Source organism: Candidatus Solirubrobacter pratensis, from assembly GCF_000425945.1.
GTDB lineage: Bacteria > Actinomycetota > Thermoleophilia > Solirubrobacterales > Solirubrobacteraceae > Solirubrobacter > Solirubrobacter pratensis.
Map to the genome: position 1 here is coordinate 398,967 of NZ_AUEK01000006.1, position 56,579 is coordinate 455,545.

The 56,579-nt window shown below is 71.5% G+C and carries 53 protein-coding genes, 1 tRNA gene and 1 pseudogene (2 of these 55 cut by a window edge); 21 read left to right on the forward strand and 34 right to left on the reverse strand.

Translation table 11 applies throughout. The features are described from left to right. Positions 1-980: the 3' end of an AAA family ATPase gene (locus tag H958_RS0105640; protein WP_028057949.1), read on the forward strand. Its footprint begins 2,749 nt before the window's first position; only the last 980 of its 3,729 coding nucleotides appear in the window; the start codon falls outside the window, past its left edge; it ends in the stop codon at positions 978-980. 54 nt (positions 981-1,034) lie between these two features. On the opposite strand, the gene H958_RS45930 is transcribed toward H958_RS0105640, so the two are convergent. Next, positions 1,035-1,295 carry a hypothetical protein gene (locus H958_RS45930; protein ID WP_028057950.1) on the reverse strand — a complete coding sequence of 87 codons (261 nt, stop codon included), beginning with the start codon at positions 1,293-1,295 and terminating at the stop codon, positions 1,035-1,037. A gap of 36 nt (positions 1,296-1,331) precedes the next feature. On the opposite strand from H958_RS45930, the gene H958_RS0105650 reads away from it, so the two are divergent. Then, positions 1,332-3,800: an HD domain-containing protein gene (locus H958_RS0105650; RefSeq protein WP_156027719.1), complete on the forward strand. Its 2,469-nt coding sequence runs from the start codon at positions 1,332-1,334 to the stop codon at positions 3,798-3,800. Here H958_RS0105650 and H958_RS0105655 read toward each other — a convergent pair. The 5 genes from H958_RS0105655 to H958_RS0105675 form a co-directional block, all read right to left on the reverse strand. Next, positions 3,797-6,841: a helicase-related protein gene (locus tag H958_RS0105655; protein WP_156027720.1), complete on the reverse strand. Its 3,045-nt coding sequence runs from the start codon at positions 6,839-6,841 to the stop codon at positions 3,797-3,799. The genes H958_RS0105650 and H958_RS0105655 overlap by 4 nt on opposite strands. Before the next feature lie 818 nt (positions 6,842-7,659). Further along, complete coding sequence (locus tag H958_RS0105660; protein WP_196807228.1) at positions 7,660-9,165, reverse strand: IS1182 family transposase; 1,506 nt, start codon at positions 9,163-9,165, stop codon at positions 7,660-7,662. A gap of 102 nt (positions 9,166-9,267) precedes the next feature. Next, entirely contained in the window at positions 9,268-9,615 is a 348-nt protein-coding gene (locus tag H958_RS0105665; RefSeq protein WP_028057954.1) for a hypothetical protein, read from the reverse strand. Between the two features lie 40 nt (positions 9,616-9,655). Beyond that, positions 9,656-10,501 carry an RNA polymerase sigma factor gene (locus H958_RS0105670; RefSeq protein WP_028057955.1) on the reverse strand — a complete coding sequence of 282 codons (846 nt, stop codon included), beginning with the start codon at positions 10,499-10,501 and terminating at the stop codon, positions 9,656-9,658. Positions 10,502-10,563: 62 nt separating this feature from the next. Further along, positions 10,564-11,109, reverse strand: coding sequence for a hypothetical protein (locus H958_RS0105675; protein WP_028057956.1), 546 nt, complete (start codon positions 11,107-11,109; stop codon positions 10,564-10,566). Between the two features lie 113 nt (positions 11,110-11,222). Between H958_RS0105675 and H958_RS35245 the strand changes: the two genes are divergently transcribed. Beyond that, complete coding sequence (locus tag H958_RS35245) at positions 11,223-11,423, forward strand: helix-turn-helix domain-containing protein (protein ID WP_051323859.1); 201 nt, start codon at positions 11,223-11,225, stop codon at positions 11,421-11,423. Between the two features lie 147 nt (positions 11,424-11,570). On the opposite strand, the gene H958_RS0105685 is transcribed toward H958_RS35245, so the two are convergent. Further along, positions 11,571-11,643, reverse strand: a tRNA-Thr gene (locus H958_RS0105685). A gap of 250 nt (positions 11,644-11,893) precedes the next feature. On the opposite strand from H958_RS0105685, the gene H958_RS0105690 reads away from it, so the two are divergent. The 3 genes from H958_RS0105690 (at position 11,894) to H958_RS35250 (ending at position 15,169) form a co-directional block, all read left to right on the forward strand. After that, positions 11,894-12,394 carry a hypothetical protein gene (locus tag H958_RS0105690; protein WP_156027721.1) on the forward strand — a complete coding sequence of 167 codons (501 nt, stop codon included), beginning with the start codon at positions 11,894-11,896 and terminating at the stop codon, positions 12,392-12,394. Positions 12,395-12,581: 187 nt separating this feature from the next. After that, positions 12,582-13,055: a response regulator gene (locus H958_RS0105695; protein WP_051323860.1), complete on the forward strand. Its 474-nt coding sequence runs from the start codon at positions 12,582-12,584 to the stop codon at positions 13,053-13,055. After that, complete coding sequence (locus tag H958_RS35250) at positions 13,052-15,169, forward strand: putative bifunctional diguanylate cyclase/phosphodiesterase (RefSeq protein ID WP_051323861.1); 2,118 nt, start codon at positions 13,052-13,054, stop codon at positions 15,167-15,169. The genes H958_RS0105695 and H958_RS35250 overlap by 4 nt, the downstream gene beginning before the upstream one ends. Positions 15,170-15,176: 7 nt before the next feature. Here H958_RS35250 and H958_RS0105705 read toward each other — a convergent pair whose 3' ends face one another. Further along, complete coding sequence (locus tag H958_RS0105705; protein ID WP_156027722.1) at positions 15,177-15,713, reverse strand: hypothetical protein; 537 nt, start codon at positions 15,711-15,713, stop codon at positions 15,177-15,179. Positions 15,714-15,757: 44 nt separating this feature from the next. On the opposite strand from H958_RS0105705, the gene H958_RS0105715 reads away from it, so the two are divergent. Together H958_RS0105715 and H958_RS44830 are read left to right on the forward strand one after the other, a co-directional pair. Continuing rightward, on the forward strand, positions 15,758-16,606 hold the full coding sequence (locus H958_RS0105715) for a PHP domain-containing protein (protein ID WP_028057961.1): 849 nt from the start codon (positions 15,758-15,760) through the stop codon (positions 16,604-16,606). Between the two features lie 56 nt (positions 16,607-16,662). Beyond that, a complete protein-coding gene (locus H958_RS44830; RefSeq protein WP_028057962.1) occupies positions 16,663-17,544 on the forward strand; it encodes a formate/nitrite transporter family protein in 882 nt (293 codons plus the stop codon). Here the strand turns inward: H958_RS44830 and nrfD are convergent. Genes nrfD through H958_RS42840 form a run of 5 tightly spaced genes read right to left on the reverse strand, consistent with a single transcriptional unit; the run spans position 17,448 to position 24,399 of the window. Then, positions 17,448-18,509: an NrfD/PsrC family molybdoenzyme membrane anchor subunit gene (gene nrfD / locus H958_RS42835; protein ID WP_051323864.1), complete on the reverse strand. Its 1,062-nt coding sequence runs from the start codon at positions 18,507-18,509 to the stop codon at positions 17,448-17,450. The genes H958_RS44830 and nrfD overlap by 97 nt on opposite strands. Further along, complete coding sequence (locus H958_RS0105730; RefSeq protein ID WP_028057963.1) at positions 18,506-19,336, reverse strand: 4Fe-4S dicluster domain-containing protein; 831 nt, start codon at positions 19,334-19,336, stop codon at positions 18,506-18,508. Before H958_RS0105730 ends, nrfD begins: the two co-directional genes overlap by 4 nt. After that, positions 19,329-22,529: a formate dehydrogenase gene (fdh, locus tag H958_RS35260; RefSeq protein ID WP_407641129.1), complete on the reverse strand. Its 3,201-nt coding sequence runs from the start codon at positions 22,527-22,529 to the stop codon at positions 19,329-19,331. Before fdh ends, H958_RS0105730 begins: the two co-directional genes overlap by 8 nt. Before the next feature lie 20 nt (positions 22,530-22,549). Then, positions 22,550-23,305: a formate dehydrogenase accessory sulfurtransferase FdhD gene (fdhD, locus tag H958_RS0105745; protein WP_081685639.1), complete on the reverse strand. Its 756-nt coding sequence runs from the start codon at positions 23,303-23,305 to the stop codon at positions 22,550-22,552. Continuing rightward, complete coding sequence (locus tag H958_RS42840) at positions 23,302-24,399, reverse strand: DNA polymerase III subunit (RefSeq protein ID WP_028057966.1); 1,098 nt, start codon at positions 24,397-24,399, stop codon at positions 23,302-23,304. The genes fdhD and H958_RS42840 overlap by 4 nt, the downstream gene beginning before the upstream one ends. Before the next feature lie 18 nt (positions 24,400-24,417). On the opposite strand from H958_RS42840, the gene tmk reads away from it, so the two are divergent. Continuing rightward, entirely contained in the window at positions 24,418-24,993 is a 576-nt protein-coding gene (tmk, locus tag H958_RS0105755; RefSeq protein WP_028057967.1) for a dTMP kinase, read from the forward strand. On the opposite strand, the gene galE is transcribed toward tmk, so the two are convergent. Further along, positions 24,981-25,955, reverse strand: a complete 975-nt coding sequence (gene galE / locus H958_RS0105760; RefSeq protein ID WP_028057968.1) for a UDP-glucose 4-epimerase GalE — start codon at positions 25,953-25,955, stop codon at positions 24,981-24,983. The two genes, tmk and galE, sit on opposite strands and share 13 nt — an antisense overlap. A gap of 42 nt (positions 25,956-25,997) precedes the next feature. Here galE and H958_RS45935 point away from each other — a divergent pair, with 42 nt between their 5' ends. The 4 genes from H958_RS45935 to H958_RS0105780 all read left to right on the forward strand — a co-directional run bounded on the left by H958_RS45935 (position 25,998) and on the right by H958_RS0105780 (position 31,672). Then, positions 25,998-26,855: a hypothetical protein gene (locus H958_RS45935; RefSeq protein ID WP_028057969.1), complete on the forward strand. Its 858-nt coding sequence runs from the start codon at positions 25,998-26,000 to the stop codon at positions 26,853-26,855. Positions 26,856-26,996: 141 nt separating this feature from the next. After that, on the forward strand, positions 26,997-29,903 hold the full coding sequence (locus H958_RS0105770) for a vitamin B12-dependent ribonucleotide reductase (RefSeq protein WP_028057970.1): 2,907 nt from the start codon (positions 26,997-26,999) through the stop codon (positions 29,901-29,903). A 494-nt stretch (positions 29,904-30,397) separates the two neighbouring features. Next, positions 30,398-30,646, forward strand: a complete 249-nt coding sequence (locus H958_RS0105775; protein WP_028057971.1) for a hypothetical protein — start codon at positions 30,398-30,400, stop codon at positions 30,644-30,646. A 9-nt stretch (positions 30,647-30,655) separates the two neighbouring features. Next, the gene (locus H958_RS0105780) at positions 30,656-31,672 is read left to right on the forward strand and encodes a S1 family peptidase (protein WP_028057972.1); all 1,017 of its coding nucleotides are present in this window, start codon (positions 30,656-30,658) and stop codon (positions 31,670-31,672) included. A gap of 84 nt (positions 31,673-31,756) precedes the next feature. On the opposite strand, the gene H958_RS42845 is transcribed toward H958_RS0105780, so the two are convergent. Then, positions 31,757-33,352 carry a S8 family serine peptidase gene (locus tag H958_RS42845; protein WP_051323865.1) on the reverse strand — a complete coding sequence of 532 codons (1,596 nt, stop codon included), beginning with the start codon at positions 33,350-33,352 and terminating at the stop codon, positions 31,757-31,759. A gap of 331 nt (positions 33,353-33,683) precedes the next feature. Here H958_RS42845 and H958_RS0105790 point away from each other — a divergent pair, with 331 nt between their 5' ends. The 7 genes from H958_RS0105790 to H958_RS35285 all read left to right on the forward strand — a co-directional run bounded on the left by H958_RS0105790 (position 33,684) and on the right by H958_RS35285 (position 41,416). Further along, entirely contained in the window at positions 33,684-35,582 is a 1,899-nt protein-coding gene (locus H958_RS0105790; protein ID WP_028057973.1) for an acyl-CoA dehydrogenase family protein, read from the forward strand. After that, on the forward strand, positions 35,579-36,151 hold the full coding sequence (locus H958_RS35275; RefSeq protein ID WP_051323866.1) for a TetR/AcrR family transcriptional regulator: 573 nt from the start codon (positions 35,579-35,581) through the stop codon (positions 36,149-36,151). Before H958_RS0105790 ends, H958_RS35275 begins: the two co-directional genes overlap by 4 nt. Beyond that, complete coding sequence (locus H958_RS0105800; RefSeq protein WP_028057974.1) at positions 36,148-37,416, forward strand: acetyl-CoA C-acetyltransferase; 1,269 nt, start codon at positions 36,148-36,150, stop codon at positions 37,414-37,416. Before H958_RS35275 ends, H958_RS0105800 begins: the two co-directional genes overlap by 4 nt. 1 nt (position 37,417) lies before the next feature. Further along, the gene (locus H958_RS0105805; RefSeq protein ID WP_028057975.1) at positions 37,418-38,725 is read left to right on the forward strand and encodes a 3-oxoacyl-ACP reductase; all 1,308 of its coding nucleotides are present in this window, start codon (positions 37,418-37,420) and stop codon (positions 38,723-38,725) included. Positions 38,726-38,812: 87 nt separating this feature from the next. Continuing rightward, on the forward strand, positions 38,813-39,568 hold the full coding sequence (locus tag H958_RS35280; protein ID WP_231379175.1) for a MaoC/PaaZ C-terminal domain-containing protein: 756 nt from the start codon (positions 38,813-38,815) through the stop codon (positions 39,566-39,568). Continuing rightward, entirely contained in the window at positions 39,547-40,182 is a 636-nt protein-coding gene (locus H958_RS0105815) for an FAD:protein FMN transferase (protein WP_028057976.1), read from the forward strand. Before H958_RS35280 ends, H958_RS0105815 begins: the two co-directional genes overlap by 22 nt. Before the next feature lie 67 nt (positions 40,183-40,249). Continuing rightward, positions 40,250-41,416: a S1C family serine protease gene (locus H958_RS35285; protein ID WP_051323868.1), complete on the forward strand. Its 1,167-nt coding sequence runs from the start codon at positions 40,250-40,252 to the stop codon at positions 41,414-41,416. A 64-nt stretch (positions 41,417-41,480) separates the two neighbouring features. On the opposite strand, the gene H958_RS45940 is transcribed toward H958_RS35285, so the two are convergent. The 11 genes and pseudogenes from H958_RS45940 to H958_RS49000 all read right to left on the reverse strand — a co-directional run. Continuing rightward, complete coding sequence (locus H958_RS45940) at positions 41,481-41,657, reverse strand: hypothetical protein (protein ID WP_156027723.1); 177 nt, start codon at positions 41,655-41,657, stop codon at positions 41,481-41,483. Positions 41,658-41,667: 10 nt separating this feature from the next. Next, positions 41,668-43,215: an MFS transporter gene (locus H958_RS35290; RefSeq protein ID WP_051323869.1), complete on the reverse strand. Its 1,548-nt coding sequence runs from the start codon at positions 43,213-43,215 to the stop codon at positions 41,668-41,670. Further along, on the reverse strand, positions 43,215-43,994 hold the full coding sequence (locus tag H958_RS35295) for a spermidine synthase (RefSeq protein ID WP_051323870.1): 780 nt from the start codon (positions 43,992-43,994) through the stop codon (positions 43,215-43,217). The genes H958_RS35290 and H958_RS35295 overlap by 1 nt, the downstream gene beginning before the upstream one ends. Before the next feature lie 124 nt (positions 43,995-44,118). Then, complete coding sequence (locus H958_RS0105840) at positions 44,119-44,997, reverse strand: NAD(+)/NADH kinase (RefSeq protein ID WP_028057977.1); 879 nt, start codon at positions 44,995-44,997, stop codon at positions 44,119-44,121. After that, a complete protein-coding gene (locus H958_RS0105845; protein WP_028057978.1) occupies positions 44,997-45,353 on the reverse strand; it encodes a cupin domain-containing protein in 357 nt (118 codons plus the stop codon). Before H958_RS0105845 ends, H958_RS0105840 begins: the two co-directional genes overlap by 1 nt. Then, on the reverse strand, positions 45,353-45,658 hold the full coding sequence (locus H958_RS0105850; protein WP_028057979.1) for a DUF5808 domain-containing protein: 306 nt from the start codon (positions 45,656-45,658) through the stop codon (positions 45,353-45,355). The genes H958_RS0105845 and H958_RS0105850 overlap by 1 nt, the downstream gene beginning before the upstream one ends. Positions 45,659-45,682: 24 nt before the next feature. Then, a complete protein-coding gene (locus H958_RS0105855; protein WP_028057980.1) occupies positions 45,683-46,447 on the reverse strand; it encodes a glycosyltransferase family 2 protein in 765 nt (254 codons plus the stop codon). A 66-nt stretch (positions 46,448-46,513) separates the two neighbouring features. Then, a complete protein-coding gene (locus tag H958_RS35300) occupies positions 46,514-47,449 on the reverse strand; it encodes an NAD-dependent epimerase/dehydratase family protein (RefSeq protein WP_051323871.1) in 936 nt (311 codons plus the stop codon). An 11-nt stretch (positions 47,450-47,460) separates the two neighbouring features. After that, on the reverse strand, positions 47,461-48,420 hold the full coding sequence (locus tag H958_RS35305; RefSeq protein ID WP_051323872.1) for a COX15/CtaA family protein: 960 nt from the start codon (positions 48,418-48,420) through the stop codon (positions 47,461-47,463). Positions 48,421-48,458: 38 nt separating this feature from the next. Further along, positions 48,459-48,803 (reverse strand): NAD-dependent epimerase/dehydratase family protein, encoded by a 345-nt coding sequence (locus H958_RS48115; protein ID WP_028057981.1) that lies wholly within the window; start codon positions 48,801-48,803, stop codon positions 48,459-48,461. 59 nt (positions 48,804-48,862) lie between these two features. Continuing rightward, positions 48,863-49,264 (reverse strand): annotated as a pseudogene (locus H958_RS49000) (GDP-mannose 4,6-dehydratase); the annotation flags it as partial. A gap of 415 nt (positions 49,265-49,679) precedes the next feature. On the opposite strand from H958_RS49000, the gene H958_RS0105885 reads away from it, so the two are divergent. Continuing rightward, positions 49,680-50,381, forward strand: coding sequence for a class I SAM-dependent methyltransferase (locus H958_RS0105885; RefSeq protein WP_051323873.1), 702 nt, complete (start codon positions 49,680-49,682; stop codon positions 50,379-50,381). Positions 50,382-50,385: 4 nt separating this feature from the next. On the opposite strand, the gene H958_RS35315 is transcribed toward H958_RS0105885, so the two are convergent. The 8 genes in view from H958_RS35315 to H958_RS0105925 are tightly spaced (at most 3 nt apart) and all read right to left on the reverse strand, a layout consistent with a single transcriptional unit that may run on beyond the window. Then, on the reverse strand, positions 50,386-51,147 hold the full coding sequence (locus H958_RS35315; protein WP_196807232.1) for a class I SAM-dependent methyltransferase: 762 nt from the start codon (positions 51,145-51,147) through the stop codon (positions 50,386-50,388). Beyond that, positions 51,144-51,905, reverse strand: a complete 762-nt coding sequence (locus tag H958_RS0105895) for a transaldolase (protein WP_231379176.1) — start codon at positions 51,903-51,905, stop codon at positions 51,144-51,146. The genes H958_RS35315 and H958_RS0105895 overlap by 4 nt, the downstream gene beginning before the upstream one ends. Further along, a complete protein-coding gene (locus H958_RS0105900; RefSeq protein ID WP_028057985.1) occupies positions 51,872-52,414 on the reverse strand; it encodes a D-glycero-alpha-D-manno-heptose-1,7-bisphosphate 7-phosphatase in 543 nt (180 codons plus the stop codon). Before H958_RS0105900 ends, H958_RS0105895 begins: the two co-directional genes overlap by 34 nt. Next, the gene (locus tag H958_RS0105905; protein ID WP_028057986.1) at positions 52,411-53,373 is read right to left on the reverse strand and encodes an NAD-dependent epimerase/dehydratase family protein; all 963 of its coding nucleotides are present in this window, start codon (positions 53,371-53,373) and stop codon (positions 52,411-52,413) included. The genes H958_RS0105900 and H958_RS0105905 overlap by 4 nt, the downstream gene beginning before the upstream one ends. Beyond that, positions 53,370-53,972 carry an SIS domain-containing protein gene (locus H958_RS0105910; protein WP_028057987.1) on the reverse strand — a complete coding sequence of 201 codons (603 nt, stop codon included), beginning with the start codon at positions 53,970-53,972 and terminating at the stop codon, positions 53,370-53,372. The genes H958_RS0105905 and H958_RS0105910 overlap by 4 nt, the downstream gene beginning before the upstream one ends. After that, positions 53,969-54,733, reverse strand: coding sequence for a TylF/MycF/NovP-related O-methyltransferase (locus H958_RS0105915; RefSeq protein WP_037409544.1), 765 nt, complete (start codon positions 54,731-54,733; stop codon positions 53,969-53,971). Before H958_RS0105915 ends, H958_RS0105910 begins: the two co-directional genes overlap by 4 nt. 3 nt (positions 54,734-54,736) lie before the next feature. Then, on the reverse strand, positions 54,737-55,987 hold the full coding sequence (locus tag H958_RS0105920; protein WP_028057989.1) for a glycosyltransferase family 2 protein: 1,251 nt from the start codon (positions 55,985-55,987) through the stop codon (positions 54,737-54,739). Beyond that, positions 55,984-56,579, reverse strand: the 3' portion of a protein-coding gene (locus H958_RS0105925; protein ID WP_196807234.1) for a sugar phosphate nucleotidyltransferase. 109 nt of this gene lie beyond the right edge of the window; only the last 596 of its 705 coding nucleotides appear in the window; the start codon falls outside the window, past its right edge; the stop codon is at positions 55,984-55,986. The genes H958_RS0105920 and H958_RS0105925 overlap by 4 nt, the downstream gene beginning before the upstream one ends.

Genomic DNA, 56,579 nt, shown 5'->3' on the forward strand with positions numbered 1-56,579 from the left:
TTCGCCACAAGGCAATCGAGGACGCGCAGGACCGCTGGCGGCGCGTGCCGGCGCCGCTCGGCGCCGAGCAGATCGTCTACGGAGACAAGGTGATCAGCGTCCGCAACGAGAGCTGGCGCAAGGTCTTCCCGGACAAGGCCGACCGCTATGTCGCCAACGGCGACATCGGGATCGTCGTCGGCCAGTTCAAGGGCAAGACGAGCAAGATCAAGGGCGCGCCGTGGAAGAGCGAGATCGAGCTCAACTCGCAACCCGGCTTCGTCTACGAGTACCGGCCCTCGCACTTCATCGAAGAGGGCGCCGCTCCGCTCGAACTCGCCTACGCGCTAACGATCCACAAGGCGCAGGGGAGCGAGTTCGGCCGCACCGTCGTCGTCATCCCGGAGCCCTGTCGGCTGCTCTCACGGGAGTTGCTTTACACGGCGCTGACGCGCCAGAGCAAGCGGGTGACGATCCTCTACCAGGGCGAGCCGGGAGGGCTGCTGCGGTACGCCGCACCCGAACTGTCCGAGACTGCGGGACGGCTCACGAACCTGTTCTCGGCGCCCGACATCGTGGAGCGGCCCAACGGCAAGTACCTGGAGCGCGGGCTCATCCACACCACCTCCGGCGGAGACGTCGTGCGGTCCAAGTCGGAGGCGATTATCTGCGAAGCGCTCTTCGAGCGCGACATCGAGTACGTCTACGAGAAGGAACTGCGCTTCGACGACGGAAGCCGCCGCCTCCCGGACTTCACGATCGAGGACGACGACCGCGGTCTGACGATCTATTGGGAACACCTCGGCATGCTGGGCGACACCGAGTACGCGCGGCGCTGGGAGGCAAAGCGCCGCTGGTACGCGGACCACGGCGTGCTGGAACGATCGGCCGAGCACCCGGACGGCGGGCCGGAGGGAATGCTCGTGTGGACTTCCGACGACGAGCACGGTGGCATCGACATCCCGGCGATCAAGGCGTTTGTCGCCGACCTGTTCAGCTGAAACCCTGATCCTTCGGCGAGGACGGTCAGGAATCGGCGACTAAGTTCGACTTACTTAACGATGCCCCGAGTCACCACGCACCCCGACCACGCCGCCGAGCAGGCGTACATCGAGCTTGTCCACCATGCCGAGCAGGCTGCCCGCGCTCGCGCCGAGCATGGCCCCGAAGCCGGCGCCGATCGCTTTGCGGCGCGCGAGGCGCGCCGCCAGATGCTCGAGCGATTCAAGGACCCGATCGACGTCGACGCCCTCTGCTTCGGACGTATTGACCTCGACCGAGGACGGACGTACTACGTCGGCCGTGGCGCGGTCCACGGGCCTCAGGGTGAGCTACTGGTCGTCAACTGGCGCATGAGGGCTGTGGCGCCGTTCTACACGGGCAGCCGCCAGGACCCGCAAGGACTCGAGCGCCGGCGGCGCTTCCAGCTCGATCGCCTGCGACTGCTCGGGATCGTGGAGGACGTGTTCGGCGGTACACCCGCCACCGTCAGGCAACTGCCGGACGTCACACCGGAGCAGCTGCCGGACGCCACGCCGGAGCAGCTGCCGGACGTCACGCCGGAGCAGTCCGAGGAGCGGCCGCTCGAGCCGCACGTCGTCGACGCGATTCTCACCGACATGGACCGCGCCCGCGGCGCGGAGATGCGTGACATCGTCGCGACGATCGAGGCCCGCCAGTACGAGCTCATGAGCGATGCGCTCGAGGGCTTGCTGGTCATTCAAGGCGGACCCGGCTCGGGTAAGACCGCGATCGCCCTGCACCGCGCGGCCTGGCTGCTCTACAACTACCAAGAGGAGCTCGGGCGCACGGGTGTGCTCGTCGTCGGCCCGAACCGTGCGTTCATGGAGTACGTCGCCGCGGTGCTGCCCTCGCTAGGCGAGAGCGCGGTGGTTCAGTCTTCGATCGACCGCCTCCCCGATCTCGGCGACGTCCGCGTGCGCGCGACCGAGCGGACCGAGGCGGCCCGCGTCAAGGGCGACGTCCGGATGGCGGCGATCGTGCAGCGCGCCGTGGCGGCTCGCGTGCGCGTCCCGGAGGAGGACGTCACGCTGACCGTCGGGCGTATCCGTCCGGTGCTGCCCGCCGACCACATAAAGCGGATTGTCGGCGAAGCTTGGAGCGCGGGTCGCACTTACCTCGGCGCGCGCGAAGTGTTCCGCCGCGAGCTCGTCGTACTCGCGCACGAGCACGTCGGCGAGCGGCGCGGGCTGTTCCGCTCCGGTCCGGATCCTGCGGAGGTCGAGATGGCCGTCACGGGCACGGGCGGCGCGCTGGAGCGAATCTGGCCGACGGTTACGGCGCCGCAAGTCGTGCGCGATCTGCTGGCCTCCAAGCAGCGCCTCGCGGCCGCCGCGGCAGGATCACTAACCGACGAGGAGAGCGAGCTGCTGCGCCGCTCGCAAGCCGGGTCGATCCGTCAGGAACCCTGGACTGCCGCGGATATACCGCTGCTGGACGAGGCCGACGCGCTCGTGCGTGGGGTGAGCTCGTCCTACGGCTACGTTCTCGCCGACGAGGCGCAGGACCTCTCGCCGATGCAGCTGCGCATGATCTTGCGGCGCTCGACCGCCGGTCGCGCGACGCTGGTGGGCGACATCGCTCAGGCCACCGGCGCGTACCGTTGCACCGACTGGCTGGAGCTGCTCGACGCGACCGGGTTCGACACCGATCCGCGAATCGCCGAGTTGGCGGTCGGCTACCGCGTGCCGCGCCAGATCATGGAGCTCGCCGCCGAGCTGATCCCGCGCATCGCCCCGGACACGTTCGTCCCGCGCGCGGTCCGGCTCGGGCCGGAAGACCCGCGCGTGATCGCCGTCGAGGACGGTGGCCTCGCGACTGCGCTGGTCGCCGAGGTGACGACGCGCGTCGACGGCGAGCGAACGGTCGGCGTGATCGCTCCCGCCGGCCTCCTCGAGGACCTGCGCGGTGCACTGGCGGCGGCCGGCATGCAGGCCGGCGACATCCTGACCGACGGCTTGGCGCGCACGGTGACCGTGCTCTCGGCCGACCAGGCGAAGGGCCTCGAGTTCGACCACGTCGTCGTGGTGGAGCCCGCGGCGATCGCCGGTGCCGCCGAAGAATGGGCCTACGTATACATCGCGCTGACGCGTGCAACGCGCACGCTGTCGGTCCTGCACACGACGCCCGCACCGTTCGAGCGTCCGCCCGTCGAGCCTGACCCGGAACCGGAGCCGGCCACGCCCGCGCCCGAGTTGATTGCCATCCCGGTTCCGGAGCCCGCGGGCATCGAGCTCACCGCCCGCTACACCGAGGCGCTGCTACAGGCGAAGTTCCTCCACGCCGGTCAGCGCCGGCGCGGCACGCCCGTGCCCTACCTCGCCCACCTGCAGGCGGTCGCCGCACTCGTGCTCGAGGATGGGGGCAGCGAGGACGAGGCGATCGCCGCGCTGCTGCACGACGCGGCCGAGGATCACGGCGCGGCGACGCTGGACCGGATTGCCGAGCATTTTGGCGTCGGAGTCGCGCGCATCGTGCTCGGATGCACGGACCCGGAAGGCGAGCCCGATGCGTCGTGGCGCGAGCGCAAGCGCGATCACCTGCGCGAGCTCGAGAGCGCGGGGCCCGAGGTGCGGCGGGTCGCGCTCGCCGAGAAGCTGGACAACGCTCGCGCGCTGCTGCGCGACTACCGTCGCATCGGCGACCGGTTGTGGACGCGGATGGCGGTCGATCCGGAGGACATCCTCTGGTACCAGGAGGAACTCGCCGACCTGTTCGTCGCCGAGCGCCCGGGCGATATGGCGTCCGAGCTGCAGGATGCGGTCGACCGGCTGCTCGAGCTCGCGTCCGAGCCCGGTTAGACCGCCACGACCAGCCCGGCGGCGACGAGCCGGTTACCGACGCTGATGCCCCGCTTGCCCTCGAGCGCGGCAAGCTTGGTCTCGTGGTCGACTTCCAGGCGACCGAGCTGCGAGCGGCGCATCCGCACGATCGGCGCCGAGCGTCCCTCCTCGATCTGTTGCTGCAACCAGAGCCGGCGGCGGTCCGTTGTCAGGCGCAGGCTCTCCACCTGCGCCGTGACGATCTCGTCATTGCGCGCCTGCAATTCCTGCTCGCGCGCGGCGACCTCGGCGGTCACCCAGTCGAGCGCTGCGTGGTGCATGCGGTCGACCTCCACGCCGGTGAGGGACCGGAGAACAGCGACGTCGCGCGCGTCCTCGAGTCGGGCGATCAGGTCGGCGCCGCCGTCGATCACCTCACCGTCGGGTCTGACGATGACGGCAGCCTGCTCGAGCTCGTCCTTGAGGCCGTGCGCCTGCAGCTCGAACACGAAGAACCCGTGCGGCACGCTGGGTGCCAGGTCGAGGTCAAGCGCGATCGCCGCACAGCACGACAGCGCGCCCCGCACGTCATCGCTCAGCGCCAGGGCGCGCACGATCGGATGGTGGAGCGAGATGAACTCGAGCCGCCGCTGCGCCGTGGCGATCGCGGGCTCGAACGTGACGTCAATCCCCTCGTCGCGCAGGCGGCCGATGAACGCGCGCGCGGCCTTGGCGCCGCCGCCGCTGTGCGAGAGCGTGCGTGCGAGCAGCCCCCGGAACGGCGCAATCGCGCCGCTCAGCCTGAAGACGCCGCTCTGCGCCCCCACAGGCTCGAGCCCGACGTTGCAGCCGCAGACCGCGAGGTAGCGCTCAACGAGCAGCCTCAGCTCTTCGGGCGTGACGTAGCGGCGGCTGCGCTCGATGTCGTTAAAGAGTTCGAGGAAGACCTCGTCGTTGGACAGGAATTGCTTGCTCTCCTGCTCGAATGTCTCGTTGTCCTGCTGGCGTCGGAGGATGACGTCGGCGATGAGATTGCGGCGGCGCTCGAGCTCGGCGTCGGTCAGCCGGCCGGACAGCGCATCGCGTTGAAGCGCCGCGAGGTCGACCTCAACGTCGCCGAGGATCGCCTCGAGGTCGCCGATCGAGGACTCGAAGATTTGGATTCGCTGGTAGAGGCGATGGAAAATCCGCTCCTCGATCGTCTCGGCGACGATCATGTTGAGGATGTGGATCACCTCGCTGGACTGCCCATAGCGGTCGAGGCGTCCAATCCGCTGCTCGACGCGCATCGGGTTCCACGGCAGGTCGTAGTTGAACATCCGCGCGCAGAACTGGAAGTCCAGGCCCTCGGAGCCGACCTCGCTGGAGAGCAGAACGACCGGTCCGCGGTCGTCGCGGAAGCGTGTCACCGCGCGTTCGCGCTGCTCGGAGTTCATCGGGCCGTAGAGCTTCAGGACGAGCAGCGGGCGTCCGTCGACGAACAGGTTCGCGAGGCGATGGGCCAGATAGTCGATCGTCCCGGTGAAGTACGAGAAGACGAGGATCCGGTCGGCGCCGGCGGCGAACGAGTCGGTCAGCGCGCGCTCGAAGCCGCCGAACTTGCTGTCTACTCGGCCTCCGTAGGCATCCCACGTGGCCAGCAAGTGGTTTACCGCCTCGGACGGCTGGAGCTCCAGGCGGACCTGCTCACCGGCGAGCGCGTCGTCGAGCGCGTCGCCGAGGCCGGGGTCGTCGGCCAGTTCGGTCGCCTCGTCAGCGCCGATCGTCAGTAGGCCCGAGCGCACGGCGTCGGTCAGCCGCGCACCAAGCGCGGGCAAGCAGCTCGCTGCGAGCCGCTGGAACGTCGCCGCCACGAGGTGCGCCGCCCGCTCGGCGTAGGTGGCGAGTGCCCAGTCCGTCACGGCGTCGTAGAACGCGGACTCCTCGTCGGTGAACGCGACGCTGACGGTGCGCGAGCGGCGGGTCGGGAACAGATCCTGCACCTCGCGCTTGCGCGTCCGAGTAAACACGTGCGAGAGGGTGTTGAGTTCGATCAAGTCACGCTGGCAACGCACCACCTGCTCGCGGCCTACGGCTTGGCCTGCCGCGCCGCGCATAAGCGTTTCGCGCGTGCCGACGTAGCGCGCCGAGCGTGTGAATCGCGCGGCCAGCGCCGTGCGCTCCACGCGCCGCAGGGCGGCCAGTGCATCGTCGAAGCGCGGCGGCCATGTCCCGCGTAGATGGCGGAGCGCGAGGTTGATGTGCTCGTTCGGCTCGATCAGCGCGCTGAACGTTTCGGCCTGCGGGAACTCCTCGGGGACGAGCAGGTTCATGAGGTTGAAGAAGTCCTGGCGGCCGAGGTTGAGCGGCGTCGCCGTGAGAAAGACCACAGTCTCGGCGAGCCCTGCGAGCACTTCGCCGAGGTCGTTGGTGGCGGTCCCGACGTTGCGCATGTGGTGCGCCTCGTCCACGATCACGACGTCAAGGCTCGGCGCCGCCGTGCCGAGCGCCTCCAGGTTCTCGGCACGGCGCATGAGTTCGAGCGAGGCGATGACTCGGCGCGGCTCCGGGCTCGGCGCGTCCAGGTCGGTCGTGACGAACTCGCGGAAACCCTGGCCATCCAGGACCTCGAAGTCGAACAGGAAGCGATCGCGCATCTCGCTCCGCCATTTCTGCGTTAGCGGCGAGGGGCAGGCGACGAGGACATGGTCGAGGGCACCACGCGCGTTGAGCTCGGTGAGGATGATTCCGGCCTCGATCGTCTTGCCGAGACCGACTTCGTCGGCGATCAGGAGCCGACCGTAAGGGTTCGCGAGTAGTTTCAGCACGGCCTTGAACTGGTGCGGGAGCCGCTCAGTCCTCGATGCCGCGAACGAGTACAGGTTGTCCGCCAGCGGCTTGTCGAGCTTCGCGAGCGTCATGAAGGCGCGGAACGTCTCGGCGTCGGCGAGCGCTCCGTCGCGCAGGAGGGCGACGGGATCGACCTCGAGGCCCGCGTCGAGCGCGGCCAGCTCGAGGTGTCTCGAGCTGTAGACCTGCGCGCCGCTAGAGAAGCGAACCCGGTATTGCGGCTCGGACCCGGCCGTGAGCACATCGGTCACGACGCCAATTCCGGACTCTGGACGCGCCCGGAGAAGCACCTCGTCGCCCTTTGCGTATGCGAACACGCTGGAAAGTTAGTGCGCATAGCCGATCTGTCCAGTGGTCGGAGACATCGCGTCGCTGCTCGTATCCCGAGGCATTCCAGGACGGCCGCGTCCTCGAGACGCTTGCCGCCAGACTCCTGCCGGCCGCGCACGACGACGCTAGACGGACCACGCTCACGCAGGATCGATCGCGGCGCGGGCGTCATGGCTTCTGCCGGCCCGGTGCCGCCCGGCCCGTTCCGGTCCGCTTCCGCCGATGGTGTCCGCGCGCGAATCGGGTGCGTTCCAGTCAGCTCGAACGCGTGCTGCGCCCACTGCTCGCGAGCAAGGACCGGGCAGTCGGGCATGCAGCACCTCCCCGCCGCAGAGGCACTCGTACGCGACGTGCCGCAGCTCCGAGTCGCCGACGAGACGATCGGCGAGCCATAGGGAGACGATGTGGATACGGCGTTTGGCAACGAGGGCCACGACAGGGGCCTCAAACTCGACCGGGACGAGCTCAGGAAGCTCCATGACCAGATAGGGGCTCCGACGCCGAAAACCCCGTGCGCGTGGCGCTTGCGGGACGCGCCGACCCCGAAACGAGAAGAGCCCGCCATGCAGGCTCCTCGAGGGATGAGCGGCGGGCTTCGAGCCCGCGGCTGCCGGGATCACGACCCAGCGACCAAACTTCACGACCCGGCCGGCTAGACGGCCCCTGAAGAAGTGGTTTCTCGGCTGCGGCGTGTGTGTCTCTGGGCGTCGGGTCGGAGTGCGCCGCGCGCCGGGGCTTGTCAGGCGGTCTGGGCGGCGAGGTGGCGGGCGATCGGGTTGAGGTTGACCAGCGCGGCGGTCCAGGCGGCCTGTAGTCGGGCCTTCGCGCGGCCGATGTAGCGACTCTTGCGGGCGCCGTAGCGGGCGGCGAGCAGGCCGAGTAGCCGCTCGATCCGCGGCCGGGTGCGGCGCAGGTGTTCGGCGCTGGCTGGGTCGGCGAGCGCTTGGCGGGCGGCGATCAGCAGGTCCTCGTGTTCTGAGAGATTGAGCTGGCGACGTGGCCGACCCGGACAGCACGCCGCGTTGAGCGGGCAACCGCGGCACATCGCGCGCGTGAAGTTCGCCCCGCGAAAGCCCGTCTTTGACGTGCTGATAGCGACGGTGTGGCCGGCCGGGCAGGTGACCGTGCCGGCGTCGAGATCGATCTGAAAGTGGCGCTTGCCCAGGCGGCCATCGACGATCTTGCCCTCGGGCAGCGGGGCGAGCACGTCGACCTCGCGTTCAGCGAGTTCCGCGCGCACCGGCCCGTTGCCATAGGCGGTGTCGCCCAGCACCCGTCGTGGGCGCCGACGCTCCGGCTGGCTGTCGATCAGATGCTTGGCCTGCGAGCCGTCGTGCTCGCACGCGGGCGCGACATCGACGGCGGTAATCAACGGCTCGGTCGTGTTGGTCGCGGCCGCGGAGAGCTTGTAGCCGTCAAAGCGCTGCTGAGCGCTCTTGCGGCCGTGACGCATCTCGGTGTCGATGGTCGAGATGATCCGCCCCGACCGAGTCCCGTGATGCAAGCGAGGAACGCCGTCCTCGTCGACGTCGAAGTCCTGGCCGATCAGCTCGCGCAACAGCTTGAGCGCCTCGGCAACCGCCGCATCGGCGAGCAGCCGATCACTGTCCTCGACCGCCCGCAGCGCCCGCTCGGCGTCCTGCGCCACGCGCGTGAGCATCCGCTCGCGCTCGGCCTTCTCGCGCCAGCGGCAATCCGGCTTCTCGCCCGGCCGCTGGTAGTCGAACTCCAGGCCGCGATCGAGCTGACCAGCGGCCCGCTGGTCGACGGCCGCGACGGCATCGAGCAGCTTCTTGACGCCGTGGCGCACCAGCCGAACCGTGTCCTGCGTCGCCGCCGCGCCGAGCATCGGCGTGGAGTCGATGATCTGCTCGACCGGCCCGTCGAGCATCCCGAGCTCTTCGGCGATCCGCAGCGTGCGCTCCAGCGCGACCCGCTCGAGCTCGTGCAACAACAGCCGCGCGCGGAACTTCGTCAACGACGTCGGATGCCAGCCCTGATGATCGACCGACAGCCCGAGCGCGATCTTCCAGCGCAGATCCCACGCCACACACTCCATCGCCTGCTCATCCGACGCGCCCGTGCGGTACTGCAACAACAACACCTTGGCCAGCTGTGACGGCGGGATCGACGGCCGACCCATCCGCTGCGAATAGCACGCCGCGAAGTCCTCATCACGCACGATCCGATCCCCGCTCAGCCAACAACAACGCGAAAAACGATCCCGGCGGAAGCGGCCGAGCAAGCCCGGCCGCATCAAAGAACCCGACCTGGCCAGACGTCGTCGCGAGCATCACCAAATGCTCTTAAACCCGCCGGACAGAGCCGCGACTATTTCAGCGGCCTTCTAGGCAGGGAATTCGGTGTCGGTCCTGGCCGCTCGAAGCTGGTCTTGCGGGACATTCAATTGCCGCGCCGCCTCATGCTCGGGGATCCACTGAAGCGCCGCGAGCTCGTCGGACGGAATCAGGGCTGTGCGTGCCCAGAGCTCGCCAAGCTCATTTGTGAACGGTCCCGGGATCCGGCCGTTGAGCACCTCTCCGCAGCAGGCGCACATGAAGGCGACGAATCGAAGATCGGGGTCGGCGGGTGGCCGATCGAGGAGCGACGGGGCGATGATGTGGACACGATCGCAAGAAACGAGCGCGACGAGCTCGCCGCGATATTCGATAGGGACGAGGACCGGGAGCTCCATGCACGGCAATAGGGCCGCGGCTCGAAACTCGCCCCCGCGCTTAGTCGCCGAGCCCGCGACCCATCGAGCGGCCGCGTGCATGCGCGAGCGCGTCGACGGCCCGGCGCGCCGCGTCGTGGTATCGGCCGAGCTGCTCGTCGGCGGGACGCGAGTCGGCGGCCTCGTCGAAGCGAGCCGGGCCGAGGGCGGTGCGGTAGTCGTCGATCGCGAGCGCCGCGCGGCGCCAGGCCCGGCGCTTCTCGGTCTGGGCGATGTTGCGCCGGCTCGACTTTGGCGAGCGGCCGATCCGATCCGTGAGCCACGACGGCTGGTCGCGCTCGAGCTCCCAGAGACGCTGCGCGCGCGGGGACGCGTGCTCGATCTCATGCGAGCGCTCGGCGAGCACCTCGTAGATCTCGAAGTTCGCGCGAGCGATCAACTGGGCGACGCGGACCTCGCTGTCGCCGGTGAGCTCGCTGATCTCGCGATGTCGTAGGCCAAGCGCGCGGAGCATCGCGATCCGCTGGAGGCGCGGTGACAGGCGCTCGAGGATCGAGAACGCGTCCTCGACGTCGTCGTGAATGGCGTACTGATCGCGGTGGTCGACGGGCAGCCACGTGTCGGCCTCGAAGTCGCCGGTCCTGGCCGGGAGGTTCTGGCTCGCTTCGCGGTCGAGCCGCCAGGACTCACGCTGGGCGACGCGGAAGAGCCAGCCTTTCCAGTTGCGGTCGCGATCGGGCTGGCGCTCCAGGAACTTCGCCCAGGCGAACGCGCATGCGTCCTCGATCACGTGGGGCGAGGACGCGCGCACGGAGTGCGCCACGGATCGGACCAGCTCGTCGTTGAAGGCCCGGAACAGCTCGGCCTCGTCGCCGCGAGCCGGCGGGTGGGAGTCTCGGTCGGCCATCTCGACCTCTCAGGCCGAGTGGCGACGCGTGCGGGCAACTGAATTTCATGGGCCAGCGAGCTCTACAGGTCGACGTTCTGCAGGCCACCGCCGTCGACCGCTTCGAACGCGATCCAGGTCGCGAGGCACGCGCGGGCGGTGTCCAGAACCTCGGCCAGCGCCTGCAGGGCGTCCGGCTGGATCGAGACACGCTGCAGCGGCTCCAACGCGTCGATGAGCGCGCCTTGGAGGATCTCGTGGGCATAGGTCGTCGGCCACAGCAGCTCGACTGGGCCGGCGAGCTCGTCCTCGATTCCGGCGAGCATGTCTTCGAGCGTCGCTCGCAGCACCACCCACCGGTCGGAGTCGCTGCCTGGCGGAAGCGGGCCTTCGGGACGTTCCGAGTCGTGTTGGGCGAGCTTCGCGCGCACGCGCGCCCGAAGAAGCGGTAGCTCACGCGGGTCGAGGCGCAGGAACATCGAGATCGGCGCTCCCAGCCCGAGGACCTTGGTCCCGTCTCGAAGCGCCTCGGGCGGAGCAAGCTCGCGCGCGATGGGCTCGCGGCCGGCGGCCGCCGCGCCGACGCTGTCGCGAAAGGCGGCGTAGGACAGCTGATGCGATTCGGTCATACAAGCCATAGGCGTATACGCCGTTATCTATACCCCCTTGCGCGTACGCCGAGGAGACGACACTCTCTCGGCCCATGGGGCGACCGTCAGGATCTGATGCCGCCCTCGTACAGGTGATCCGCGATCTGCGCGGTCAACGAGGCCTCTCGCAGGAGGCTGTCGCGCGCGCGGCGGACCTCACGCTCTCGTCGTACGCGCGGGTCGAGCGCGGCTTGGCGAACCCGACCTGGCGAACCGTCTCCCAGATCGCCGACGCGCTCGGCGTCACGCTCGCCGAGCTCGGCGCCGCAGTCGATGAAGCACGCTCGGCGTGAGGGCTGAGACCTCGGCCGGCGTTGCCGTACTTTTGCCGTATTCCGCGTCCACAGGCGTCCACAAACGGCAATCGGTGTCCACCCGCACGGCGCGCCGAAGCGGCGGGAAATGTCGAACTACCAGGGCATTTCCCTCCGCGCCGCCGAAGCCGACGCCCGGACTCGAACCGGGGACCCCTTCATTACGAGTGAAGTGCTCTACCAGCTGAGCTACGTCGGCGCGAGATGCGGAGTCTAGCCGGAGGTTGGGGGGACGTCGTGGGCCGCTGACCCAGCGACCGGGTTCCGGTCTGAGCGAAGGGGGAGTTGACAGGCTTGGCGTGGGCGCGAAGGATCGGTGGGATGCGTCGTCGCGACGGATCTGGCCGATCGGCCAGGCGAGGGGTTGGGCCTGAAGCGCCAGACTTCTGTGCATGGGTGTCGCCCGCTTGGTCACGCGTCGCAGAGCTGCGTCGATCGTGCCCGTCGTCGTGCTCGGCACCGTCGTGTCGTTGGGGGTGGTCGCTTTGAGTGCGTCGCGGTTCGGGTGGCGGCGGTCGAAGGCCGAGAAGAAGGCCGGCGACGGCGAGGAGCGGGTCGAGGAGACGGTCCCCGCGCCCGCCGAGGAGCCGGCGCCGGAGCCGCCTGCGCGCCGGTTCAAGCCGGCGCCGCCGGGCGACGCCGATGCGCCGCGCTGGGACACGCCGCCGGCCGAGCTCGCGGCCGCCGCGGGTGGGCGGGCGGTGATGGCGGGGAAGGCGGCCGCGGAAGCGGACTCGGCGCCGGTGACTGCCGCGAAAGCTCCCGCGAAGCCGATCACGGATTCCGAAGCGAGTGAGCCCTCGAACGCGACCGCCGCACCCGCGGCCGACACCCCCGGCGAAACCGTGACCGCCACGAAGACCCAGGCCACGCCCGAGCCGAACGCCAAGCCCCGCAAGCCGCGCAGACGAGCCCGCCCGCGAGTGCGGCCCGAGCCCCGCAGCCCCTAGGACGCGCCGCGAATTCTCGTACATCCGCCGAACTTCGAGCCGCGGCGTTGCCCCGTACAGGGCCAAAAACTAGGCTCGCCCGAACAACCGGGGCCGGGTGCGCCCCCGACCGATTTCGAAGCAGGAGACGATGCAGGATGCGGTGGCCACGGACGGTCCTCCGCCCCCGGGAACGTGGGGGCCGCGCGTGAGCGACCGCTTCCAGCGGTCGCGGGTGCCGATGCTGCCGACGGTCCTGTTCGCGGATGCGAGCGAGGACTATCGCGCGATGGCCAAAGACGCACTGCTCGAGGGACGCAACGCGACCGACATGCGGATGGTCGCCGACGGCGCCGAGCTGGTCGCGTACCTGCACTCCCCCGCGCCGGCGGGCGAAGGCAAGCTCACGCCGGCCGCGAACCTGATCGTCCTCGACGCCCAACTGCCCGGCGACCCGGCCGGCCTGGAGGCGGTCAGGGTGATCAAGCAGGACCCGCGGACCCGCCACATCCCGCTGATCGCCCTCGGCGGCACCGACGATCGCGCGACGATCGCCGCCGCCTACGCCGCGGGCGCCAACACGTACATCGTCAAGCCCGTCACGTTCCTCGCGCTCGTGCGGCTGATGAAGGTCTTCACGGCCTACTGGCTCGAGACGGCGGAGCTCCCGCCCACGGAATGACCGCCGGCCCGCTGCCCGATCCGCTCCGCGTGCTCGCGGTGTCGGCCGATGCCGCGCACCACGCGCCGGTACGCGCGATGCTGAAGCAGATCGCCGCGACAACCGCCCAGGTGACCCTCGCGACGACGCCGCAGCGGGCCTTGGACGAGCTCGACGCGGCCGACATCGTGCTCGTCGATCGCGAGCTCGGCCCGCCGTTCCCCGACGGGCTGCTCACCGCCGAGCAGCTCGCGCGCACGGCGCACGGCACGCCTGTGATCCTGCTCTCGCACGCCGCCGACCACGACGCCGACGTCCACGCGGCGGCGGCGGGCGTCGCCGACTTCCTGCTCGTCCCGGGCCTCAGCGCCGACCGCCTCGAGCACGCGCTGCGCTACGCGCTCACGCACCAGCGCACGCTGCGCCGGCTCGCGCGGTCCGAAGAGCGCCAGGCGCTCGCGCTGAGAGGCGCCAACGACGGGATCTGGGACTGGGACGTCGACGCCGGCACCGTCTACTTCAGCGCACGCTGGAAAGCAATGCTGGGCTACGCCGAGCACGAGGTCGGCCCGACGCGCGGCGAATGGCTCGGGCGCGTGCACCAGGACGACCGCGCCGCGCTCGCGCAGGCGCTCGACGCCCACCTGACCGGACCGGACGAGCACTTCGAGTTCGAGCACCGGATCCAGCACCGCGACGGCTCCTACCGCTGGATGCTCACGCGCGGCGTCGCCGTGCGCGACATCCACGGCCGCGCCACCCGCGTGGTGGGAAGCCAGACCGACGTGACCGCGCGCAAGGAGGCCGAGCGCCGCCTCCAGCACGACGCGCTGCACGACGCGCTCACGGGGCTGCCGAACCGCGTGCTGTTCCTCGACCGCCTCGACCAGGCGATCCGCCGCTCGCGCCGCCACGAGCGGGACCGCTGCGCCGCGGTCCTGTTCCTCGACCTCGACCGCTTCAAGGTCATCAACGACTCGCTCGGCCATCAGGTCGGCGACGACCTGCTCAAGGCGGTCGCCGAGCGGCTGCAGGCGGCGCTGCGGCCCAACGACTCCGTCGCGCGCCTGTCCGGCGACGAGTTCACGCTGCTGCTCGACGACGTCTGCGACGCCCGCGAGGCGACGATGATCGCCGAGCGCGTGCTCCAGAGCCTGAAGGCGCCGTTCGAGCTCGGCGGGCGCGAGCTGTTCATCGGCGCCTCGATCGGCATCGCCGTCGCCACCGCGGACTCCGCTCCGCACGAGGTCATGCGCGACGCCGACGTCGCGATGTACCGCGCCAAGGCCGACGGCAAGGGCCGCCATGCCGTCTTCGACGCCGACATGCACGCGGAGGTCGTGCGGCGGCTCGACATGGAGGGGGAGCTGCGGCGCGCGATCGAGCGGCGCGAGCTCGAGGTCGCCTACCAGCCCATCGCGCAGGCCGCGACGGGCCGCGTCGTCGGCTTCGAGGCGCTCTGCCGGTGGCCGCCCGGGAGTGGTCCGGTCGAGCCGACCGACTTCCTCGCGCTCGCCGAGGAGACCGGACTGGTGGTGCCGCTCGGCACCTGGGTCCTCCGCACCGCCGCGGCCGAGCTCGCCGGCTGGCGCGCGCTGCCCGCCGGCGCCGGCCTCACGCTGGGCGTCAACGTCTCCGGGCGCCAGCTCGCGGAGCCCGGCTTCATCACGATGCTGCGCGGCATCCTGCTCGACTCCGGGCTGGACCCGCGGGCGCTGCGCCTGGAGGTCAAGGAGCACGACCTCTCGCGCGGCCGCGGGGATGACGTGACGCGCCGCATCCTCGAGCAGGTCCACGACCAGGCGCAGGTCCGCACCCACATCGACGACTTCGGGACCGGCGCAAGTTCGTTGCGGCTGCTGCACCGCTTCCCCGGCGACGCGATCAAGATCTCCCGCGGCCTCGTGACCGGCATCGGCCACGACGCAGGCGCGTTCGAGATCGTGCGCGCGGTCGTCGGCCTCGCGCACAACCTGGGGCTCGAGGTGATCGCGGAGGGCGTCGAGACCCGCGAGCAGCTCGACTACCTGAAGGTCCTGGGGTGCGAGTTCGCCCAGGGGTCGGAGGTCTCGGCCCCGCTGACGGCGGCCGAGGCGCGGGCGCTGCTCGAGAAGAGCAGCGTGCCCGCGCGCTGACCGGCGGCTACCGGCGCGTCTCCTCGCGGCCGGGCGCCGGCGCGTCCGCGATCGACTCGCGCTGGAAGCGGCCGCGCGCGGCGGCCTCATCCTCGCGCCCGCGCTCGTACTCGCCGGCGGTGCCCATGCGGCCGTCGTCGAGCGCGCCGCCCTCGCGGCGGTCGTCGACGCCGTCGGCGTCACGGTCATGCGACATCGCGGACGTCCCGGCGAAGCGCTCGCGCTCGTCCTTCTCGATCAGCTCGTGATCGGCCATGCCGCGCTCGTGCAGACCGGCCTTCTCCTGGTGCAGGTCGGCTTGGGCGCGCTGCGCCTGCGCCTCGCGCTCGGCGATCCGGGCGCGCTGCTCGGCCTCGGCGGCCTCGCGCTCGCGCACGTCGGCCTCGCGCCTGTGCTCGCCGGCTACGCGCTCACGCCGGGCTGCAAGCTCACGCTCGCGCTTCTGCACACGAGCCCGTGCGCGCATCCGCGGCATCAAGAACGCGAGCAAGGCAACGACGATCAGCGCCACGATGACGATGGCGACGATTGCGCCAGTACTCATGATCGGCTCCTTCCAATCGGGGTCACCTGCAAGGGTTCCCGACCGTGACGCGCAAGCAAACGTTCGACCTCCAATCGCACTCGACCTGCTCGGACGGCTCGCTGCCACCCGCCGAGGTCGTGGAACGCGCGGCCCGGGCCGGCGTGACGCTGTTCGCGCTGACCGACCACGACACCGTCGACGGGGTGTCAGCCGCGCTTGACGCGGCGCGCGAGCACGACATCGCGCTCACGCCGGCGGTGGAGCTGAGCTCGGTCGGCGCCGGCCGCGAGGATCTGCACATCCTCGGGTACGGGATCGACCACACCGATCCCGAGCTGCTGGCCACCCTCGAGGACTTCCGCGCCGACCGCGGCCGCCGGATCCTGGCGATGGCCGGCAGGCTGCGCGAGCTCGGCTTCGAGCTCGACGATACCCACTACGCGCAGCGGGACGCACCGGGCCGCCCGCATCTGGCCGAGGCGGTGCTGCAACACCCCGCCAACGCCGCAAGGCTCCAGCGCGAAGGGATCGACGGTCGCGACGCCCTCTTCCCCGCCTACCTGGTCCCCGGGGCACCCGCGTACGTCGGGCGGTCGCGCCCGACCGTCGGGCAGGCGATCGACGTGATCCACCGCGCCGGCGGCGTGGCCGTATGGGCGCACCCCGTCTGGGATCTGGACGACTTCGAGGCGCCGCTGGAGGAGTTCTCCGCCTACGGGCTGGACGGCGTCGAAGCGTTCTACGTCACCTACACCGAGGAGCAGACCCGCGCGCTCTACGCCGCGGCGACGCGGCGCGGTCTCCTGACGACCGGCTCGAGCGACTTCCACGGTCCGGATCACGAGCGCTTCAACCGGTTCTTGGCGTTCTCTCACTTCGGCCTCACACCGGATCTCGGGCCGATCGGCTGAATCCGCCCCGGCTGGCTAGAACCGTGCGGGTTGACCCCGCATCGGGAGGATGGACAGTGGCTTTCAAGGACCCCAGGGCGATCACCCTCGCCGGCACGCAGACCGGAGCGACCAAGGCGGCGCTCTCGCCAGGCAAGGCGATCGTGGCGGGCTTCCTCGGCGGCGCCTACATCGCGTTCGGCGGCCTCGTGGCGATCAGCGTGTCGTCGGGGCTCAAGCCCGAGACCTGGGGCACCTTGCCGACCTTGTTCACCGGCGCGGTGTTCGCGCTCGGGCTGATCCTCGTGGTGATCGCCGGCTCGGAGCTGCTGACCGGCAACATGGCGCTCGTCCCGCTGGCCGCCCTGCGCGGCCGCGCCACGTGGGGCGCGGTGGTCGCCAACTTCACGTGGGTGCTGATCGGCAACCTGCTCGGCTCGCTGTTCGTCGCCTACTTCCTCGCCGTCAAGACCGGCGTCCTCACCGCCGAGCTGCCGCTCGCGCGGCTGTCCGCGATCGCCGAGGCCAAGGGCCACACCGAGACCGACTGGCAGATCTTCCTGCGCGCGCTGGGCTGCAACTGGCTCGTCTGCCTCGCCGTCTGGATGGCGCTCGGCGCCGACGACATCGGCGGCAAGGTGCTGGCGATCTTCTTCCCGATCATGGCCTTCGTGGCGATCGGCTTCGACCACGTGGTCGCGAACATGTTCTTCCTGCCGGCCGCGATCTTCGCGCACGTGCCGGGCATCGGCTGGGACGACGCGGTCAAGAACTGGATCTTCGCGTTCCTCGGCAACCTCGTCGGCGCCGGGGTCTTCGTCTCCGGGAGCTACTACTACCTCTACGGACGCGATCCGGAGGATCAGCCGGGGGACACGCCCGAGGGCGACGGCCGCGCCATCTCGGCGACCGCGCGGTCGTCCTTCGCCGAGTCGGCGCCCGCCCGCACCCAGCCGTAGCGGAACAGCAGCCCGGCGGCGAGGTGCAGGACCGACGCCACGTGCGCGAGCTTCGGGCTGCGGGTCGCCTGCAGCCCCAGGCCGGCGCGCACGGTCCACTTCGCCGCCTTCAGCACCTTGGACTCGCGCAGCGGCCGCCCGATCGTCTCCGGCAAGCGCCGCTCGTTGACGATCGAGAGCGCCAGCTCGGCGGCCATCGCGCCGGTCTGGACCCGGTTGAGCGCGATCCGCGTGGACTCCTTCGAGTCCCCCGCCGCGCAGATCGCGAGCCGGCACGCGGCCGCGCCCGTGGCGGTCGCCGTGCAGACGAAGATCGGGCCGAGGAAGAGGCGCGAGCGCGCCCACACCGGGACGGCGGTCGCGGCGAGCAGGACGCCCGTGTAGGAGCCCAGGTAGCCGCCGACGAGCACGTTCGCCGCGCCGGTGGCGCGGGCGGCCTTCCCGCGCCCCAGGAGATCGAAGCCGACGGCCGCCGCGGCGAGGTTGCCGAACACGATCAGCGCCCACGCGCCCATCGACATCGGCGAGCGCGTCTTGACGATCCGCAGCATGTTCAGGAAGCGCATCGGGCGCCCGAGGTCGAGCACCAGCAGCGGCGGCGAGGGGATCAGCGCGGCGAGCGAGACCTTGCGCGCCAGCTCGGCCGCGCGGTGATCGCCCGCGAGGTCGCACGCGAGCGCGACGAACGCCGAGCCGGCGGCGATCCCACCGGTCCAGAAGTAGAGCGGGACCTCCCACGTCCACACCGCCGGCTTCATCATCCCGTGGCCGACGCCGTCCAGCGGCGGCGTCTCCCCGGTCGCGCGCTCGGCGCCCGCGTACTTCGTGTCGGAGCCGTACAGGTACGACCACTCGCCGTCGCGCCACTCGCCGATGTGCAGCGCGACCTTCTCGCCGGTCTTCTCCCCGAACTTCGGCGAGGCGTTCGAGCCCAGCGCGGGCGTCATGTCGCGTTCGTCGCTCATCGCCGCCTCGCCTGCAGGAACGCCGCCGCGACGCCCGCCGCCGCCAGCATCGCGGCGCCGAACGCCGCGACCGTCGCCGGCACCACGTTCTGCTGCGCCGGCGACTCCGCGCTCGCCGGCAGGCCGTAGCGCTCGGGCGGCTCGGTCAGCAGGAAGAAGGCGCCGAGCCCGCCCGCGAGGTCCTTGTAGAGGTACGCCTTCTCGACGCCGCGCTTGTGCAGCGTCGCCACGCGCCGCTCGGCCACCTCGACGAGGTCGTCGTAGGAGCCGAACTGGATCGAGTCGGTCGGGCACGCCTTCGCGCAGGCCGGCTCCAGGCCCTCCTCCAGCCGGTCGTAGCAGAGCGTGCACTTGGCGGCGCGGCCGTCGTCCGGGTCGCGGTCGACGACGCCGAACGGGCACGACGGGATGCAGTAGCCGCAGCCGTTGCAGACGTCAGGCTGCAGCACGACGGTGCCGAACTCCGAGCGGATCAGCGCGCCCGTCGGGCACGCGTCCATGCAGCCGGCGTGCGTGCAGTGCTTGCACACGTCGGACATGAAGACCCACGAGTCGAACGTGTTCGCCCAGTCGACCAGGTCCGGGATCTCCTCGCGCGGCGGCCCGCCCTCGGCGAGCTCGACGAAGCGCACGTGCCGCCACGTGTTGGCGCCGAGCGTGCCGGTGTTGTCGTAGGAGCCGCCCTTGCGGAACTCGCCGCCGTCGGACGGCAGGTCGTTCCACTGCTTGCACGCGACCTCGCACGCCTTGCAGCCGATGCAGACCGTCGTGTCGGTGAAGAAGCCCATGCGGCGCGCGCCCGGCTTCGTGATCGACAGCTCACTCATGGTCTTGGGTCTCCGCCCAGTAGTCGCGGTTCGGGGCCGCCGGCTTGGCGTCGTGCGTGCCGGCGAGCGGCGCCGTCCCGCGCGACGAGCGTCCCGCCCGCACGTCGCAGACGAACGCCTTGGACTCGTGGATCGACACGTTCGGATCACCCGAGAGCGTGATCAGGTCGTTCGCCACGTCGCCGCCGTCCGGCCCGCCGAAGCCCCAGTGCCACGGCAGCGCGATCTGGTGCACGATCGCGCGGTCGATCGTCAGCGGCCGCATCCGCTCCGTCACGCGGGCGCGCGCCACGATCTCCGCCCGCAGCGAGACGATCGTCATCCAGCCGCCGTCCTCGATCCCGCGCTCGGCGGCGAGCTGGGGCGAGATCTCGGCGAACATCTCCGGCTGCAGCTCGTCCAGCCACGGCAGCCAGCGCGACATGCCGCCGGCGGTGTGGTGCTCGGTCAGCCGGAATGTCGTCGCCACGACCGGGTAGCGCGGGTCGCCCGGCTCGGCGTACGGGTTGTCGGCCCGTGTCCACTTCAGCGCCGCCGGGTTGGCGTGGATCTTCGGGTACAGCGGGTTCTCCAGCGGCGACTCGAGCGGCTCGTAGTGCGCCGGCATCGGTCCGTCGAGCAGCCCGGAGGGCGCGTACAGCCACGCGCGGCCGTCGGCCATCATGATGAACGGGTCGTCGCCGGAGATCGCGTCCATTCCCTCGGCGTCGTCCGGGGCGCGGTAGTCGGGCCGCTTGTCGACGGGGAAGTCCGGCACGTCGTAGCCGGTCCACTTGCCCTGCTCCTCGTCCCACCAGACGTACTTCTTGCGCTCCGACCACGGCTTCCCGTCCGGGTCGGCCGAGGCGCGCGAGTAGAGCATCCGCCGGTTCGCCGGCCATGCCCACGCCCACTCCGGCGAGACCCAGCCGCCCTCGGCCGAGATGTCGCCCGGCTCGCGCCGGCGGGCCATGTTGACGCCGCCCGCGTAGACGCCCGAGTAGATCCAGCAGCCGCAGGCGGTGGAGCCGTCGGCCTTGAGCTGCGCGAAGCCGGGGACCGGCTCGCCGGTCGCGACCTCGTAGCCGTTGATCTCCTTCAGGACCGCCTCGGCGCTCGGCTCGGCGTGCTCGCCGTGCTCGGGGTAGTCCCACTTGCAGTTGAGGATCGGCCAGTCCTTGTCGTCGGTCGAGCCCTCGTAGTGCTTGCGGACGCGCTTGAAGAGGTGGTGGATGAACCACAGCTCGCTGCGGGCGTCGCCCGGCGGGTCGAGCGCCTTGTCGCGCCACTGCACGAGCCGCTGCGTCTGCGTGAAGGAGCCCTCCTTCTCGACGTAGCTCGCGGCCGGCATCAGGAAGACCTCGGTCTGGATCTCGGAGGTCTTCAGCTCGCCGGAGCGGATCTCGGGCGAGTCGCGCCAGAACGTCGCCGACTCGATCTCGGCGAGGTCGCGCACCACGACCCACTTCATCTGCGCGAGGGCGCGTCGCATCAGCCCCGCGTGCTGGGAGCCGACGGCGGGGTTCTGGCCCATCAGGAAGATGCCGTCCAGGCCGCCGTCGAACGCCCGCAGCATCGTCGCGATGTGCGAGTGGTTTCCGGAGATCTTCGGCAGGTAGCCGAAGCCGTAGTCGTTCTCGGCGGTCGCGGCGTCCCCGAACCAGGCCTTCAGCAGCGAGGTGATGTAGATCGGGAAGTGCGACCACCAGCCCCTGCTCGCGCCGCCGGTGTCGATGTAGTCCTTGAGCGTGAGATGGCCCTCGCGCGCCATCGGCATGTGCAGGTAGCCGGGCAGCAGGTCGTAGAGCGTCGGGATGTCGGTCGAGCCCTGGATCGTGGCGTGGCCGCGCAGCGCCATCACGCCGCCGCCGGGGCGGCCGATGTTCCCGAGCAGCAGCTGCAGGATCGCGCCGGCACGGATCATCTGCACGCCGGCGGTGTGCTGCGTCCAGCCGACGGCGTAGCAGAGCGCGGTCGTGCGCTCGCGACCAGAATTGGCGATCAGCGTCTCGGCGACCTTGTGGAACTGCTCGGTCGTGATCCCGCAGATGCGCTCGACCATCTCGGGCGTGTAGCGCGCGAAGTGCCGGCGCAGGACGTTGATCACGCAGCGCGGGTTCTGCAGCGTCGGGTCGGACTTGACGCTGCCGGTCATCATCCCCGCGCCGGTGCGCGTCGTGAACGATTGCGACGAGTGCTCGCGCCGCCCGGCCGAGGCCGCGATCTCGCCGCCCTCGTACATCCAGGACGTCGCGTCGTACGTGTGGTCGGCCTCGTCGAAGCCCGAGAAGAAGCCGCCGAGGTCCTCCGTGTCCTTGAAGTCCTCGTTGACGAGCGTCGCGGCGTTGGTGTAGTTGAGGACGTACTCCTTGAAGTAGCTCTCGGTCTCCAGCACGTGGCGGATCAGGCCGCCGAGGAACGCGATGTCGCTGCCCGCCCGGATCGGGACGTGCATGTCCGACATCGCGCTGGTGCGGGAGAAGCGGGGGTCGACGTGGATGACCTTGGCGCCGCGCTCACGCGCCTTCATCACCCAGCGGAAGCCGACCGGGTGCGCCTCGGCCATCGAGGCGCCCTGGATCAGGACGCAGTCCGCGTTCTGGAGATCCTGCAGGTGTGAGGTGGCGCCGCCACGGCCGAACGAGGTCCCCAGACCGGGGACCGTGGAGGAGTGTCATATGCGCGCCTGGTTCTCGACCTGGATCGCGCCCATGGCGGTGTAGGCCTTCTTGAGGAGGTAGTTCTCCTCGTTGTCGAGCGTCGCGCCGCCGAGGTGGGCGAAGCCCATCGTGCGGTCGACGCGCCAGCCCTGGTCGTTGATGCGCTGCCAGCCGTCCTCGCGGGCGGCGACCACGCGCTCGGCGATCATCTCCATCGCCGTCTCGAGCTCGATCTCCTCCCACTCCGTGCCGCCTGGACGACGGTAGCGGACCTTCTGGAGGCGGCCGGGCTGCTGGACGAGCTGGCGGCTCGCGGAGCCCTTCGGGCACAGCGTGCCCTGGTTGATCGGCGAGCGCGGATTGCCCTCGATCGAGACCAGCTCGCCGCCGCGGGTGTAGACGACCTGGCCGCAGCCGACGGCGCAATACGGGCACACGCTCTCGGTCGCCTTCAGCCCGGCGGTGCGAGGGCCCGCCTTCCTGGTCTTCTTGGAGACGGCGTGGCCGCCCATGCCCCAGTCGGCGGCGCGGCCGACGACGGGAAGCTTGCGCAGCTTCTGCCAGGAGGGCTCTGTCAAGTCACCCGCTCCACGGCCGTGTACACGTTCACACGTCCGCCGCGTGCGAAGCCCGCCAGCGTCATTCCCCTGTCAGCGGCCAGACGGATGGCGAGGGAGCTGGGCGCGCCGACACCGACCAGGATCGGCGCGCCGGCGACGGCGGCCTTCTGGACGAGCTCGAACGAGAGCCGGCCGGAGACGCACAGGATGTCGGGGTGAAGCGGCACCAGGCCCTGCCCGAGCGCCCAGCCGATCACCTTGTCCATCGCGTTGTGGCGCCCGACGTCCTCGCGCACCGCGAGCAGCTCGCCGTCGGGCGTGAAGAGGCCGGTGGCGTGCAGGCCGCCCGTGCGGGCGAAGGTGGGCTGGCGCAGGCGGTCCGGGAGCCCGGCCAGCAGCGGTCGCGGGACGGCCGGCCCAGGACGCGCGGGCGCCGCGCTCACCGCCACCTCCTCGAGCGCGCCCTTGCCGCAGACGCCGCACGAGGACGTCGTGTAGAAGGCGCGCGGGCTCGGCTCGCGGGCGAGCGGACCCTCGACCTCGACCGTGTTGATCTCCAGCGTCGGGGCCGCCTTGCGCGGGCCGTCGATCAGGCCTTCGCCGTAGAGGAACCCGAGCGCGAGCTCCTCGTCCTCGCCGGGCGTGCGCATCGTCACGGCGAGCGGCCGGCCGCCGGCGCGGATCTCCAGCGGCTCCTCGACCGCGACCTCGTCCTCGAGGCCCGGGGCGTGCACCGCGGCGTACGACCCGAGGACCTCCACGCGGGTCACGTCGCCAGCGTCTCCTCGAGCCGGAACGCGAGCGCCTCGCACGCGAGCTCGAACCCGACGTTGACCTGCAGCCGCGCGCGCGTGTCGTCGACGAGCTCCTGCGCGGCGCGCAGGGCGGTCGGGCTGCGGCCCTCGGCGTCGGCGGCGAGCTCGGCGGCGCGATCGGCGTTGAACGCGAGCTCCGGGGCGCCGGCCGCGACGGCGCCGACGTCGCGCAACCACAGGCCCGCGAGCTGGAGCGCATGGTCGAGCGCGCCGGTCTCGGCGCGCCGCTGGGCGCGGCGCGCACGCTCGCCGTACTCGGTCTCGCGCCGGCGGTGCTCCTTCTTGGGCAGGTACTGCAGCTCCTCGGCCAGCGCCGCCTCGACCTCCGCGCGCGCCGCCGCGCCGCGCGCCTTCGAGCGCTCCAGCAGCGCCTCCCACGGCCGGTCGCGACGGCCCTGCAGCGGGGCCCGGGCGAGCGCTTCCGCGGCGGCGCGCAGCGCGGGACCGTCGCCGAGCGCGAGCGCGAGCGCCTTCTCGCCGTCGCCCAGGCTCAGCCGCGCGCACGCCTCGGCGGTCTCCGGCGGGACGCCCTGGGATTGGAGCTTCTGCGCCAGCGCGCCGGGGCCGAGCGCGTCGAAGCGGACCGGCTGGCAGCGCGACGCGATCGTCGGCAGCACCTGCGTGAGGCGGTCGGTGAGCAGGACGAGCACGACGTAGGGCGGCGGCTCCTCGAGCGTCTTGAGCAGCGCGTTGGCCGCCTCGTCGTTCATCGTGTCGGCGCGCTCGAGCACGAAGACGCGGCGCGTCGCCTCGAACGGCGTGTGCGCGGCGGCCGCGACGACCGCCTCCTCGACGTCGCGCCGCAGCATCTCGTGCGCGCCGCTGGGCGTGACCCACGTGAGGTCGGGATGCGCGCCGTGGGCCGCGCGGGCGCGGGCGCTGCCGGGGTCGCGCGCCCCGCGCGCCAGCAGCTCGCCGGCGAACGCGCGCGCGGTCTCGCGCTTGCCCGCGCCGGCCGGGCCGTGCAGCAGATAGGCGTGGGCGGGCTCGCCGCTCAGCGCCGCGCCGAGGACGGCGCGCGCATGTGGGTGGGCGTCGAGCGCGAGCACGTGTGAAGATCCTACGGAGTGCTGATCACGGTGGAGGGGCTCGACGGGGCCGGCAAGAGCACGCTGGTCGCGGGCCTGGCCCGGGCGCTCGACGCGATCGTCCTGCGCGAGCCGGGCGGCGTCGAGCTGTCGGAGCGGATCCGGGCACTGGTCGCGGATCCGGCGCTGCACGTCGATCCGCGGGCGGAAGCGCTGCTGTTCGCCGCGGCGCGGGCGCAGCTGGTCGCCGAGCGGCTGCGGCCGCTGCTGGACTCAGGCGCCACCGTCGTGCTCGACCGCTTCGTGGACTCCTCGCTCGCCTACCAGGGCGGCGGGCGCGGACTCGGCGTGCGGGAGGTGCGCGACCTGAACCGGTTCGCCACCGGCGGGCTGGTCCCCGACCGCACGCTGCTACTGCGGATCGATCCCTCGGCGGGCCTGGCCCGCATCGCCGGCCGCGAGGCGGACCGGCTCGAGTCCGCGGGCCTGGGCTTCTTCGAGGCGATCGCGCGCGCCTATGACGAGCTCGCCGCCGCCGAGCCGGAGCGCTTCGTCGTGCTCGACGCCTCGCAGCCGCCGGAGCGCGTGCTCGCGGACGCGCTTCAGGCGCTGTAGCCCTGCGGGTGCGCCTGCCGCCACGCCCAGGCGTCGGCGATCATGTCGTCCAGCGAGCGCTCCGGCGTCCACTCGAGCCCCGCGCGCGCCTTCGCGTTGGCCGCCACCAGCCGCGGCGGATCGCCGGGACGCCGCTCCTGTTCGCGCACCTGGAAGTCGCGGCCGGTGACGCGCCGGACGGCGTCGATCACCTCGCGCACGCTGTAGCCCGTGCCGGAGCCGAGGTTGTAGATGTCGTGCCGGCCGGGCTCGGCCTTCTCGAGCGCGAGCAGGTGCGCGCGCGCCAGGTCGTCGACGTGGATGTAGTCGCGCACCGCGCTGCCGTCGGGCGTCGGGTAGTCGGTGCCGAAGATCGAGATGTGTTCGCGCGTCCCTGCGGCCGCCTGCAGGATCAGCGGGATCAGGTGCGTCTCGGGCTCGTGGTCCTCCCCCAGCGGCTCGTTCGCGCCCGCGACGTTGAAGTAGCGCAGCGAGACCGCTGCGAGGCCGTGGGCGCGCGCCTCGTCGGCGAGCATGCGGTCGACGGCGAGCTTGGAGTTGCCGTAGCTGTTGACCGGCGTCGCCGGCTCGTCCTCGGAGATCGGCACCGTCTCGGGCTCGCCGTAGGTCGCGCACGTGGACGAGAACACGATCCGGCCGATGCCCGCCTCGCGCATCGCGTCGAGCAGGTTCAGCGTCGCCACGACGTTGCCGCGGTAGTAGCGCTCGGGATGCGCGACCGACTCCTCGACCAGCGCGAGCGCCGCGAAGTGCAGCACGCCGTCGAAGCCGGACGCGAGCGCCGCGCGGACCGCGTCGAGGTCGAGCAGGTCGGCCTGCACGAAGTCCGCGCCCTCGGGGACGGCGTCGCGATGGCCGCGATCGAGGGAGTCCAGGACGGTCACGTCATCCCCGCGCGCCACCAGTCGCTGGGCGACGATGGAGCCGATGTAGCCGGCGCCGCCGGTGACGAGAAGCCGCATGCGGCGGGATCGTAGCGACGCCGGCGGTTACACTTGGCCGGGATGCGCACGCGCCCGATCACGGTCGTTGCGACCGCGCTGGCGCTCCTGGCCACAGCCCCGGTGACCGCCCGGGCGCAGGATCCGACTTCGACGCCGACGCCGTCGGCAAGCCCCACGGCGACGCCCACGGCCTCCTCGGCGGACGCGAAGACGGACTGGCCGAAGGACGTCCAGCGCGTGTATGACGACTACCGCCGCGACGGCGTCATCGACGTCTGCGACCACACGGAGAAGACGCTGCAGGACACGCTCGACACGATCGAGCCGGCGTACGACCAGGACTATCCGGACTTCCGCGAGGCGATCACCGCGGGGATCCAGAAGCACAAGTCCGGCGGCTGCGACTCGAAGGGCTCCCCGGGCGCGGGAGCCGGGACGGGCGCGGGCGCCGGAGCCGGGGCGGGCGCGGGCGCCGGCGCGACGCCCACGGCCACGGCCACGCCGGACAGCGGGAGCAGCGGCTCCTCGAGCGACAGCTCAGGCGCCGAGTCGGGGACGCTCCCGCGTTCGCACCACGGCGGGTCGTCGAGGTCGGGGACGGTCCCGCCCGAGGACGACATCCCGCCGCAGGGCAGCGTCACGCCGGTGCCGAGCCCGGTGCCGACCGTGGGGGCGCCGCCCGTGGCCGCTCCCCCGGCCGCCGCGCCGGCGCAGCCCGTGATCGTCCACGAGGGCCATCGCAGCCTCACGCTGCCGATCGCGCTGATCGCGCTGGCGCTGCTCGGGGCGCTCGCGCTGCTTCTCGCGGCGCTCGCCTCGCGGCGCAATCCGAGGCTCGCCCACGCGTGGCGCGAGGCCGCGTTCCGCACCCGCGGGACCTGGGCGGACTTCTCCGATTGGCTCCGGCTCGGCCGGTAGAATCCAAGTACCGAGTTTTCCTGTCCGATTCCCGGAATTTGCAGGCTTCTTGAGGTTCGTTCCGTCCGGACCACGAGGCAACATTCACCGCCCGCAGATTTGAGCCCGTGCCGAGCCGGGCACTGAAGGGAGTTGCCACCGATGGAACAGACGACGCCGCAGACGACACTCACGCAGGATCCCCGGGCGGGAGAGGCCTTGAGCGTGCGGCGCCTGTTCACGCGGCCCGGAGTGCATCCATTCGACACCGTCGAATGGGAGACGAGAACGGCAGCAGTGGGGTCGTTCAAGCAGGAGAGCGTGGAGTTCCCGAAGTCGTGGTCGCAGAACGCCACGAACATCGTCGCGCAGAAGTACTTCCGCGGCCAGCTGAACTCGCCCACGCGCGAGCGCTCGGTCAAGCAGATGATCTCCCGCGTCGCGGGGACGATCGCCGACTGGGGCCGTGAGCGCGGCTACTTCGCCTCCGTCGAGGACGGCGACACCTTCGAGGCGGAGCTGACGTACATCCTCCTGAACCAGCTGGCCGCGTTCAACTCGCCGGTCTGGTTCAACGTCGGCTTCGAGGAGAGCCCGCAGTGCTCGGCCTGCTTCATCCTCTCCGTCGACGACACGATGGAGTCGATCCTCGACTGGAACACGCGCGAGGGCAAGATCTTCCGCGGCGGGTCCGGGTCGGGCATCAACCTGTCGAACATCCGCGGCTCGATGGAGCCGCTGTCCAAGGGCGGCACCGCGTCCGGCCCGGTCTCCTTCATGCGCGGGGCCGACGCGTGGGCGGGCACCATCAAGTCCGGCGGCAAGACGCGCCGCGCGGCCAAGATGGTCGTGCTCGACGTCGACCACCCGGACATCCGCGAGTTCATCTGGTGCAAGGCCAAGGAGGAGGACAAGGCCGCCGCGCTGCGCGACGCCGGGTTCGACATGTCGATCGACGGCGACGGCTTCCACTCGATCCAGTACCAGAACGCGAACAACTCGGTCCGCGTGACGGACGAGTTCATGCACGCGGTCGAGGACGACGCGGAGTGGAACCTGATCGCGCGCACGACCGGCGAGCCGATCGGCGAGCCGGTCAACGCCCGCGAGCTGATGCGCGAGATCGCCGAGGCCGCCTGGCGCTGCGCCGATCCAGGCGTCCAGTACGACACGACGATCAACCAGTGGCATACCTCGCCGAACTCGGGCCGCATCAACGCGTCCAACCCGTGCTCGGAGTACATGCACGTCGACGACTCGGCGTGCAACCTGGCGTCGCTGAACCTGATGAAGTTCCGCCGCCCCGACGGGACGTTCGACGTCGAGACCTTCCAGCACACGGTCGACATCGTGTTCCTGGCCCAGGAGATCGTCGTCTCGCCGTCGAGCTACCCCACGAAGGAGATCGGCGACAACGCGCGCGCCTTCCGCCAGCTCGGGCTCGGCTACGCCAACCTCGGCGCGTTCCTGATGGCCAACGGCAACGCGTACGACTCCGACGAGGGCCGCGGCGCGGCGGCGGCGATCACGGCGCTGATGACCGGCCGCGCGTACGCGCAGTCGGCGCGCATCGCCGGCTCGATCGGCACGTACGACCGCTACGCCGAGAACCGCGAGGCGCACAACAACGTCATGCGCATGCACCGCGACGCCTCGTACGCGATCCCGGACGACGCCTGCCAGGACGAGCCGCTGCTGACGGCGGCGCGCGACACGTGGAACGAGGCCGTCGCGCTCGGCGAGCTCTACGGCTACCGCAACGCGCAGGCGACGGTGCTCGCGCCGACGGGCACGATCTCGTTCCTGATGGACTGCGACACGACCGGCATCGAGCCCGACTTCTCGCTCGTGAAGTACAAGGAGCTCGTCGGCGGCGGCAACATGGTCATCACCAACCGCACCGTGCCGATGGCGCTGCGGACGCTCGGCTACGGCGAGCAGCAGGTCGACCAGATCGAGGCCTACGTGGCCGAGCACGGGACGATCATCGGCGCCCCCGGCCTGGCCGCCGAGCACCTGCCGGTGTTCGACGTCGCGGTCGGCGAGCGGGCGATCTCCGCGGCCGGCCACATCAAGATGATGGGCGCCGTCCAGCCGTTCCTGTCGGGCGCGATCTCAAAGACCGTGAACATGCCGCAGACCTCGACGGTCGAGGACATCGCCGAGGCCTACATCCAGGCCTGGCGGCTCGGCGTCAAGGCGCTGGCGATCTACCGCGACGGCTCCAAGACGGCGCAGGCGCTGCGCACCGACGCGCAGAAGGAGGTCGACGCCAAGGCCGAGGCCGCGCTCGAGGCCGGCGAGGCGATCTTCACGGAGTCCGAGGTCGAGGCGAAGATCGAGGAGGCCGTCGCGGCCACGGTCAGGAAGGCGGTCGCCCGTACCGACGAGCCGCTGCGCAAGCGGATGCCGCGCGAGCGCCAGTCGCTGACGCACAAGTTCTCGCTCGGCGGCCACGAGGGGTACATCACGGCCGGCATGTACGAGGACGGCTCGGTCGGGGAGATCTTCCTGACCGACATCGGCAAGGAGGGCTCGACCCTCCGCGGCATGATGAACTCGTTCGCGACCGCGATCTCCATCTCGCTGCAGTACGGCGTGCCGCTGGAGACGCTCGTGCGCAAGTTCGCCTACATGCGCTTCGAGCCGGAGGGGATCACCACCAACCCGGAGATCCCGTTCGCGAAGTCGATGCCGGACTACATCATGCGCTGGCTCGCCTCCCGCTTCCTGGACTCCGACGTCCAGGAGGAGCTCGGCATCCTCACGCCCGAGGTCCGCGCGAAGAAGACGGCCGAGGACACGGCCACCGGCGCCTCCGGCGGCTCCTCACGTCCGGCCAACGGCGGCACGGGCAACAGCGGGGCCACCGCGAAGGCCGACTTCACGGTCCCGGCCGCCGAGATCCAGCCGGCCGCGGCGGCGCTGACCGACACGCCGCCGGTCGTCCCGGCCCGCCTCATCGGCCTGGACCTCGGCCCCGCGTGCAATCAGTGCGGCGGCATGATGCAGCGCACGGGCTCCTGCTACACGTGCTCGAGCTGCGGCAACAACACCGGCTGCGGCTGAGCCGAACCCGGCTTCTGAAGCGTCTCGAACGGCCCCGGCGACGGGGCCCTTCGTCGTTCTCAGGTGACGACGCAGCGCTTGGCCGCCCGGCCGCTCGCCTACAACGCAGGGCTTGGCCGCCCGGCCGCGGGTCCTGTCCTCGTGGGACCCGGGTCGTCGGTCGACCAGAGACCCGCTCGACAGGCGCCGACGCCTGCCGCTGTCGACGCGCCGACCCCCGAACGCCCACGAGGCCACCCGCGGGTGGGACCGCTCAAGCTCGCTGCCCTGCGGCGTGCCGCCGAACGCGCTCGCCGGAGCAGCCGCTCCGAATCGGTTCGTTCGCGCCGGCAGGGTGACCGACGCGGCTACCGGCCGCGCCGCCGCGGGTCTTGTCCGCGTGCGACCCGCGACCGGGCGGTTGATCCTCGGCCGTTGCGCGCTGCGCGAACCGACTCCGGCAGGCAGCGGCGACCGCAGGAGCACGAGTGTGGCTCTTCGGGTAGATCTAGGACATGCGTCGCATCCCGTACTTCAAGCTCCTCGCGATCCTGCAGATCGTGCTCCTGGCCCGGCAGCACCTCAATGGGCTCAGCCGCGAGGAGCGGCGCCGGATGGCGGAGCTGGTGCGGCGCGGGCACCGGCTCAACAGGTCCGAGCGCAGAGAGCTGCGCGAGCTGGCGCAGAAGCTCGAGCCGGGCGCGTTCGCGCGGAGGGCGGCGTCGCGCCTGTCGCCGGTCGGGATGCCGGGCCGCAGGAAGTAGCCTGGGGCGGTGATCGCCACCGCCGCCGTGCTCGCCGCCGCCTCCATCTTCCACGGCACGCCGGTGCCGCAAGAGCAGGCGCCGTGGCTTGTCTCGCTGACGACGCGCGGCGTCGTCTGCGGCGGCTCGCTGATCGCGCCCGACCGCGTCCTCACCGCCGCGCACTGCGTCCAGGGCGCCGATCCGGTCCGCCTGAGCGTGCGCATCGCGGGCAAGCGGTACCCGTGGCGGGGCGCGATCTTCCCTACCGACTACCACGAGATCCCCGCCCCGGCGGCGCCGGACGACCCGAGCGCCTCGGCGACCGCGGACGACCTCGCGATCATCCTGCTCGAGGCGCCGGTCGCCGGGGTGCCGGCGCTGCCGGTCGCCGACCCGCCTCCGGTCCAGGGCGAGCCGAGCCTGACCGTCGGCCGCGGCGGCACGGGCACCGCGACGCCGAGCCCGACGTGGTCGCAGCCGGGGCTCGGCGCGAAGCAGGCGGTCGTCGGGGCGTGCCCCGCCGCCTATGGGCCGAAGCTCTTCTTCCCCGCACTGCACCTCTGCACGCAGGACACGACGCCGGCCGCCGCGCAGGCGTGCGCCGGCGACAGCGGCAGCCCCGTGATGGTGCGGCGCAACGGCGTCTGGGCGGTCGCCGGCGTCGTCACGTGGGGCGGCGAGACGCAAGGCCGCGGCTGCGGCGGAGGGCTGCCGGACGTGTCCGAGCGCGTCGACGCCCACCGCGCACTGCTGACCGCGACGAAGACGCCCGCGCCATGGGCCGCCAGGCGCACGCGCGTGCGCCGCCACGGCCACGTGTTGCGCTGCGTGTCCGGGCCGTGGCGCAACGCGCCGAAGCTGAGCGTGCGCTGGTATCGCCAGGCGCCGGGGAAGGTCGAGAACGGCCGCTTCGGCCAGGGCAGGCGCACGTACGTGCCGGGCCACGGCGCGACGCGCAAGGACGCGCCGGGCGCGCTGCACTGTTCGGTGACGGCGCGCACCGCCGGCGGGTGGGCGCAGGAGGAGTCCTACAACGCGCTCTAGTGCCTAGCGCGTGACGCCGACGCGCATCGCGAGCCTGTCGCCCCGCGCGACGCCGCGCTCCGGATGCGAGCCGTGCAGCGGCGTCTAGCGGACGCGGAACGAGGCGCTGCGAGCCGACGTCGACAGCCGCAGCGAGAGCCGGTAGGCCCCGGGCCGGAGCGTCCGGCGCGTCGGCAGGCGGCGCGTCAGCGTGACGGTGTTCCGGCCCGTGGCGCTCTTGCGCGTCCACGTGGCGACCGGCTTCTTCGCGCCCCGCTTGGTGACCGTGAACCCCACGCTCGCCGCGCGCGTGAGCGCGAACCGCACATGCAGCCGGCTCGTCTTCGTACGCAGCGACCCCGAGATCGAGATGCTCGTGAGCTTCGCCGCGGCGAACGGCGTGGTCGTCGCCATCGGGGCGGGAGTCACGACCGGCGTGGACGTGGGCGTGGCGGTGGGCGCCGGCGGCTCCGCCGAAATCGCCGCGGCCGCCTGCACGGCGCCGTTGGCGTTCAGCCGCCCGCCCGTGGCCGACAGGCCGGCCAGCGCCGGCGGATGATCGGCGCCGTTGAGGACCGCCGCGCGCAGCTGCGCGGTCGAGGCGCTCGGATCGGCCGCCAGTGCGAGCGCGGCGACGCCGGCGACGTGCGGCGAGGCCATCGACGTGCCGCTGTCGTCGCTGTACACCTGCCCAGGGCCCTTCCAGGTCGACAGGATCCCGACGCCCGGCGCGAAGAGATCGACCGAGGTCTTGCCGAAGTTGGAGAAGATCGCCGGCTGGTCACGGTTGTCGGACGCGCCGACGCAGATGACGTTGGCGTAGGGATACGCGCACGGGTAGGAGGGCGAGGAGCCGTCGTCGTCGGCCCCGTCGTTGCCGGCGGCGACGATGTAGAGCGTGTTCGGGTAGCGCGCGATCGCCTGGCCGACCGCCGCGGAGTCGGGGCCGCCCAGCGACGCGTTGACGATCCGCAGGCCGTGCTCGCCGGCGTAGGCGAACGCCGCCGCGACGCTCGACAGGTCCCCCCCGCCGTTCGCGTCGAGCACCCGCAGCTCCGCGAGCTTGGCGTCGGGTGCGACGCCCGCCACGCCGATCGAGTTGTCCGCGAGCGCGGCGATCGTCCCGCTGACGTGCGTGCCGTGGCCGTTGGCATCGTCGGGCGCGCCGCCGTCGACCCAGTCGTAGCCGAGCGACGTGTCGATCTGCCCCGCCAGGTCCAGGTTCCCGGAGTCCACGCCGGTGTCCACCACGCCGACCGTCACACCCGCGCCGCGGCTGCGCGCCCACGCCTCCGGCGCGTCGATGTCCGCGTCGGGCGTCCCCGTCTGGTTCGAGTAGTGCTGGCCGTCGTACGGCCCGTTCACGGACTGCCCGGTGTTGTCGAGCGCCCAGAGGTCGCCCCAGGCCGCGTCGTCGGTGAGCGCGTGGACCCGGCGATCAGGCTCGGCGTAGACGACGTCGGGGTCCTTGCGCAGCGCGGCGAGCGCGGCGGCCTGGCTGCCCTGCGGCGAGACCAGCTCGGTCGCGGCGAGCGGCAGCGTCTCTCGGAGCCGGACGTCCGCACGGTCGCGCAGGCCGGCCCGCTCAGAGCGGTCCAGCCCTGACTTGCGCTGGACGATGATGTCGCCCTGCGCGGCCTGTGCCGAGGCCGGCGCCGACAGCGCAGCGAGAAGCAGAAAGGCGAGAAGGCTTGATCGCATGGGACCTGAAGCGGGGGAGCCGCCCGACCAAGGACATCGACCCCGCGGCACGGAAGTTGAGCGCGGCCGGCCGCCCTAAAACATCAGACTTTTGCTGGTCGGTCAGGACGGCGACAGCAAAGCCCCTGGCTCAGCATCCCCTCATCCGAGTGTGCCCTCAAGCGGGCGCGCCCTGCACCGCGCTCGCCGGCCCGGCACGGCGGTCCGCGGAGGCCCGGGCGCGGCGGTAGGCCCCGCACCGCGGCGGCACCGATGGATCCGCCCAGCGGTCCGAGCGTGCGCTGCGTCACAGTTACCGATATAGAAATTTATATGTGGGTAACTTGGTCGCATGAGCACGAAGAACCTGCGGGCCCTGCTCGACGGCGACTACGCCGAGATCCGCGACCGCGTCCGCTGGTGGCTGTCCCAGCCCGGCAATGAGCCCGTTGTGGACCTGCCGATGGAGGAGCACCGCGCGAAGGTGCTCGCCTGGGTACAGGAGCTGACCGCCGAGGGCGACACCGGCCGCGGCTTCCCCGCCGAGTACGGCGGCCAGGACAACGTCGGCGGCTCGGTCGCGAGCTTCGGCGCGCTCGCCTTCGGGGACCTCAGCCTGCTCGTGAAGTGCGGCGTCCAGTTCGGGCTCTTCGGCGGCGCCATCCTGCATCTCGGGACCGCCCGCCACCACGAGCGCTACCTGCGCGCGGCGACCTCGATGGAACTGCCCGGCTGCTTCGCGATGACCGAGACCGGCCACGGGTCCAACGTCCAGGCGCTCGGCACGACCGCGACCTACGACCCCGAGGCCGAGGAGTTCGTCGTCCATACGCCCAGCGAGGACGCGCGCAAGGACTACATCGGCAACGCGGCGCGCGACGGCCGCATGGCGGTCGTCTTCGCGCAGCTGATCGCCGGCTGCCGTCAGGGAAGCCCGCAGCGCGCCGGAGGGCCCGGCGCCGGCGAGGACCGCGGGGTACACGCGCTGCTCGTGCCGCTGCGCGACGAGGACGGCGACACGCTGGCGGGCGTGCGGATCGAGGACTGCGGCGCGAAGCTCGGGCTGGACGGCGTCGACAACGGGCGCATCTGGTTCGACCACGTCCGCGTCCCGCGCGAGAACCTCCTCGACCGCTACGCCCAGGTGGCGCCCGACGGCACCTACACCAGCGCGATCGAGAACCCGACGAAGCGCTTCTTCACGATGCTCGGGACACTGATCCAGGGCCGCATCAGCGTCTCCGGCGCCTCGATCTCGGCGACAAAGGTCGCACTGACGATCGCGATCCGGCGCGCGCTGACGCGCCGCCAGTTCGGCGTCCCGGGCGAGCCGGAGGCGCTGCTGATGGACTACCGCACGCACCAGCGCCGGCTGCTGATCCCGCTCGCCGCGACGTACGCGCTGTCGTTCGCGCAGGACCGGCTGATCGCTGAGCTGCACGAGGTCTTCACCAACGCGGACACCGGCGACCGCGAGCGGCGCGAGCTGGAGACGCTGGCGGCCGGCGTGAAGGCGATCGCCACGTGGCATGCGACCGAGACGATCCAGGCCTGCCGCGAAGCGTGCGGCGGCGCCGGCTACCTGCGCCAGAGCCGCTTCGCCGCGCTGAAGGCCGACACCGACGTCTTCACGACCTTCGAGGGCGACAACACCGTCCTGCTCCAGCTCGCGGCGAAGAACCTGCTGACCGACTACAAGGACGCCTTCGGGGAGCTCGACCCGCTCGGCACGGCGCAGTTCATCGCCGGCCAAGCGTTCGGCATGCTGGCCGAGAAGATCGGCATCCCCGGCCGCGACGAGGGCGGCGACCTGCTCGCGCGCAAGACGCAGCTGGAGCTGTTCAAGTGGCGCCACGAGCACGTCCTCGGCGGCGTCGCGCGGCGGCTGAAGAAGGGCATCGGCGACGGGCGCGACCCGTTCAGCGTGCTCGTCGACTGCCAGGACCACGTGCTGACGACCGCTCGCTCGTGGGTCGACCTCGTCGTGCTCGAGGCCTTCGCGGAGGTCGCCGGCCGCGATCCGGTGCTCGACAAGCTCTGCAGCCTCTACGCGCTGTCGCGGATCGAGGCCGAGCGCGGCTGGTACCAGGAGCACGGCAAGCTCACGGCGACCCGCTCGAAGGCGGTCATCAAGGCGGTCAACGAGCTGCTGGCCGAGATCCGCCCGCACGCGGAGATGCTCGTCGACGCGTTCGGTGTCCCGGACGCCTGCCTTGGCGACGCCAAGCCGGTCGCGCAGGCGGCGGCGTGAGGACGCGGCTGCCGCGGGCCGAGCGCGAGCGCCAGATGCTCGACACTGCGCATGCGCTGTTCGCCGAGCGCGGATACGCGGAGGTGACGATGGACGAGGTCGCGGCCGAGGTCGGCGTCACGAAACCGCTGCTCTACAACTACTTCGGCAACAAGGAGCGGCTGTTCCTCGCCTGCATGAAGCCGGCGGGCGACGCGCTGCTCGACACGGTGGTCGGCGCCGTCCAGGACGCGGAGACGCCGGCCGAAGCGCTGCGCAACGGCATCCACGCGTTCTTCGCCTTCCTCGACTCCGACCGCGCGGCGTGGCGCGTGCTGTTCGACGAGACGCTGCCCGCGAGCGGCGCGATCCCGCGGCGCGTCGCCGAGTACCGCGACCGGCTCGCGAGCCTGGTCACCGCGGCGCTGCGCGAGCGCAACCCCGAGCCGGCCGTAGAGCCGCTCTCCGTCGCCCTGCTCGGCGCCGCCGAGGCGCTCGGGCGCTGGTGGCTGCGCACCGAGGCGATGCCGGCCGCCAAGGCCGCCGACCTGCTGATCCGCACCCTCGAACCAGGATTGAGGACCCAATGAACACCCAGACCCGCCGCGTGGCCGTCATCGGCGGCAACCGGATCCCGTTCGCGCGCTCCAACGGCGCCTATGCGCACGCGAGCGACCTCGACATGCTCACCACAGTGCTCGACGGGCTCGCCGAGCGCTACGCACTGCAGGACGCGCGCATCGACGAGGTCGTGGCCGGCGCCGTGCTCAAGCATCCGCGCGACCGCGACCTGACGCGCGAGGCCGTGCTCGGCTCCAAGCTCGCGCCTGAGACGCCCGCGTATGACATCCAGCGCGCGTGCGGGACCGGGCTCGAGACGGTCATCGCCGTCGCCAACAAGATCTCGCTGGGCCAGATCGACGCGGGCATCGCCGGCGGCGTCGACACCGCGTCAGACGCGCCGATCGGCGTCAACGAGGACCTGCGCCAGATCCTGCTCGACCTCAACCGCGCGAAGTCGCTGCCCGCCCGCGCGCGCCAGCTGACACGCCTGCGGCCGGGCCAGATCGTGCCCGAGACGCCTGTCAACCGCGAGCCGCGGACCGGCATGTCGATGGGCGAGCACGCCGCGCTGATGGCGAAGGACTGGGGCGTCACGCGCGAGGAGCAGGACGAGCTCGCCGCGGCCTCGCACGCCAAGCTGGCCGCGGCCTACGACCGCGGCTTCTACGAGGACCTCGTGCAGCCGTACCTGGGGCTCGAGCGCGACCAGAACCTGCGGCCTGACTCCACGCCCGAGAAGCTCGCCAAGCTCAAGCCCGTGTTCGGCGACACGATGACGGCGGGCAACTCGACGCCGCTGACCGACGGCGCCTCCGCTGTGCTGCTCGCGAGCGAGGACTGGGCGGCCGAGCGCGGGCTCCCCGTGCTGGCCTACATCACCGCCGCGCAGACCGCCGCCGTCGACCACGTCCACAAGGGCGAGGGGCTGCTGATGGCGCCGACGTACGCGATGCCGCGGATGCTCGATCGCGCCGGCCTGAGCCTGCAGGACTTCGACCTCTATGAGATCCACGAGGCGTTCGCCTCGCAGGTGCTGGCCACGCTGAAGGCGTGGGCGGACCCGGTGTACAACCGCGAGCGGCTCGGCCGCGAGGCGCCGCTCGGCGAGATCGATCGCGACAGGCTCAACGTCAACGGCGGCTCTCTGGCCGCCGGCCATCCGTTCGCCGCGACCGGCGGGCGGATCGTCGCCGGGCTGGCCAAGGCGCTCGACGAGCGCGGCTCGGGTCGCGGCGCGATCAGCATCTGCGCGGCCGGCGGCCAGGGCGTCGTCGCGATCCTGGAGAAGTGAGATGAGCGACCGTTACGCACAGCTGACCAAGCTCCCCGTCGCGGGGACGCTGACCAAGCGCATCGGGCTGCCGCAGCCCGTCACGCTCGAGCGCGGGTCGTCGACGATCGACGGCCGCGTCCTGCTCGGCGGCTCCGGGCGCCTGGCCGGTGCCGCGGCGCGCGTGCTGGCGCAGCTCGGTGCCGACAGCGCGACCGCGCTCGACGATCCGGTGCGGAGCCTGGCGGCGGACGCGGGGCTCGACGCCGCGGTCTTCAACCCCGAGGCGCCGGCCGACCGACGCTTCAAGGCGCTCGTGTTCGACGCCAGCGGCATCGCATCCTCGGCGCAGCTCGTCGAGCTCCAGCGCTTCTTCCATCCCACGGTCCGGCGCGTGCTGCCGTCCGGCCGCGTCGTCGTGCTCGGCGGCCTGGCCGACAGCGTCGCGCAGCGCGCGCTGGAGGGCTTCACCCGCTCGCTCGGCAAGGAGATCGGCCGCGGCGCGACCGTGCAGCTGGTTCGCGTCTCCCCCGGTGCCGAGGACCAGCTGGACTCGACCGTGCGCTTCCTGCTCTCGCCGCGGTCGGCGTACGTCTCCGGCCAGGTCGTCACGATCACGCCGTCGGAGCGCCATCCGGCGGTCGACTGGCAGCGGCCGCTGGCCGGCAGGCTCGCGCTCGTCACCGGCGCCGCCCGCGGAATCGGGGCGTCGATCGCCGACGTGCTGGAGCGCGACGGCGCCGAGGTCGTGCGCCTGGACGTCGCCGGCGCCGACATCGAGCTCGACATCACCGCGGCCGACGCGCCGGAGACGCTCGCGCGCCACTTCAAGGACGGCCTCGACCTGATCGTCCACAACGCGGGCGTGACGAAGGACCGGACGCTCGCGAAGATGCCCGAGGACCGCTGGCAATCGCCGATGGAGGTCAACCTGATCGCGCCCGAGCGGATCACCGACGCGCTGCTGCCGCTGCTGCGCGAGGACGGCAGGATCGTCTGCGTGTCGTCGATGAGCGGCATCGCGGGCAACGCCGGGCAGACCAACTACGCGACGTCGAAGGCCGGGATCATCGGGCTCGTGGAGACGCTGGCGCCGAAGCTCGAGCGCGGCATCACGATCAACGCCGTGGCGCCCGGGTTCATCGAGACGCAGATGACGGCGTCGATGCCGATCGGCGTGCGCGAGGCGGGGCGGCGGATGAACTCGCTGCGCCAGGGCGGGCTGCCGGTCGACGTCGCCGAGACGATCGCCTGGTTCGCGAGCCCGGCGTCGGCGGGCGTGAACGGGAACGTCGTGCGCGTGTGCGGGCAGAGCCTGCTGGGAGCGTAGAGAATGAGTTTCGCCCTCCGTCCTCGCAAGCTCGGACCTCGTGCGACGTTACATCTCAGAGCGGCACTTCCCGGCCGCGGCGACGCGATGCCCACCAACGTGCTCACGCGCGCGGTCGCGGTCGATGCGGGGCACCTGGCGCGCTATGCGCGCGTGTGCGGGTACACGATCGGCGACACGCTGCCGGCGACCTATCCCCACGTGCTCGCGTTCCCGCTGCACATGGAGCTGCTGGCAGCGAGCCCGTTCAGCGCCGTCGGGGTGGTCCACATCGCCAACCGGATCGTCCAGCACCGGCCCGTGGCGCTCGGCGAGGCGCTCGAGCTGCGCGTCCACGCCGGCGCCTTCTCGCCGCACCGGCGCGGCCGCACGTTCGACTTCGTCAGCCAGGCCTACACGGGCGAGGAGCTCGTGTGGGAGGGCTTCAGCACGATGCTCAAGCGCGGCGGCTCTGAGCGCTCGGGCGCGCACCGGGATTACCTGACGGCACGCGGCGACGAGAGCGCGCCGCGCGAGCCGGAGCCGGAGCCACCGCCGGTGACCGCCCGCTGGCGGCTGCCCGACGACCTCGGGCGCCGCTACGCCGCCGTCTCCGGCGACCACAACCCGATCCACTTGCACGGGCTGACGGCGAGGGCGTTCGGCTTCCCGCGCGCGATCGCGCACGGGATGTGGACGAAGGCGCGCTGCCTCGCCGCGTTGCGCCTGCCGGACGCGTTCACGGCCGAGGTGCGGTTCCGCAAGCCGGTGCTGCTGCCGTCGCAGGTCACGTTCGGCGAGGCGGAAGGCGCGTTCGCCGTCCACGGCCACCTGGACGGGACGTGCACCGCGTCGAGCACCTGATGGGGATGCCGGTCAGCGTCGCCGTCCGCGGCGACGCCGACCTGGATCCCGTGTTCGACTGGCTGCGCTGGGTCGACGCGACCTTCAGCACCTACCGCGCCGACAGCGCGATCTCGCGCGGCGACCACCGCGACCCGCTCGTCCGCGAGGTGCTCGCGCGCTGCGAGGAGCTGCGCGAGCGCACGGGCGGCGCCTTCGACGGCGACCCGATGGGGCTCGTGAAGGGCTGGGCGGTCGAGCGGGCCGCCGCGATGATCGCTCCCGAGGCCTACGTCAACGCCGGCGGGGACGTGCGCGTGAAAGGTCGCTGGCGCGTCGGGATCCAGCACCCGCTCGAGCGCGGCAAGGTCGCGGCGGTGATCGAGCTTGCGGACGCCGGCGTGGCGACGTCCGGCACCTACGAGCGCGGCGCGCACATCCGCGGCGCGGCCGAGGACGTGCTCAGCGTCACGATCGTCGGCCCCGACCTCGGCACCGCCGACGCCTACGCGACCGCCGCGTTCGTCCTGGGGCCGGACTGGACGGCGACGCTCGACGGCTACGAGGCGATGACGATCCTCGCGGACGGCAGCGTCCTCGAGACGCCCGGCTTCGCGCACCTACGAATTCCTTAGGAACGCTCCATGAGCCGCTTAATGAATGGCCAGGAAGCGCTAAACGACGGGGGCCACAGTATCTGTCATGCACCTCCCCAGAACCCTTGTCCCGATCGCCGCCGCGGCCGTCATAGGCGGCGGCGTCGGCGCGGTAGCCACCGACGCGCTGCACTCGGAGTCGCAGGCATCCACCGTACAAGTCGCCTCCTCGCCCGCCTCGTCCACCCGCACGGTCGCCTCCACCACGGGCGCGCTGTCTCCTCATGACGTCTACGTGAAGGCCAAGGACTCGGTTGCTTACATCACGTCGCAGATCACGCAGTCCTCCGGCGGCCCGTTCGGCCAGACCGAGACGGGGACCGCGACCGGCTCGGGCTTCGTCGTCTCCAAGGACGGCTACATCGTCACCAACGACCACGTCGTCGCCGGCGCTTCGAGCGTCAAGGCCAAGATCGGCGACGGCAAGACGCTCGACGCGAAGGTCGTCGGCACCGACGCCTCGTCGGACCTCGCGCTCCTGAAGGTCGACGCCTCCAACCTCACCCCGCTTGCGCTCGGCGACTCCGACCAGGTCCAGGTCGGCGACCCCGCGTACGCGATCGGCAACCCGTACGGCCTCGATCGCACGCTCACGACCGGCGTGATCAGCGCGCTCCAGCGCCAGATCAGCTCGCCCAACGGCTACACGATCAACGACGTCCTGCAGACCGACGCCGCGATCAACCCCGGCAACTCCGGCGGCCCGCTCTTCAACTCGGCCGGCCAGGTGATCGGCGTCAACTCGCAGATCGAGACCAGCGGCTCGAGCTCCAGCGGCGGCCAGGGCGGCAACGTCGGCATCGGCTTCGCGATCCCCTCGAACACCGTCAAGAGCGTCGTCGACCAGCTCATGCACGGCGGCAAGGTCAGCCACGCCTACCTCGGCGTCTCGACCCAGGACGCCTCCAACGGCGCGCAGGTCGCGGAGATCACGGCCGGCAGCCCGGCCGAGCAGGCCGGCCTCCAGCAGGGCGACGTGATCACGTCGATCTCCGGCAAGGCGGTCCAGAGCTCCTCGGCGCTCTCCTCGATGGTCGACGAGCACAAGCCCGGCGACACCGTGCAACTCAAGGTCGACCGCAACGGCAGCGAGAAGACGCTCGACGTCAAGCTCGGCCAGCGTCCCAGCTCGGCGGACACGACCGCCGGCGCGCAGGACCAGCAGCAGCTCCCGCAGTCGCCCGACCAGGGCGGCTTCGGCGGCGGCTGGTAGCCCCTGGGAGGAGCAGCCCCGCCCTCCGGTCCAAGGCGAGCCGGAGGGCGGGGACGCGCGTGCGCTACCCGGCTTCGGGTCGCGCGAAGCGGTCCAGCACTGTGGTGACGACCGGCTCGCCGCAGTCGAGGCAGCGGCGGTCGAGCAGCGATGCGGGGCGTGAGAAGCTGGTGCCCGCCGTCCCGCACGCGGGGCAGTGGAACAGGGTCTCGACGAACCCGGCTGCGAGCAGCGCCTCCATGCCGTCGAGCCTACCGCCTCGCCGGTGCGGCTTCCCGCCCATACGGCGAGTGGGGCGCCTGGACCGAATGGGCGCCTTCGGCGCAGTCGGCGCACGAGATGTCCCGGCGCGGGTTGCGGATCCCGGCCAGCCCGAGCGCCCCGCCGAGGGCCACGAGCACCGCGCACACGCCGATCCCGACGTGGTACGCGTGCTCGGACGCCTCCCGCACCTCGGGTATGCCGGGCACGTTCGCCAGCGTCGCGGTGCGCGCCCGCTCGATCGCCGGCGACGTGCGGCCGCCGAGCTGCTCGTCGAGGCTCGAGGAGAACTGCGCCGCGACGACGGCGCCGAGCGCGGCGATGCAGAGCAGGCTCGCGACGCGCGCGACCGCGTTGTTCACACCCGACGCGATGCCGGCGTTGCTCTCGTCGGCGTCGGCCAGCACGGTCGCGGTCAGCGGCGTCACGGTCGCGACCAGCCCGAGCGCGAAGATGATCAGCGCCGGCAGCAGGTCGGTCCAGTAGCCCAGGTCGGCGTCCACGCGCAGCATCAGCGCGATCCCCGTGGCCGCGATCAGTGGCCCCACGCCCATGAAGATGCGCGGTCCCCAGCGGTCGGCGAGCCCGCCCGCGTGGCGCGAGAGGAAGAACATCACGAGCGTCGCGGGCATCTGCGCGAGCCCTGCCTCGAGCGCGTCGTAGCCTGCGACCTGCTGCAGGAAAAGCGTGTTGAAGAACCCGACGGCGCCGAGACCGCCGTACATGCAGAACGTCTCGACGTTCGCGATCGTGAAGTTGCGCCGCTTGAACAGCCCGAGCGGGAGCATCGGCATCGGCGTGCGCGCCTCGTGCCACACGAACACGCCGAGCAGCGCGATCCCGCCGAGCCCGACCGCCCACACCTGCGGGCTGCTCCAGCCGGCCTCGGGCTGGCGGATCAGCGCCAGCACCGGCCCGGCGAGGCCGAACACGGTCAGCACGGCGCCCCACCAGTCGACGCGGACGTCGCGGCGCCCTTGCGCCTGCGGCACCGCCGCCGCGACGATCATCAGCGTCGCGATCACGAACGGCACGTTGATGGCGAAGATCCAGCGCCACGACGCCACGTCGACGAGGTAGCCGCCGATCAGCGGCCCGACCAGGAACGAGATGCCCGACCACGCCGTCCACGAGCCGATCGCCGCGCCGCGCTCGGACGGCGGGAACGTCGACGCGATCACCGCCAGCGCGCTCGGCGTCAGCAGCGCGCCGAACACGCCCTGCAGCGCGCGGCCGGCGATCAGCACCTCGATCGTCGGCGCGATCGCGCACAGCACCGACACGGCGCCGAAGCCGCCGACGCCGATCGAGAACACGCGCCGCTCGCCGAAGATGTCACCGAACGAGCCGCCGACGAGGATCAGCGACCCGAGCGTGAGCAGGTAGGCGTTCGAGACCCATTGCTGGCCGGCCAGTCCGCCGCCGAGGTCGTCGCGGATCGACGGCAGGGCGACGTTGACGACGGTCGAGTCGAGCCCGGCGACGAACGAGCCCATGATCGCCGCCAGCAGCGCGAGCTGCTTCTGCCGCGGCGACATCAGGCCGCGAGCACCTGCTCGCGTGGGACCGCGGCCGTCGCCGCGCGCCGCAGCGCGGCCTCCGGCAGTGCGGCGTCGCTCGCGAGCAGCACGACATTGCCGGGCGCGCGGGCGCGCAGGACGCCCGGCGGCGCGATCCAGAGCACGTTCGCGAACGTCGCGCGCAGGTCCGCCGCGTGCGCGCGCGCCTCGTCCAGCGGCGGCACGTCGATCACGTTGAGCACGTAGACGCCGGCGGGCTTGAGGACGCGGCAGACCTCCGCGGCGAAGGCAGCGCCGGAGAGTTGCGCGGGCACGTGCGGGCCGTCGAACGCGTCGCCGATCACGAGGTCCGCGCAGCGATCCGGCTCGACGCGCAGCAGGTCGGCGGCGTCACCGACCTTCACGCGCAGCTTCGGCGTGGTCCGCAGCATCAGGTGCTCGCGGGCGAGCTTGACGACGCCCGCGTCGAGCTCGAAGACCTCCGAGCGCGAGGCCGGGCGCGTGGCGGCGAGGTAGCGCGGGAGCGCGAACGCGCCGCCGCCGAGGTGCAGCGCGTCGATCCCCGCTCCCGGCGGCCGGAAGACGTCGATCAGGTCGGCGATCCGGCGCATGTACGCGAACGTCAGCCGCCGCGGGTCGTTCAGGTCCACCTGCCCCGCCTCGCGCCCGTCGAGCAGGAGCGTCCTGGTGGAGGGACGGAACCGGTCGGCGACGATCTCGGCCAGCGCGAGGTCGGTCCTCTGCACGACCGGCGCGGGACGCGGCCGCGCGCGGCGCTCACGGCCGCGGCGGTTCACACGTCCCCCTGGACGAGCACTCCCAGGTGAAGCGAGCCGAGAGGGCGGGGTTGAGCCTGGGCGCGCGGGAGTTTCGCCCTCTGGGCGAACACTCCCCGGTGAAGCGAGCCCGCAGGGCGAGTCTTCACACGGCCTCCGGATGCGCCCGCGGCGCGAGCTCGGACGAGTCGGCGATCTGGAGCTTGCGGCGCGCGCGCTCGTAGAAGCCCTCGGGATGCAGGCGCATCACCTGGGCGGGCCGCTCGCCGACGCAGAACTGCACGCAGTCGCCGACGCTCAACTCGGCCGAGCGCTGGCCGTCGACCTCCAGCAGCACCGGCGCGGAGCGCTCGAGCACGTGCACGCGCAGCGTCTCGTCGGGATGCAGGAAGACGGCGCGGTCGAAGGCGGCGTGCGGCGCCACCGGCGTGACGAGCAGGCCGCTGTGGCGCGGCGACACGATCGGACCGCCGGCGGAGAACGAGTAGCCCGTCGAGCCGGTCGGCGTGGCGATCACGAGCGCGTCGGCGGTGTAGCGCCCGAAGACCTCCCCCTCGACTTCGACCGCGAGCGCGGCCGGGCCATGGCCGGCGACGCGGGTGAGCGCCGCGTCGTTGAACGCGACGCGGTCCTCCACATCGCCCGTGACGCGCATCGTGGCGCGATCCTCGAGCCGGAAGTCGCCGCGGTCGATCGCGTCCAGGCTGGCGGCGAGGTCGTCGTACTGCACCTCGGCGAGGAACGCGAGCCGGCCGAGGTTGACGCCCAGCACCGGCACGCCATACGGATGCGCGAGCTTGAGCCCGCGCAGGATCGTGCCGTCGCCGCCCGCGGCGATCACCAGCCACGTGCCCTCGGCGAGCGCGTCGTCGGGCACGGTCACGATGTGGCGCGGCAGCAGCTCGCGCGCCTCCTCCATCCCGCGCACCGCCTTGCCGTGGCCGGTGGCCCACTCGCAGATGAGGGCGACCAGGTCCTGGCTGTCGCGGCGCGGGTGCACCAGGAGGCCGATCGAGTCGCCCATCAGGGGTCGCGGTTCACCGTGTCCGGCGAGAAGGCGGGCAGGCAGACGGCGACGTACTCGGCACCCTCCGGGGTCGAGTAGCGCACCCACTCGCCCGCGCGGGTCAGGACGGCCTGGCCCGCGCCGACCTCGAGCGTACCGCCGTCGTACTCGACGTGCAGCGCGCCGCCGATCACCAGCGTGTACTCGTCGAACTCAGGCCGCTGCCCCGGTTCGAGCCAGCCGGCCGGCGAGCGCATGTGCGCGATGCTCAGCCGCTCCTCGCCCGTGTTCACCCGTCCGACGTGCTCGTCGATCAGCTTCGGCTTGGTCCCCGCCGCCTCGACGCGCGAGGGCTTCGCGATCAGCTCCGGCATCAGCGCCCCAGCCTCTTGCGCGCGAGCGTGGCGACCCGCCCGAAGTTGAGCGTCCAGCCGACGCCGAACACATGCGGGACGATCAGCCCGCCCTTCGGATTCCAGAGCCGCTCGCGCGCCCGCTTCGCGGTCGGCGGGCGCAGGTCGTACGGGAACGGGCCGAGCCGGCCGTGCCAGTGGCGCTTGCGCGGCGGCATGCGGAGCTCCTTGACGACGGCGGCGCCCAGCAGTGCCGCGCCGGCGAGGGCGACGAGCGGCCGGACGTGGCCGTGGCCGTGGGCCGGTGACTCTGGTTCGGCGGCCATGCCCAGAGCTTGGCAGATCGGCTGTCAGGCGTCCGGGTCCGGCCGGTAGCGCTCCGGCAGCCCGGTGAACGCCTTGCCCTCGGGCGTGAGCAGGTTGTACGTGACCAGGTGCCCGATGGCGGCGACGCCGTCGCGCCACGTGATCTTCTTGCCGGCCAGCCGCGTGCGCGGGAAATAGGAGATCGGCAGCTCGTGGATGCGGACGCGCACCTTGGCGATGTAGGCCGTGCTCTCGACCTCGAACCCGAAGCGCCGGGAGCGCAAATTCATCGCCTTCAGCAGATCGGAGCGGAAGACCTTGTAACAGGTCTCCATGTCCGACAGGTAGATCCCCGACAGCAGGTTCGAGAGCGCGGTCAGCGTGCGGTTGATGAGGAAGTGCATCGTGCGATGCACCTGCGGGCGCTCGCGCCGGAAGCGCGAGCCGTAGACGACGTCGGCCTCGTCGGCCAGCAGCGGGCCGAGCAGCCGCGGCACGTCGCGCGGGTCGTACTCGAGGTCGGCGTCCTGGATCAGGATGAAGTCGCCGCTCGCCGCGCGGATGCCGTCGCGGATCGCCATGCCCTTCCCGCCGTTGCCCGGCCGCCGGATCACCTGCACGCCGCGCGGAGCGGCCAGCTCATCCAGGATCCGCGCCGAGTCGTCCGTCGACGCGTCGTCGACGAAGATCCACTCACGCTCGATCGGGCACGGCGACGAGAACAGGCGCTCGAGCACCTCGGGGAGATGGCGCGCCTCGTTGTACACGGGCACGATGACGGTCAGGACGGGCACCGCGGAGGCGGTCACGTCGTGGCACGGACGGTCGAGGCGGCGGCTCGCATGGCGCGCAATCCTAGGCGGATGGCCAGCGGGCTAGCTCGCCGGTGCCGGCGCGCGCTCGTTCGCGAGGGTCCACTCGAGCGTCCTGGCGAGTCCGTCGTCGACGGCAGTCCGCGCGCGCCAGCCGAACCGCTCGCCCGCCGCGCTCGGATCCAGGCACGAGCGGCGGATCTCGCCGGCGCGGGCGGGGAGCGTCTCCGTCCGCACGCCAAGCGCCGAGGCCAGCTCCAGAAGCGTCGTCTCGCGCCCCGTGGAGACGTTCAGCTCACCCTCGACGGTGCTCGCCCCAGCGGTCATGAACGCCTCGACGACGTCGCCGACGTAGATGAAGTCGCGCGTCTGCCCGCCGTCGCCGAACAGGCGCGCGCGCCGGCCCTTGGCGGCGGCGCCGCAGAAGATCGCGACGACGCCCGCCTCGCCGTGCGGATCCTGGCGGGGCCCGTACACGTTGGCCATCCGCAGTGACAGCGTCGAGACCCCATGCAGCCGGCTGAACAGCCGCAGATAGGACTCCGCGGCGGCCTTGCTCGTCCCGTATGGCGACAACGGCGCCACGGGCTCGCCCTCGGTCGTCGGGATCCGCGCGGGGTCGCCGTAGACGCCGGCGGTCGATGCCAGCAGCACGCGCTCCACGCCGGCGTCCCGCGCCGCCTCGAGCACGGCGGCCGTGCCGCCGATGTTGACGTACGCGTCGGCCGCCGGGTCCTCCACCGATCGCCGCACATCGATCTGCGCGGCCAGGTGGAACACCACCTGCGGCCGCGCGGCGCGGAACGCGTCGAGCATCGTCGCGATCTCGGTCACGTCCGCGCGCACGACGGACGCGCCGCGCGCACGCGCGTCCGCGAGATTGTGGCCGTTCCCCCGCTGCAGATGGTCGACGACCGTCACCTGATCGCCCCGCGCGATGAGCGCGTCGACCAGGTGGGAGCCGATGAATCCGGCTCCGCCGGTCACGAGCGATCGCATTGCGCGCAATCCTAGGGCGAGCGGATCAGCTCACCGGCAGCCGGCGCGGGTGCGCCGGCGCGCCGAGGTGCAAGCCGGCCCGCCGCGGCCGTCGCCCACAGCAGCGAGATCCACGTCGTCGCTGCCAGCACCACGTGGAACCAGACGATCTCGCCGGGCAGCTTGAGCGCGTACTGCGTCGCGCCGACGAACCCCTGGCACGCGAGCAGGACGCACACCGCCGTCAGCGCGTTGCGGGTCTGGTCGTCGGCACGGCGCGCCCGCGCGAGGAACCACACGCCGACCGCCGACAGCCCAAGCAAGGTCGCCAGCGCGCCGTGCTGGTGGATCGCCCAGTCGAGCGTGTCCGCACCGCGCCAGCGCAGGCGCGGGACGATGTCGCCGGTGCCTTCGCCGCCCGCATGCGGACCCGCGGCGGTCGCGATCGTCCCGAGCGCCAGCGTGATCGCACCCGGCACAAGGAGCGCGCGAACGGCCCAGGTCGTCACCCGGTCGCTGGCAAGCCGCCGCTCGCCCGGCTCGAACGTCGCCCGCCACGCGAGCGCGACCGCCGCGACCAGCAGGGCCATCGACAGCAGGAAGTGCCCGATCACCCATCCCGGCGCGAGGCCGTAGAGGACCGTGAGGCCGCCCATCACGGCCTGGCCGACCACGCCGAGCGGTAGCGCGAGCGCGATCAGCGCGAGATCGCGCCGGAACGGGCGCCGGCGCCAGGCCAGGATCGCCGCGGCCACGCACGGGATCGCGACCACGCTGGTCATCACGCGGTTGGAGAACTCGATGATCCCGTGCAGCCGCAGCTCCGGCGTCAGCCGCGTGCCCTCGCAGCGCGGCCACTCAGGACAGCCGAGACCGGAGCCGGTGAGCCGCACGGCGGCGCCGGTGAACACGATCAGCGTGCAGACCGCGAGCGCCGCGTAGGCCACGTACCGGTACTCGCGCGGAGTGAACGTGCGGCTCAGCCGGCGCATGCGGCCTCCATTGTGGCAACCGTCCGTGGGAGCGTGGGTCAGCTCGCCGCGCCGGCGCCCGCGCGCACCGTCTCGAGCGTCCGCTCCAGGCCGCCCGGCAGCGGCGCCGAGCCGCTCGGCGGCCGCGCCCGGATCGAGGCACGAGCGCCGGATCTCCCCGCGCCGGGACCCTTGACCGTCTTGAGGCCGAGCGCACCCGCGAGGTCGTTGAGGCTGCTCTCGGTCCCGGTGGAGACGTTGAGGCTGCCGTTGACGTCCGAGCGCTCGGCGGCGGCGAACGCGGCCACCACATCGCTGACGAGGATGAAGTCGCGCGTCTGGTGGCCGTCGCCGTAGATCGTCGCTGGCCGCCCTTCGGCCGCCGCGCCGCAGAAGATCGCCACCACGCCGGCCTTACCGTGCGGGCTCTGTGCGGGCCGTCCACGTTCGCCATCCGCAGCGACAGCGTGGAAAGCCCATAGAGGCGCTGGAACAGGTCCAGGTAGGTCTCGGCCGCTGCCTTGCCGGCGCCGTACGGCCACAGCGGCGCCACGGGTGCGGTCTCGGTGGTGGGCAGCCCGGCGGGGTCGCCGTACACGCTGGCCGTCGAGGCCAGCACCACGCGCCCCACCACCGCGTCGCGCGCCGCCTCGAGCACCGACGCGGTGCCGCCGATGTTCACGTTCGCGTCGCCGGGCGGGTCCTCGACCGAGCGGCGCACGTCGATCTGCGCCGCCAGGTGGTACACGGCCTCGGGGCGCACGTCGCGGAACGTGCGCGCAGCGCCGTCAGGTCGGTCACGTCGGCGCGCACGAGCCGCACGCCCTTCGCCTGCGTGCCGGCGAGGTTGTCCGCGTGGCCACATCGCGGGTGGTCGACGACCGTCACTTCGTCGCCTTGCGCCACCAGCGCGTCGAGCAGGTGCAACCCGATGACCCGGCTCCTCCTGTGACAAAGTGCCCCACGGGATCGATCTAGGCGACGGAGCGCTGGGCACCGCCCGGCTCGTAGGCCTCCGCCACGATCTGGACGCCCCAGGGCGTCCGCGGCAGGTTCACGCGAACAGCGGGCCAGGCCGGTGCCGGTCAGCCGCACGGCAGCGCCGGTGAACACGATCAGCGTGTAGGCGGCGCGCGCGGCGTATGCGACATGGCGGTATTAGTGCGGTATGACCGTGGTCCGGCGAGTCATCCGGTGGTCATTGTGACCGGTGCCAATAGAAGAGCGCGATCCGCTCGGCAAGTTCATCGAAGTCGCCAGGCCACGCTAGCCTGACGGCGATGACGCGCGCGACGTGGCCGAAGCCCATGCCCGAGCTCACCCAAGAGCAGGGCGCGATCCGCGATGACTGGATGAAGTACTTCCACGAGATGCTCTCCGACACCTACGGCCCGCTCGCGCGCTTCAACCACCAGTATGCCGGACGCACGGCGCGGCGTTGCACCCGGACGCTCGAGATCGGCGCGGGGCTCGGCGAGCACCTGGACTACGAGGACGCCCGCGAGCAGGAGTACGTCGCGCTCGAACTGCGCCAGGAGATGGCGGACGTGATTTCGGAGCGCCATCCCGAGGTCAAGACGGTGATCGGGGACATCGAGCAGCGCCTCGAGTTCGAGGACGCTTCGTTCGATCGTGTGATCGCCATCCACGTCCTCGAGCATCTGCGCAACCTGCCGGCCGCGCTGGACGAGGTCCACCGGTTGCTCAAGCCCGGCGGGCACTTCTCGATCGTGATCCCGTGCGAGGGCGGATTCAGCTACCGGATCGGTCGCAGGTTCACGTCCCAGCGCACGTTTGAGAAGCGTTACAAGACCGACTACGAGTGGTACATCAAGACCGAGCACTTCAACATCCCGAGCGAGATCGTCGCCGAGCTCGACCAGCGTTTCGAGCGGGAGCACCGAGGGTTCTTCCCGTTGCGGATAGTCCCGACCGTCCACATGAACGTCTGCCTCGGGCTGACGTATCGCCGCCCGGCCTGACGGCTCAGGCCGGGTTGCGGAGCACGGCGAGCAGGTTGAGCCCGATCGGCATCGGCACGCGCGACTCGATCGCACGCCCGAGCGGAACGCCGGTGCGATCCCAGAGCGAAAGCCCTTGGCCGATCGTCGTCTCGACCTTCGAGCGCGAGAACACGAACCAGGCTGGGATCGCCAAGATGTTGGCGTAGCGCAGCTCCTGCACCTCGAGCCCGGCTTCGCGCGCCACGCCGCGCACGCGCCACTTCGAGTAGCGCCGGAAGTGCCCGACCTTTCGATCCCACACGCCATAGAGCCCGTTGAGCGCGGGTACATACAGGACGATCGTTCCTCCCGGGCGGACGACCCGTCGCAGAGAAGCCAGCGCCCCCGCATCGTCCTCGATGTGCTCGAGCACGTTCACCATCAGGGCCGAGTCGAAGCGCTCGGTTGGATCTGGCTCCCGAATGTCAAGGCGCGCGACGCGGACGTTTGGGGAGGCGTCGAAGCGACGATGCAAGGCCGCCAGACACTCATCCGATATGTCCGTCGCCAGCACGTCGCGCCCCTCCGAATATCGCATCGTGATCGCGCCGAACCCGGCGCCGACCTCGAGCACGCGTGCGCCGAGCGCCGGCCGGCAAAGATCGGCGATCCACGTCAGGTAGTTCGGCGAAGCCTCGTCGGCGATGTCGAGGGCGCGATCGTGCTCTCCCTCGACCTCCGTGACCGCGTGCGGATGCACATAACGCGCCGCGGGTGGAGCATTGAAGCGGCGCGTCGCCGTCACAGCGTGAATCCGGCGGCCGCTGCGTCGCGGTGGAACATGCGCACGGTGTCGAGCGAGAACTCGTCCAGGTCGCGTCCGAGCCACGGCAGCTTCCTGAGTAGGTCGTGCGTGACCGTGATGATGTGACAGCCGATCTGATCGGCCTGCACGACGTTGAGCAGCTCGCGCGGGCTGGCCCAGATCAGCTCGAGGTTCTCGTGCACGGCCAGCACGTCGAGCGCCTCGCGCATGATCGGCAGCGGGTCGCGTCCGGTGTCGGCGATCCGGCCGGCGAACACCGAGACGTACGACGGCGCGCCGCCGCCGATCGCCTCGGCGACCCAGGACACCTGGCGCAGGGTCATCATGCCCGTGACATTGAGCCGGACGCCGTCGGCGACGAGGTGGCGCAGCACCTCCTCACAATGGTCGCCGCGCGTGTTCGTGACGGGCACCTTCACGTGGACGTGCTCGCCCCAAGCCGCGATCTTGCGCGCCTGCCGCTCCATTTCCGCGAACTCGTCCGAGAAGACCTCGAACGAGATCGGGCGGTCCGGCACCGCCTCGACGAACGAGCGCGCGAACGCCTCGTAGTCGCGCAGCCCGACCTTGTGCATCAGCGTCGGGTTGGTCGTGAAGCCCTTGATGAGCGGGTTCGCGTACAAGTCCAGGATGCCCTGCAGGTCCGCCCCGTCGGCGAAGACCTTGACCTGGAGCTCTGCGGCGTCGATCGGCCGCTCCAGCGTCAGGTTCTCGGGGCGATCGTCTCGATGATCCACGTGACGCTCTCCTTGAGCTCGGTGACGGTCAGATCGGCGGCGTCGGGCGCCGGCTCGTCGTAGCTGCGGTCGAGGAAGACGGTTTTGGTGCCGGCGGCGCGGCCTGCTTCGATGTCGCGCCAGCGGTCGCCGACCATGACGCTGCGCCCCAGCCCGACGTCCCAGCGGCGGGCTGCGTCGAGCAGCATCCCGGGGCGTGGCTTGCGGCACGCGCAGGCGTCGTCGTCGTCGTGCGGGCAGACGACCACCTCGTCGACGTCCACCAGCTCGCGCAGGCGCGCGTTGATAGCGTCGACGGCGGCGCGCGACTGCGTCCCGCGCGCGATGTCGGGCTGGTTGGTGACGACGATCAGCGGCAGGCCGGCGGCGCGCAGCTCGCTGCATGCCTCGGCGACGCCGGGCAGCAGCGCGATCGCGTCCGGCGTCGCCGGCGGGTGCGGGCGGCCGGCGACGAGCGGCGCCTCGTTGAGCACGCCGTCGCGGTCCAGGAACACGGCGGGACGGCTCACGCGGGCATCCCCGCCTTGAGGTCGTCGAGCATCGCGGCCATCGACTGCCTCAGCGCCTCGCGCGAGCCGCACGACGGCGTCCAGCCGAGCCCGCGGATGCGCTCAGTGGAGAGCCGTACGATCGGGACGTCGCCCTTCCAGCCGCGGTTCTCGGTGCCGTACTCCAGCTCGGCGCCGGACGCGCCGACGACTTCGACCGCCAGCTCGGCGATCTCGCGCACGGTGATGTAGTCGCCGGTCGCGACGTTGTAGACGCCGAACGGCGACTCCGCGGCGTCCACGGCGGTCAAGACGGCGCGCACGACGTCTCCCACGAGGATGTACGACTTGCTCTGCGTCCCGTTGCCGAGCACGGTCAACCGCTCGGGATCCTCCAGCAGTCGCCGGACGAAGTCGAAGCCGACGCCGTGTGTCTGGCGGCGGCCGACCACGTTGCCGAACCGGAACGCGACCCCGCGCGAGCCGAACATGTACGCGTAGGAGCTGATCAGCGCCTCGCCGGCGAGCTTGCTGGCGCCGTAGGTCGAGACCGGGACCAGCGGCCCGTGGTCCTCCGTCGCCTCGTGCTCGCCGAGGTCGCCGTAGACGCCGCTGCCCGACGCATACGCGATGCGCGGAGTGCCCGTGAGCCGCATCGCCTCGACGACGGTGTGGGAGATCAGGGTGCCCTGGTCGAAGTCGACGGCGGGATCGGTCATCGCGGCGGCGATGTCCGGGTTCGACGCGAGGTGGATCACGAGATCGTGACCCTCCATCGCGCCGGCGAGCGCCTGCCGGTCGGTCGCCTCCCCGCGCACGACCGCAAGCCTCGGGTCGTCGCCGTGATGCGCGTAGTGCCACTCGCGGCCGGAGCTGAAGTTGTCATAGAGCGTCACGCCGCGCGTGGCCTCGTCGGCCAGCAGCGCGTCGGTGAAATGGCTGCCGATGAACCCGGCGCCGCCGACGATGAACGCCCTCACGCCGGCGCCACCGCCTCCCACTTCGTCTCAGCCGCCTTCAGAGCCGGGTGGCTGACGAGCAGGTGCCAGACGACGGCGCACAGCGCCTCGGTGTGCGGCGTCAGGTGCTCCGGATACAGGGGCGGGATGACGACGCACGCGTCCGCGACGCGCGCGGTGTGCCCGCCGTCACGGCCGACGATGCCGTAGATCCCGGCGCCCGCGGCGCTCGCCGCGTCCACTGCGCGGACGAGGTTGGCCGAGACGCCGCGCTCGGCATCGCCGCCGCCCACCGAGAAAACGAGCACCGCGTCGTCGGCGCGGACGCGCGAGCCTTCGAGCCAGGCGGAGAACGTCGTGTCCCATCCCTCGTCGTTCGTGCGCGCGGTCAACTCGGAGACGTTGTCGGTCGGCGCGTAGGCCTCGAACGCGCACAGCTTGCGGAAGTCGTTGACGGCGTGGCCGGCGTGGCCGGCGGAGCCGCCGACGCCGAGGATGAACAGCCGCCCGCCGCGGCCGCGCCGGTCGGCGAGCCCGGAGGCCACGGCCTCGATCGCGGCGGCGTCCAGCGCGTCGATCACGCGCGCTGTCTGCTCGAGATAGCGCTCGGCGAAGCTCACCGCTTGACGATGATCCCGTGGCCGTTGAGGTTATGGACGACAAGGCGATCCGTGAGCGAGCGCTGCTCGTTGACGAACTCCGTGATCCCCGGCGTCGCGGCACAGCCGTAGTCGTCGAAGACGACCAACCCGCCCGTCGACAGCCGGGGCCACGCCCACTCGAACACGTCCTTGGCGGACTGGTAGACGTCGACGTCGATGTGACACAGACGCAGCGGGAGGTCGCCGACGGAGTGGGCCGTGTCGTCCGGGAAGATCCCCTGCAGGAGCTCGACGTTCCTGAGCCTGAGACCCTGCACGAGGCTCTCGACCGTCTCGCGCGAGGTGTCGCTGTGCTTGCCGTCGCGGTAGTAGATGTCGAGCGCACCGGTCTTGACCACGCCCTCCCAGGTATCCGCGAGGAACACTGGCTCGTCGATGCCGAGCAGCTCTGCCCGCCGCGCCATCACCGCGCCGGTGCCGCCGCGCCAGACCCCGACCTCGAGAATCGCGCCCGGGATCTCGCGCAGCTCGCCGACGAGCTCCCACAGCTCGTGGCAGCGCCACACGTCGACGAGCGTGTGCCGGCGAACCGCCTGATAGACCTGCTGAAACGGCTCGTCGGCCTCCCACGGCGCGTACGCCGAGACCGGGTACGCCATCGCGTAGGCGCCCGAGCGCACGGCCTCGCGACGGACGAGCGGAAGGGCGGCGCCCTTGGCGATCGAGAACCCGCCGTCGCGCAGCAGCTTCCCGTAGTAGGTCGAGTACTTGACCGGCATCATCTAGTCCTCCGTTGCCTCCAGGTCAACGCGCCCCCTGGCCGTCGCCACGACGGTGCCGTGCAGGAGGAGTGTGAACACGAACAATTGCGCGCCGGCGATCGCAAGAGCGAGACCGGTCACCGCAAGATGCGCTTTCTCGATCGAGTCAGGGCGCGGGAGCCGATAGTCCTGACTGACGTACGCGTAGACAAGCGAGAGCGTGAGGAGCACGCCGACCACACCCGTGACGAACGCGATCAAGACCGAGCGCGTGTAGGGGAAGAGCCGAAGCCAGCGGCGCTTCCTGCGGCCCGTGTAGTCGAACAGCACGTGCGAGACGCCGCCGAGGAACACGAACTGCAGCCCGACGACGAACATCGCGACACCGAGGAACTGCCAGTTGAGCGACAGCGTGAGCGAGCCGATGGCGAGGTCGCCGAACGTCACCGGGAACGTCAGCAGGATCCCCAGCGCCAGCAGCAGCGCCCCCGGCTTGAGCAGGAAGAAGTCGGAGCCGTAGACGAACATCGCGCGCAGGTTGATCCAGGCCGCGGCCCACGGGGAGAACCAGCCCGAGCGCTTGTGGTGGCTGAGCCGGCCCTCGCGATCCTTGAGGAAGGTGACGGCGACCTCGGTCGTGGCCAGATCCATGTGCACGGACTTCAGAACCATCTCGGACGCGTACTCCCATGACTCCGACTGCAGCTGCATCCGCTTCAGCGCGTCGAGCGTGATCCCGCGCATGCCGCAGTGGATGTCCGAGAAGTGGCTCGAGTACAGCCGGTTGAGGATCCACGTCGTGACCGGCGTGCCGAAATACTGGTGCAGCCGCGGCATCGCGCCCGGCTCGATCGAGCCCTTCCAGCGCGAGCCCATCACGTACTCGTATCCGTCGCGGAACGCGTCCACGAACGGCGCGAGCTCGCGGAAGTCGTAGGTGCAGTCCGCGTCCCCCATCAGCACCCACTCGCCGCGGATGTAGGGAATCGCGTCCATGTAAGCGCGCCCGAGTCCGCGCTTGGGAACACGCAGCACGCGGGCGCCGGCGGCGACCGCGAGCTTCGCCGTGTCGTCGGTCGAGGAGTCGACGATCAGGATCTCTCCTCGCACGCCGGCGGCGTCGAGCCCCTGGCGGCACCAGGCGACGAAGTCGGAGATCGTGAGCTGCTCGTTGAGCGCCGGGATGACGATCGACAGCCGCGGGTCGTCGACATCTTCCTCCGGGATCAGAAGTTCGACGTCGAGCCGGTCCGGCGTCGCGACGCTCGTCATGACACGCCTCCCGGGCCGGCGAGCCGGTGCTCGAGCTCGGCAAGGCCCTCGGGCGAGCCGATCTCGTAGAAGCGCTCGGTCACCTCCAACCCGGCAACGCGTCCTTCCAGGCTGAGCCGGCGATAGAGGTCCGCGAGGTCCATGACCGCTTCGGGCGGGACCGCGGGCAGGATCGCGTCGCGGTCGATGATTGATAGGCCATAGTCGATGTAACGCATGCCGACTGCCGCCGGATCGGCGGCAGTCTTGTCATAAACGACCGAGCCACCCTCGAGTCGCGCGTTTGAGCAGGCGCCGTCGTTGCGGAAGACCGTCATCAGAACGTCGCGACGCGCGCGCCGGAACTCGGCGAACGCGACCCCCACGTCCACGGACAGGAACGAATCACCGTAGAGCACGGCGAACGCGTTTTCCAGCAGCTCCGCGTCATACGCCAGACGCAGTGCGCCGGCCGTGCCGCGCAGCCGGTCGCCCTCGTCGGTGTAGCGCACGCGCAGCCCCCACGCCGCGCCATCGCCGACAAAGTCGCGGATCAGGCCGCCCAGGTGGCCGATCGCGAACACGACGTCGGTCACGCCGTCCGACGCGAGCC

What these genes read in the sequence shown, in the direction of transcription:
- H958_RS35250 (WP_051323861.1), top strand. Translation starts at nt 13,052, where the DNA reads ATGACCGCCGGCCCGCTGCCCGATCCGCTCCGCGTGCTCGCGGTGTCG.
- H958_RS35300 (WP_051323871.1), bottom strand. Translation starts at nt 47,449, where the DNA reads ATGCGATCGCTCGTGACCGGCGGAGCCGGATTCATCGGCTCCCACCTG.
- H958_RS0105665 (WP_028057954.1), bottom strand. Translation starts at nt 9,615, where the DNA reads ATGGAGCTCCCGGTCCTCGTCCCTATCGAATATCGCGGCGAGCTCGTC.
- H958_RS35305 (WP_051323872.1), bottom strand. Translation starts at nt 48,420, where the DNA reads ATGCGCCGGCTGAGCCGCACGTTCACTCCGCGCGAGTACCGGTACGTG.
- nrfD (WP_051323864.1), bottom strand. Translation starts at nt 18,509, where the DNA reads ATGAGCGACGAACGCGACATGACGCCCGCGCTGGGCTCGAACGCCTCG.
- H958_RS0105920 (WP_028057989.1), bottom strand. Translation starts at nt 55,987, where the DNA reads ATGACGAGCGTCGCGACGCCGGACCGGCTCGACGTCGAACTTCTGATC.
- H958_RS35285 (WP_051323868.1), top strand. Translation starts at nt 40,250, where the DNA reads ATGCACCTCCCCAGAACCCTTGTCCCGATCGCCGCCGCGGCCGTCATA.
- H958_RS0105805 (WP_028057975.1), top strand. Translation starts at nt 37,418, where the DNA reads ATGAGCGACCGTTACGCACAGCTGACCAAGCTCCCCGTCGCGGGGACG.
- H958_RS45940 (WP_156027723.1), bottom strand. Translation starts at nt 41,657, where the DNA reads ATGGAGGCGCTGCTCGCAGCCGGGTTCGTCGAGACCCTGTTCCACTGC.
- H958_RS0105705 (WP_156027722.1), bottom strand. Translation starts at nt 15,713, where the DNA reads ATGAGTACTGGCGCAATCGTCGCCATCGTCATCGTGGCGCTGATCGTC.
- H958_RS0105800 (WP_028057974.1), top strand. Translation starts at nt 36,148, where the DNA reads ATGAACACCCAGACCCGCCGCGTGGCCGTCATCGGCGGCAACCGGATC.
- H958_RS35280 (WP_231379175.1), top strand. Translation starts at nt 38,813, where the DNA reads ATGCCCACCAACGTGCTCACGCGCGCGGTCGCGGTCGATGCGGGGCAC.
- H958_RS45935 (WP_028057969.1), top strand. Translation starts at nt 25,998, where the DNA reads ATGCGCACGCGCCCGATCACGGTCGTTGCGACCGCGCTGGCGCTCCTG.
- H958_RS0105915 (WP_037409544.1), bottom strand. Translation starts at nt 54,733, where the DNA reads ATGCCGGTCAAGTACTCGACCTACTACGGGAAGCTGCTGCGCGACGGC.
- H958_RS42845 (WP_051323865.1), bottom strand. Translation starts at nt 33,352, where the DNA reads ATGCGATCAAGCCTTCTCGCCTTTCTGCTTCTCGCTGCGCTGTCGGCG.
- H958_RS0105670 (WP_028057955.1), bottom strand. Translation starts at nt 10,501, where the DNA reads ATGGCCGACCGAGACTCCCACCCGCCGGCTCGCGGCGACGAGGCCGAG.
- H958_RS0105790 (WP_028057973.1), top strand. Translation starts at nt 33,684, where the DNA reads ATGAGCACGAAGAACCTGCGGGCCCTGCTCGACGGCGACTACGCCGAG.
- H958_RS0105845 (WP_028057978.1), bottom strand. Translation starts at nt 45,353, where the DNA reads ATGCCGGAGCTGATCGCGAAGCCCTCGCGCGTCGAGGCGGCGGGGACC.
- H958_RS0105770 (WP_028057970.1), top strand. Translation starts at nt 26,997, where the DNA reads ATGGAACAGACGACGCCGCAGACGACACTCACGCAGGATCCCCGGGCG.
- H958_RS0105850 (WP_028057979.1), bottom strand. Translation starts at nt 45,658, where the DNA reads ATGGCCGCCGAACCAGAGTCACCGGCCCACGGCCACGGCCACGTCCGG.
- galE (WP_028057968.1), bottom strand. Translation starts at nt 25,955, where the DNA reads ATGCGGCTTCTCGTCACCGGCGGCGCCGGCTACATCGGCTCCATCGTC.
- H958_RS0105675 (WP_028057956.1), bottom strand. Translation starts at nt 11,109, where the DNA reads ATGACCGAATCGCATCAGCTGTCCTACGCCGCCTTTCGCGACAGCGTC.
- H958_RS0105650 (WP_156027719.1), top strand. Translation starts at nt 1,332, where the DNA reads ATGAGGGCTGTGGCGCCGTTCTACACGGGCAGCCGCCAGGACCCGCAA.
- H958_RS0105775 (WP_028057971.1), top strand. Translation starts at nt 30,398, where the DNA reads ATGCGTCGCATCCCGTACTTCAAGCTCCTCGCGATCCTGCAGATCGTG.
- H958_RS35290 (WP_051323869.1), bottom strand. Translation starts at nt 43,215, where the DNA reads ATGTCGCCGCGGCAGAAGCAGCTCGCGCTGCTGGCGGCGATCATGGGC.
- H958_RS0105840 (WP_028057977.1), bottom strand. Translation starts at nt 44,997, where the DNA reads ATGGGCGACTCGATCGGCCTCCTGGTGCACCCGCGCCGCGACAGCCAG.
- H958_RS0105885 (WP_051323873.1), top strand. Translation starts at nt 49,680, where the DNA reads ATGACGCGCGCGACGTGGCCGAAGCCCATGCCCGAGCTCACCCAAGAG.
- H958_RS0105730 (WP_028057963.1), bottom strand. Translation starts at nt 19,336, where the DNA reads ATGAGTGAGCTGTCGATCACGAAGCCGGGCGCGCGCCGCATGGGCTTC.